Source organism: Spirosoma gilvum (assembly GCF_054776815.1).
This window is the reverse complement of sequence record NZ_BAAHBH010000010.1, coordinates 230685-288355: the sequence shown is the minus strand read 5'-3', so window position 1 is coordinate 288355 and position 57671 is coordinate 230685. Positions and strand designations below refer to the sequence as shown.

Below are 57671 nucleotides of genomic sequence, written 5' to 3'. Positions count from 1 at the left end.
CTGGTTCAGCCGCTGGCTTTAAATAAGCGTTTATACGTTGTCGTACAGCTTCAACAGTCAAACTTCTAGTAGCTCGTAGCTCTGTAACGATTTCTTTGATTGTACTTTCCAGGTCAATTAAAAAGCCGTTGATTTCGTCTTTATCCAAGGCATCGACAACATTTTTCACCCTGCTGGTTTTTAAATTCCAGTGAGAGGGTAAGACCTTAAACCCTGTACCGACATTGATACGCTGATTGTCGAATCGAACGATACAGTTGATTGGCGTAGGCTTTTTAGCCTTAGGATCGCGAAGTAGGTAGGTAACAGGAGAATCAGAAGAGCGTGCCATACACAAAGTCAACAATCCGTACACCAAATATAAGACGGTATACGGAATCGTATACGGAATGGCTTAATTTATTTTAACCCAACTAAATCTAATCTAATTACAAGCAAAGCAAAAAAGGGGATTGTGATTAAATTAGAGGCATTTTTGCTAATTTCCCAAAAATAGAGCTATTGAGCAAATTAAGTAGGTTATAGCTTGCTCCCCGCTACAACAAGTTGTTTCATAAGACATGACGGACCCACATCTTAGTGGGTCTTTTGCATTATAGCCTCTTTCTGAACCATTTACAGGTACTGACAAGAGGTCCTCGATTAGGGCTAGTCGCCAGTCTCTTCCTGGGATTCGTGCCCGTTCCGCTTATGATCAAGTCCTTTTGCCCAAACTAACGGATTAGGATTTCAAACTTTCCTGTTGCCAGTCAGTTTCGCTAGATACAGGTTGACACCTGTGCGATACTACCCTGCTCGTCAACCTGTCACAGAATCGTTCAATTCTACGCAAGTCGACACATTGGAAACACATTCGTTTACACCGTCTCCTTTAGCCCCGATTGCGGCCTATTTACTCGCTAAACGGGAAATTATTTTCAACACCTGGCGAACTCGGATCAATAACGAGCGCCTTTCACTGCCCACCGCATCCAGCCTGGCGCGTGACGAGTTCAACGATCAGATTCCCCTGATCCTCGATGCCCTGGATTGTCGGCTACACGGTCGGCCAGAAGAGTCGTCACCCTTTGAAAAGGCCAAAGAACATGGACTGCATCGTTGGCAAAAAGGCTATACGCTTACCGAACTCCTACAGGAACTGGCTCATCTGCACCAACTCCTGGTACATGAGTTAGACGCCTTCGCATCAGCCCATACCGAGATTCTTCCCACCTCGCTGGCCCAGGCGTTTGGGCATATCAATACCTTAATGCTGGAAGTAATTCAGGGTAGTGCAGCTCAATTCGATGAGCTGCAACGGCATGAAGCCGCCCAGCGTGCAGCCAAACTTCAGCAGGCGTTAGAATCACTCAACGAACTAAGCCAGCAACGGGGAGAACTCCTGCGAACGGCCACCCATGACCTACGTAGTTATTACGGGCTCATTCGAAATGCCGCCTGGCTCCTCGATCAGCCCGGAACGGAAGAAGAACAAGCTCAATGGCGAAGTATGTGGCAACGAAACCTGGATAATGCGGCAACCTTACTGACGGAGCTAATGGATCTGGCCCGATTAGAAGCCGGTCAGGAAACGCTGCAGGTGGAACCGTTCGATGCCGGGGAGCTATTGCGTCAGGTGGCTCAGAGTATACAACCCATCGTCGAGCAGCAGCAGTTGACTCTGGAATGGGCCGGGCCTGACACGCTGCCGGTTGAAGGTGATCCAATTAAAGTTCAGCGTATCATTCAAAACCTGCTCATCAATGCGCTTCATCACACCAAAACCGGTTTAATTACGCTTAGCTGGAGCCGGGAGGATAATTTTCGGTGGGTCGTCAGTGTACAGGATACGGGCCCCGGCTTACCTCCCGATGTAGTTCAGGAACTGAGTCAGTACCTGCTTCCAACGTCCGACTCTACAGCTGTCTTTCAGCGTCCATCCATTGATGATATGTTGACGGAACAAAAGCGGAAAGAACAGCCGCCTGTTTCCATATCGCAATCCAAAGGTGAAGGCATTGGCCTGATGATTGTCAAACGCCTATGCGAACTGTTGCATGCCACCATGGACATCGAAACCAGACCGTCTGTGGGCACAATCTTCCGGATTGTATTTCCGATGCACTATCCCAATAATCAGTGATCAGTATCCTACAATTTTGAGGCTGCTCGCTGAACGGTGGCACGGCTAGTTTCATAGTTGATAATCAGACGCTTGCATCAGCCGTACCACCGTATAATACGTTATTGGACAACAACGGTAAAATCGGTATCCAGGTCGGATGTACCGGGTGTGGCCAGGCCATTTTTTGAATTGGGCTGATGGCGCAGCACCACCTTGAGCTTACCAGAGCCTGCCGCGCCGGTTTTAATTTCCGTTGTCAGGCCAATAGGATAAGGCCCTGGTGCCGGATTGGTATCTTTATCCGTCAATGTAACCGTCAGCAGATTAGACGGGGTGGGTGTGTACACGAACAGGTGTTCATTGGCTTTCTCCTTAATTTCGGCTGTGGCATCCAGTGCTGGTGTTTTGGTCTTATCCAGCAAGCTAATCACTCCCGTGTAGGTCGTATTGGCTTTCAGATTTAGCGTAGCCTTACTAAAATCGGCCGTCGTGTTCAGGTTTTCGACGGTGGCGGTTACTACGTCGCTCTGGTTCGCTTTGTTGGTCAGGGTGAGCGTAGCGGTGGTAATCGCTTCATTATCGTCGGTTGGCGCTACAGTTTGCTCACCGTTGTTACAGGCTGTTACCAGCGTAGCAATACTAAAAAAACTGGCAATGAACGTGTTCATTCGTGTCATAACTGAGAGAATTTAAGATTAAAAACAGGTTGTATTCGGCACTATCCCCTACTACCAATCGAGAAGGGAAGCTTGATCTTTAGCAGGATAGACCGACCGGGTTCATCGGCGAAATACCGGAAGCGGTTCAGGTAATCCCGATAAGCCACATTGGCCAGATTTGTCCCACTCAGGCTTACATTCATGGCCTGTTTGCCAACCAGAGTCGTAAACCCCAACTCGGCCCCGATCAGAAAATACGCAGGCGGTGGAGCCGCAAAATCGCCGGTAAAGATGATCTGTCCATTCTCCTGGCGGGCTGTTACGGCAGGGGCTCGATTCTGACGGGCTACATACAGCCCGCTCATCGACAGGTAAAGATTCGATAGCCTCCCCCACTTCGCCCAGTCGTACCGCAGGCTGTTGTCGGACCGATTGGGCGGGATAAATACGAGATAGGCATGTTCAGTCTGATTATAGGCAAACAAGACGGAGTTTTTCGTAGTCAGTGTTAGCCGATCGGTCAGTTTATAGGTCAATGTGGCATCCAGCCCACGGAAGGTCGCCCGCACCTGTGTATAGGTATAGGACGGAAACGCCCCGCGTTGCCGAATGATCGGTATGGAATCCGGTTTCAGGTAGATATAGTTGTTGATCAGGTTGTTATACACGCCGATTTCACCACTGAGCCGCTTACCGGCATAAGCCAATACCAGATTTCCGTTAAGCGCCTGTTCGGGCTGAAGATTCGGATTACCCCGTTCATACGCGACTGCACTCTGATGCAATCCATTCGAATATAGATCGGCTACATTGGGAGCTCGCCAGGCTGTGCTCAGGTTGGCCGTTAAGGTAAGCTCCGGACGAATTTCAAAGGCAATCCCCAGCGATCCATTCACATTTTGCCAGTCGTGGGTTTCGGAATACGTTTGTTTCGTCGCTTCATCCAGAAAATAAGCCCGCAGCCAGCGGTAATCGTACCGCAATCCGGCTTCGAGTGTCCAGGGACCAACAGCATAGCGCTCAATGGCAAACAGACCCGCTCCATAGTTTCGGAAGTTGGGAATCAGGAACAAATATTGGCGTATATTGCCCTGAGTTAGTCCATTGAAGCCCACACTTCCCGACCATTGCCCCCCCGCTTTGGACTTGACCGGTGCATGTTCCCACACCAGATCGACGGTTTGCGACACCAGCTTCAAATAGAGTTCGGGAGTTAAAGCGCCACTGAACGACACATAGTCATATTCCCGTCGCTGGTTCTGTTGCCAGGCATAGGTTGCTGTGAGCTCACCACCATGGCCTGTGTGCCAATACGATCGAATTTTTAATAAATCGTGCTGTACATCCTGGTAGGGTCGATTCAGTTCATACGAAAACCCCGGTTGTACTAAGGGCTCAGGGCGTTGCATCGCGGCATACAGATCGGCCAGGCTGCTCACCTGCGCACCTGTAAACAGACCTATTTTCGTATCGAACTGACTATAGAATACTTCAGTGCCCCAGTTACCCCGATCATAATGCAGATCGCCCGAAAAGTTATTTTCGTGATAGCTCGTATTTTCCAGGTAATAATTCGGCGTTCGTACGTAGCCTGATCGCTTAAGTGTTCCCTGGAGTCGCCAGCTTAGCCCAGCCAGTTTTTTAGCAAAAGCCCCCTCCACCATGCCGGATACGACTCCTAAACCGCCATTGGTCGCACCAACGACGTTAAGCTCACCGTTTATTCCGGGGCGGGTGGGCATGGATTTGGGCTCCACTAAAATAACTCCGCCAATAGCATCGGAGCCGTATCGAATGCTGGCGGCACCTTTGATCACCGTCAGTCGCGACGCCAGAAACTGGTCTACCTGTGGCGCATGTTCAGTGCCCCATTGCTGGTCTTCCTGCCGTATACCATTGTTCAGAATAATAATCCGGTTGCTATACAGCCCATGAATTACCGGTTTGGAAATGCTCGGCCCGGTCTGAATGGCGTACAAGCCTGTCAATGCCTTCAGGCTTTCTCCCAGCGATTGCCCCCGTGTTTGATCGAGTGCCGACCCCGACAAACTGCTTTGGGTTTGAAGCAACTGTTGTGCTTCAGAACGATGTTCCGATATAACCACTTCCTGCAACGTTTGGCTATCGGTTACTAGTTGTATAGGTTTGAGCACCAGGGTCGAATCGGTATTTACCAGCACAGAAACGGTAGCGGGCTTATAACCAATATACTGATAATCAACCGTATAATTACCTTTACAAACCTTAGTTAATTGAAAGCTGCCAGTTGAATCTGTCGTAACACCGGTTTTCAGTTCACGTACGTAAACAGTTGCCCCAATCAGGGGTTGTTGAGTATCATTCGCCAGAATTGTCCCCTGCACAACAGCCCGACACGTACCGGTTTGTGCCCAGGTAGTCGTACTGGCTATCGCCAGTCCCCCTATCAATAAACTTAGTTTCCAATAACGATGCATCGCCCTATCCAGAAAGCCTGGTCATTCCCAAATCGGTCGCAATTTATGCAACAATGTTGCAAATAAAAACAAAACGGTTCTAAATCCTGGAGGAATTTGCTGAATCGTTCAAAATTCGTCACGTCATAATCAGCAATGCATCATAAACTCAACAAATAGCCGGATAGTTAGCTATGGATTATGTACTTAGGGTTGCAATAATTTTCCTAGATTTAGTCATCGTAAACTCATTAATTGAAGGTCAGAAACAAACGATGAAAGTCTCTATCACAATTTGGGTTTTACTCACTACAGTAGTTACCAGCCTTGCCCAACTGGTTAGCGTTGTCGCTATCGAAGAGCCGCAATTTGATGCCCAGTTTGCTCAACGGATTATACCTCAGGTCACCGGTAAACTCCTCCACATAAGCCCACAGGAAATCAGGGAAACAACCATCACCTATACGCTCGTTACGCTTTTTGGACAAAAAAAGAAAAGCGCTCACTTGGCAACGGACGGAAGCTTTCAATTGGAACTGGACTATCCGCTGCCTTACCAGCAGATCTGGGTACATTTCGGCGATCTGTTTTATACGGGTCTCTACGCCAATAAACAGCTCTATGTCGAGTTAGACGTACCCAAACTAAAAGCAGCCGGAAAGGAACTTGCTTTTCAGGCAGACGGCGTTCGGTATCTAGGCGAAGATGGGCCACTAAACGAGTATTTGAATGAGTATATCCTCTTCAAGCGGGCCGACCAACTGGCCCTTTCTGCTCGCATACAGCAGATTCGCCGGTTCCAACACCCAGTGGCTAGCGAAGTATTGGCCGCCTTCACCCCTATTTTCGACTCGTTGAAAACGATTCAGGCTGAGTTTGTAGCTACTCATCCGTCTCCCTACGCCTGGTTGCTCGAGAATGATCGCCTGTCCGAGTTTTATAGTCAGCTTTGTCTTCAGTACTGGGGGCATAGCATGGAACCTGCTCTCTTCGACCAAATTAAGGATCATAAGACCAATCTACGATCCAATAGCAGCATGGTCTATTACCTATATCTGTCCACTTATTTTCATCTACTTCCAGCTAATCGAGTGCAGGTCAATTGGCAGGACGTGGCCCGTTTGCCGGATCTGACGGAGCCGGAAAAGGCCGCCATTGATTCCTTACGGGGTACGGAAACGCTTTCACCCGCTCCTGCCCATCGGGCACAGTGGCTCAAACAGTTAGGGCCAAGAATGCGAAAAATGTACCAGGATCGGATGATTACCCGAGGTATTCGTTGGCTGGATAGCCTCTACTCTCCTGCTAGGGCCGACATCATGAAGTTGCAGTTGAATGACAGTAAGGATATTGCCGAACAGAAAGCGGCCTTAGAACAGATCCTGCCCAGTATTTCCACCGGCTGGTGTAAGGAGATCGTCCAGAAAGAATACGCTCGCACTGTTGAGCAGGGAGCCTCGGTGAACAGGGCATTGGCTGCTTCCGGAAATTCGCCCACCGCAGCTGGTTTCGGAAGCCCTTTACAGCAAACTGATTTTGGGGCAACGCTGTACAAGCTATCGAGCATGAACGGAGCGGATTTTCTAGCCAAGCTTAAGCAGAGTTTCGTCGGGAAGGCCATCGTACTAGATCGGTGGGCCACCTGGTGTGTGCCCTGCCTACAAGAAATGCCACACAGTAAAAAATTGCAGCAGGATGCCAAAGACCTGCCGATTGTATTTGTCTACGTTTGCACAGCCCAAGGTTCGGACGATGAAAAGTGGAAGCGAAAAATAGGCGAGTTAAAACTGCCTGGTATTCACTTTTTCATTGATGAAGCTCTGGATGTGAAGCTGGCCCAGTATTTCTCGTTCAGCGGTTTTCCAGGTTACGCCTTCATCGATCAAAAAGGAGTCTATAAGCCAGGGGCTATCACGTGGCTATCAGCGATAAAAGGCAAGGATGCTTTAGCGGCCCTACTAGAGTGAATGGGTGAAGCGTATGAAGTCTTTATTCAGGTATTTTTTTAGCCTTTGGCGAGCAGTCTCCCTTTGGCATAGCCAATGTTTGGTGCAGACCATCATAGGAAGTTCAATCAATTAATGAAGAATATCGAATACCAACTCCCGAAGGATGTCGCGCTCATTCATCGTAGGCGATTCAATACCTTTGCTTTGGGCGTCGGCCCGGCGAATGGCGTGGATCACGGAAGCTACTTTGGGAAGCGGGAAGGTGCGAGCGGCAGAAAGGTAATCTTTCACAAAAAATGGATTGACGCCAAGTAAGGACGCCAGTGCTTTATCGGTCTGGTCTTTAGAAGCCTGCACCATCAGTACCTTACTGAAATACCCAAACAACTGCGCCAGAATGACTACCAGGGGATTATCTTTCGGATTATGGCCGAAATAATCGACAATCTGGTTCGCTTTCACTACATCACGCTGGGCGAGTGCTTTTTGCAGTTCAAAAACGTTATATTCTTTACTGATACCAACTAAGCGCTCAACAGTAGTAGCCGAAATTTCTTCGCCTACGTGCAGGTTGATCAGCATTTTGTCGATTTCACCCGCTAGTCGTTTCAGGTCGTTGCCGATATGGTCGGCCAGGAGCTGGCAGGCTTTTGGACTTACTTTTACCCCCTGTTCCCGACAATATTCCCCTACCCAATCGGGTACTTTATTGTCATATAATTTTTTAACACTCAGTAGTTTTCCTTTAGTCCCAAAGGCTTTTACCCACGACTTACGCTCATCGAGTCCGGGTTTGCCTTCTTCCTTTACGCAACACAGCATCAGTATGGTACTGGGCAAGGGGTTCAGGGCGTAATCTTCCAGCAACGTTTGGGCTGACTTATCGCCTAATCCCCCCATTTGTTGAGCTTCCTTGACCAGAACCAACTGACGTTCGGCCATAAACGGATAGCGCCGGGCATAATTCAGCACAGCACCAACATCGGTATCTTTACCAAACAGCACAAACTGATTGAAGCCTCGTTCGGCAACTGGAACGGCTACTTTTTCAAGTTCATCAGCAATGCGATCGATATAATACGGCTCGTCGCCATGAATCAGGTAAACGGGGGCAATCCGCTTGTTGCGGATGTCTTTTAATAAGGTATCAACGGCAGCAATCAAAGTATTTTACGTATTACAGTTCCTGATGGCTACTTCCATCGAAGAACCAGTCCACCCGGCAAAAATAAGGGTTTAACCCGTTCTTCTGCTTAAACGAATCCTGAACGTATACGCGAATAAATCTTTTGTTTGGTCAGGCACGAATTCGATGCAACAACACATCCACTGTATCAGTCTATTACCTGAATTCGTCACGTTCGATGGCTGATAGCCCTTAACGAATGATTTTCCGTATTCTTTATGAAACAGTCTGTACGCTGCATCTCACCACAACCGAATGACACACGACCTGATTTCAATTCTGGAAGCTGTAAAAGAACATTTTACGGACAGTTCGGACATGCTCTGGACCAATTACGACCATCCTCGTGATGTTCGAAACGACCTGGAGCGATTAATCTACCAGCTTCAGTCCGGAGATACAAGCTGTTTACCAACGGTGCATGCTCTCTTTTTACCAACCTCCACCTTTCAGGAACACGCCTTATCGAACGACTGGGTCAAAGACTACCTGCGTTTGTCTGACCAGTTTGAACAGCTTTATGCATCAATTGAATTCTGATGGTCAGCCGCTTCCCTTCCACCTATCAACGCCGAATGAGTACGCCAGGATGCACTCCTGTACTTTTTTGGCCCTGATAAACCAGTTGCCCAGCCACCCATACGGCTTCAATTCCAGTCGACAGGGCTTTGTTATCACCAATGCGGGCGTTATCCTGTACGGTGTCGGGATTTAATAAAACCAGGTCGGCAAAATAACCCGGTGCAATTATTCCCCTATTTTTCAAGCCTAAATGTTCGGCCGTCAGGCTGGTCATTTTCTGGATTGCGATTTCGAGGGGCATCAGTTTTTGCTCGCGTACGTATCGGCCCAGTACACGGGTAAACGCTCCATAACCGCGTGGATGTCCGTCATTGGCGCCGTCTGAACAGATATTGGTGTGTGGCCAGGCCAGAAAGCGCTTTACATCAGCATCATCCATCGATTTGCCCATAACCCCTTCTATCCCTCCAGCCTCTGGATTTTTCTCCGAGAACGCGGAGGCTTCCGCCACCAGTCCCATCAGCGTCTGAGCCGTGGTTTGCTTCCGCAGTTGGGCCACTTCACCAACTGTTTTGCCAGCATAGGCTGGATTGGCAGCAAAGCGTACCAGCACCGATTGAGACGGATCAAAGAGTTGATTCACAGCAAACTCCGCGCTTGTCAGGTTTGTATAATCCCGTTTTGGAAATAGCACCCGCAATGTTGACATCCAGTAATGGTAAGGGTAACAGTCGGCGGTAATGTTGATCCCTTCAGAACGAGCCCGTTCGAGCTGAGCCAGTATACGTGTCGATTGGCCCCAGTTGTTGCGAAGGGCAATTTTCAGATGCGAAATCTGAACTGGTATTTTCGTGGCCCGGCCAATCTCAATAATTTCTTCGACGGCATCGTCCATCATGGCATCCTCACTTCGAATATGGCTGATATACCGCCCTCCCGAATCGGCCGCTACCTGTGCCAGTTGAAGGACTTCATCCCGATTCGAGAAAAACGCGGATTCATATTCCAGCCCGGTCGATAACCCCAGCGAACCATGATTCATTTCAGCCTGTAAAAGCCCTTTCATCCGTTCAACCTCATCGGATTTGGCGGTTCGATAAAGCCCATTTACTCCCATCACTTTCTGCCGGAGCATGGCATGACCGGTGTAGCTGGCTACATTGATAGCTGCAGGCTGCTGTTTCATTCGAGCCTGTAGGGTATCCATTAAATAACCTCCCCCATCCTGCCCGATTACAATGGTTGTGATACCCTGATTTAAGGCAGGAATGGCATCCGGTTTAGCGCTAATATCATGGTGACTATGGCTGTCGATGAAGCCCGGTGCCAATACCATCCCGTGTCCATCCGTAACATTCTCGCTCGGAAACGCCGTTAGTTCGCCTACTTCCCAGATTCGATCACCCCGCAATCGAACAGCCACTTTTCGGGCAACCGTTCCGGTACCATCTATGAGTCGGACATTGGTAATTAGCTGCGTTTGAGGTAATTGAGCGGGCTTACCTTCCAGAATCTCCCGTAAAATCCGGCCCGCTGCGTTGGCTCCATTGGCCAGAACGATCAGCGTTTGTTTTTTGTCGATGTATCGCAGGATCAACGTCCGAAAGCCAACCCATCCACCAGTATGCATTAATACTTTCCCACCCTCTTCTATCATCCAGCCAAATCCGTACGGATACGTGGTACCATCATTTAGCTTAACGGGCGTAAAAGCCTCCTGCAAGGTGCTGGTTTTCAGTAATTTTTCGGTATACAACGCCTGGCTCCAGGCCAGTAGATCTTCCGCAGACGAATAAACGTTACCATCGCCCACTACTCCGTCCACCCGGATCAGGTCATCCTGCACATTCCGGCCATTTTCCCGCCGAAACCCATACACCCGATTCCGGGGAACGGTACTGCTTTTATGGTAATAGATATACGTGTTTTTGAGCTTGAGTGGTCGGACTATGGCCTGTTCGAAAAATTTCTCGATAGGCATCCCACTCACTTTTGTGATAATGGTCCCCAGCACAACATACCCTGTATTGCTATACTCCCATCGGTCGCCCGGCTGAAAAACCAAAGGTGGCTGATATTGATGCAGTAATTGAATTAGTCCATCATTGGTCAAAGTATCCAGCGGTCCGAGGTATTTCTGCGCCAGATCGAAATATTCCGGTAGGCCAGAGGTATGATTCAGCAAATCCCGAACGGAGATTCCCGAATACGGAAAATCAGGCATGTAGGCTTGAACTGACTCATCATATATCAACTTACCCCGCTCCTGCAACTGCATGACCATCATGGCAATAAACTGTTTCGATACCGACGCCAGATTAAAAGCCGACTGTAGTGTCAGCGGTTCAGCCGTTTCGATATTCGCCACGCCCAGTGCTTTTTTATATCGAATCTTACCCTGATCAGCCACCAGTACCACCCCATTGAACATCGCTCGTTCATGAAGTTTCGTCAGAGCCGAATCCAGCGTTTTTAGTCGATCAGGAAGTAAAGAAGCCGTCGTTTGAGCATAGGTTTGGCAGCGAATGAGAAGCAATAGGAATATCAAATAGTAACGGTAGTGTGTGTACATAAGTAGCTCGGTGAAGAATTAAGCCAATATAATCGCAGACGTGCAATATATTTGGCAATTGATAAGATTGATGTAGGATAAATTCTTCTTTTGACAGAATGAACAGCCGGGCTATACTGCTCACCGACGGGTTACTTAGTACTCCAAATGCCAAAACGGCTCATGGGCTCATTCGCGGAACGGAACGCTATACGGTCGTAGGGGTGGTCGATGCGCCAACGGCCGGTCAGGATGCGGGTGCCGTGCTGGACGGGCAACCCCGAACGATTCCCGTGTTTGCTTCAGTCGATGAAGCCCTTAGCCAGTTAGAGTCGGTTTCATATGCCGTGATTGCCATTGCCACCAACGGCGGTGTGTTGCCTTCCACCATGCTCGACGACGTCAAGCGTTGTCTGGAGCGTGGGCTATCGATTGTAAATGGTCTGCATGAATTTCTGAACGATAAACCTGATTTTGTCGCTTTGGCAAAACAACAGGGCGTTGAGCTTATCGATGTACGTCGTCCCAAGCCCCGCGCTGAACTCCATTTCTGGACCGGCGACGTTCGGCAAATTCCGGTTCCCATCATTGCCGTAATGGGTACTGACTGTGCCCTCGGCAAGCGAACCACAGCCCGCCTGATCCGGGAAGCCTGCGGACGGCATGGACTGAATGCTCAGATGATTTATACAGGGCAGACCGGCTGGCTGCAGGGTGGGAACTATGGATTTATTTTCGACTCGACCCTCAATGATTTTGTTTCGGGCGAACTGGAACACGCCCTTGTTTCCTGTTGGCGCGAAACCGGAGCCGATGTGTTGCTCATCGAAGGGCAGGCTGCTCTCCGAAACCCTAGCGGCCCTTGTGGTTCCGAATTCTTGGTGTCGGGAAACGCCCGGTATGTCGTTCTTGTGCATGCTCCCAAACGCAGATACTACGACCACGACCCCGCCTGGGGCGAAATTCCCTCCATCGAGTCGGAAATCGCTTTGATCTGGGCGTATAATTCGACGGTTATCGCTGTAGCGCTCAATACGGAAGACTGCACACTGGCAGAGGCTCATCAGTTTCAGAAAGAGTACATCAAACAACTCGGCATTCCTGTCTTATTACCTTTGGAAGAAGGCGTTGACGCGGTTATTCCTGTGATACGGTCAATGTAAGTTATCCCCATTCACTTCAACCCCTCTCCTCCAACTGGAGAGAGGCTAATTCCAGTAAAGATGCGTATTCGATCGATTCAGGCTTACTTGAAAAATCTAGCACTCACCAAGCCATATACCATTGCCTACCAGACCACTTCGGATGTGGAAAATGTATTTCTGGAAATCGAACTTGACAATGGAATGGTTGGCATTGGGGCAGCAAATCCATCGCCCGATGTGGTGGGAGAATCTCCGGAACAGGCCTTACAAAATTTGCAGGGTGAATGGACAAAGAGCCTGATTGGTAAAGACATACGGATATTTCAGTCCTGGATTCAGAAAGCACAAGGGCAATTTCCGAACGCTCCCGGTACACTGGCGGCATTGGATATTGCACTGCACGATGCGTTCGGTCAATATCTTGGTATCCCAATTGTACAGTTCTACGGCCAGAAGATATACTCATTGCCTACATCGGTCACGATCGGCATTATGAACGTTGCAGATACACTGGCCGAGGCCGCAGACTACCATCGACAGGGGTTCCGAATTTTAAAAGTTAAAACCGGACTGGACGTTGCTGAAGATATTGAACGGATCTTAAAATTACGTGAGCAATACCGTCAGTCAATGACGATCCGTGTTGATGCTAATCAGGGATATTCCCTGGCCGAGCTACAGCGTTTTTGCCTGGAAACCGCTCAGGCCGATGTCGAACTCATCGAACAGCCACTGTCTGTTGGTCAAGAGCAGGAGTTACTGACCTTATCGCCGGCTATTCGTCGTACATTAGCGGCCGATGAATCGCTAAAAGGGCCAAAAACAGCTTTAGATTTAACCCATCAGCCGCAACCGTTTGGTATCTTCAATATCAAGCTCATGAAATGCGGAGGTATCCGATCGGCACTGGAGATCGCCACTATAGCCGAACCGGCCGGGATTTCACTTTTCTGGGGATGTAATGATGAAAGCCGGGTCAGTATTACAGCCGCCTTGCATGCAGCGTTTGCCTGTTCTCATACCCGATATATCGACCTCGACGGTAGTTTCGATTTAGCAGAAGACGTGGTGTCGGGCGGCTTTGTCGTTGAAAATGGATACATGCGACCAACCAGCGGAAGTGGCCTTGGCTTAGCAAAACTGTAAACCCGATTGCCTATGCTTCCTTATTTTCCATTCGGTCAGCGATTTAACGATAAGATGGGTACATTACCCCTTTCGGAATCAGATCGGTTATTGGAAGTAGACGAACACTATGCATGGGAAATCGGATTAAAACGACAACTTCTATCTGAACTCCCTAATTATTACTTTCAGGCTTTGCCCAGCTATGAATCAGCTCAATGGGAAGTCCTTGATTTTGTTCTCCACAGCCTGATTCAGGCCTATCCCGATCAGTTTTCGCTCACCAAACAAGGAGATCAATGGCATTGGGTCAACCGCTTACTCGCTGAAGAGCAAACGTTTATCCTGGGTGATATGACCTCACTTCCTCAATCTCCGCTCGACTGGGTTGGCCAACAGGTTCAGGAAGACTTGTTACTTTTATCGGGTCCAGACGGGCATTTAGTGGCTGGTCAACTTTGCTTTGCCAATGACTGGAATCTGGACGAAAAGATAGGTCTTCCTTTCTGGCAAATTCATGCGCCAATAAACGACATCGTTGAACCCATGATGCGCTCGGCCGAAACATTTATGCAGCGCTTACCAGCAGGAAAATCGTACTGGCGTGCCAACTGGAGTGTTAAGGTTAGTAATCAGTTAGACATGAGCACCCGGCATTTGCCCGCCCTGAAACAACAACTGATGGGTCGGCTGCCTTATTTGACCCTCAACACGATTGGCGATCAGTTATATGTACGGGTTGAACGGCAAATTTTAACCCGGCTCCCGCACTCCAACGCAGTTCTGTTCAGTATTCATACCTACCAGAATCTTCTGGCCAACGAAGCCGCCGACCCCGACCGGGCAGCCCGTATGGCTCAGGTATTCAGCACCACACCGCCAGCCCTAATCGATTACAAGAGCATGACCGATTTTCTTCCGATTCTATTAGCGTATTTAAGGTTTAGGGGTTAATTGGTTCATTGACTGATTGGTTAACTAGATGACTTTTATTTCCCACTCCGACTAACAACCAATTAACCCCTCAACCAACCCATGCAACATCTCGCACGAACACTCGACACCCGCTCGGCTATCTTACTGGTGGTTAGTGGAATTATTGGCTCGGGCGTATTCAAAAAAGTAGCACCGATGGCGGCTGAGTTAGGGTCTCCATTTCTGGTCGTTGCCTGCTGGAGCGCTGCGGGTTTCGTAAGCCTGGCGGGGGCACTCACGTATGCCGAAATGGCCGGGATGTTTCCGCAGTCGGGTGGTGAGTATGTTTATTTCAAAAAAGTGTATGGGAAACTATTTGCGTTTCTTTACGGCTGGGGGGCTTTTACAGTCATGCGTACGGCTACGATTGCCGCGCTGGCACACATCTTTGGCCAGTCGCTTATATCGCTGACTAACGTTCCTGGTGAATTTGTCGAGCTGGCGGTTAAAAGTGTGGCTACGCTACTGATTCTGTTTCTAAGCGTTATCAATTACCGGGGCATTACGGTAGCGGAAGGCCTTAGCCGTATACTTATCTACCTCATTTTCACGGCAGTAGCCATCATCGTTTTACTTGGTTTCCTCGCAAAGTCGGGTAGTTTAACGAACCTAACCCATGCCATCCCACGTACGGGCTCTACTGCGTATGGCAACCTGCTTGGGTCGCTTGTTGTGGCGTCCCTTGGCGCTTTCTGGGGATATGATGGCTGGAACCAGATTGGCTATATTGGCGAAGAAATCAAAAATCCTCAACGGAATTTACCCATCGCCCTCATCGTCGGAACCAGCATTGTGGCGGCCATTTACGTCTTACTGAACATCGTGTATGTGTACGTATTGCCTATCGATACTCTGGCCCAACTGGCTGGTACACCGGGCAAAATTGCGGCTGTTGAAGTCGTACGGGAAGCGGCTGGCTGGATTGGGGCTACCTTTATTTCAGTCCTGATTCTGATTACCACATCGAATTCAACCAATGCGTCCATACTGATGCCGGCCCGGATTTTTTATGCAATGGCTCGGGACGGACTGTTTTTTAAGGCAGCCGCGACTATACATCCGAAGTACAAAACGCCTTCCGTTTCTATTCTGCTCCAGACCATGTGGTCGATGGTTCTGGTATGGACGGGTAGTTTTGACCAGCTTACCGATATGCTGGTCTTTGCCTCGTTTATTTTCTATGGGGCCACGGCACTAGCAGTATTCATCCTACGCACGAAACAACCCGAGTTAAAGCGGCCCTATCGAGTAATTGGTTACCCGGTTGTGCCTGCATTCTTTCTAATTTGCTGCGCCTTGTTGGTCATCATGACCCTTATAAACCAACCACGTGAAGCCCTGACCGGACTCGGACTCATTGCCACCGGACTACCGTTTTACTGGGTTTGGCAGAAACGGTCGAATTAGCCTTTCGTTTCAGGTTTTATGCCTCAAGTTTAAAGCCCCTAAGCAGCTTATCTAACTGTACGTCAGCCAGCTAAGACCTTAAACTTGAAATAAACAACCTATTCAATCACTGGATAGCCTTTATCGATCCAGTCGGTTTTAAGGTTTTTGGCGATGTTGAGCAACTTGTGATTTTTAAAACCTAACTCGTTCAGCTTCGTAAAGGCTGGGCGAACATTCGGGCAATTTTTAAACGGGCAGCAACCGCAGTAAATCACAATTGCCCTGTCTTTCGATTCCTTGCTAAGTAGTTTTTCCAGTTTCGCTAGATTTTCCGCTTCACCGGCTGGCCCTACCCCTACCGACGTTTTGATGGTTGCCGCTGGTCCAATGCTGATAATCAGTGGCTGTTTAGAACTTGGCGTATTGATGGTAGCGGCCAAATCAGCCGGTTCCAGCAACTGCTCTGCTCTCCAAGGCTCCGCGTTTTTCCAGCCAACCTGGGCAAGCAGTAGACAAACTAATAGGGCTGTCAGCAGGTAATTCGACGCTGTAATTATTGAATAAGCATGTTTCCGTTTCATAGGTTAGCAAGTAATGTGGTTCGTACGTTTTGAATTGAGGTAACAAAATTGGGCCAAAAGTTAGTAAAATGCTCGCCAATTTCAGTGTAGTAGCGCTCAAGATCCTCAATAGCCGTATCTAGCCCCGACGGGTAAGCTGTTCGACGGGCTACTCCCTTCAACGACCGGTCGATACCTTCCAAAAATTGATAACCCGACAACCAGTCTTGCCGAATCATATACTCGGCCATTCGACTGGCATGGGCTGGCAATCGATTTGTGTTCGTTTGGATGATCTGGTAGAAATAGGCGACGAAATCGGTCAAACGTTCGCCCGTTAGCGTCTGAAAATTAGCAGCCAAAAAATGATCAAAAAAAATATCGACAGCCGCCCCCGCATATTTGTGGCAACGAGGATGCAGCAAATCTCGAACTGCCGCTACTGCCGGATGTTCGTCGGTAAATGTGTCGATGGCTCGGTGTAGCCGTACGCCCGCTATTTCGCCTGGTGTCAATCCATGACGTAGATGTTCGGGATCGCCTTTAATAAAATCGCCACTAAAATTTCCAATGATCAACTCAGGATGTCGGCCCGACAGGTACGCATGTGCCAGTATATTCATGGTATATTGGGCGATGGCGTCGTGGAGTCACCCGATCCATACCGCTCGACGGTCACGCCAAACCGGCGCAGGAATTCAACGCCTTCGTCGGTCCCAATACCCTTATATGCGGCATACGAGTTCAGGTACACCACTCGGGCGATTTTCATGCTGTAAATAATCCGGGCGCAGGCAATACAGGGCGACAGGGTTACATAGATGGTGGCCCCTTCGATTTCCGAGCCGTTTTTGGCCGCGTATAAAATGGCATTCTGCTCGGCATGAAGCGCCAGCGAACACGACCCTTTCGAATCGCGGGGACAGCCGACTTCAGGGAATTCTTCATCACAATTATGCGTTCCGGCCGGGGGTCCATTGTAGCCAATCGAAATAATACGGGTATCGCGGGTTAATACGGCTCCTACCTGCGCCTTGATACAATGTGATCGTTTAGCCAGATTTACGGCCAGGTCCATAAAAATATCATCGAAGCGCGGGCGTGCCGATTTTAGTTTGGCATGGGAAATTGCGGTGTCAATTGCTGATTGCATTCGGTAAAGATACGGCTTCGATTCGCCAAATAATAGAAATGACCCAGTGGCTGATGGTTTTACCCTTTGATATGTAACTAATAAAGCTATTACATATCAAAGGGCATGATTTTTGCTCCTGATTTAGGAGCTAATCTACCACCCAGACTAACCTGTATGAAACAATTTTCCCTACTTTTTTGGGGAGTTTTCCTCACCATTTCTGCCTTTTCCCAATCCATTGTTTACGTAACGCCTGCCGGTGCAGGTACCAAATCAGGAACCTCCTGGGCCAACGCCCTTTCCGGCGTTCAATTACCCAACCGGGTAGTATCAGCCGACTCGGGCACCCAGTTCTGGATAGCTGCTGGAACCTACAAACCCACTACCACCACCGACCGAACGGCCTCATTCAGCATTGCCTCTGGCATATCAGTTTATGGTGGATTTGCGGGTACAGAGACCAGTTTAGAGCAACGAAAAGCTGACTTTTCATTGATTGGCCTTTTTGACGATTCATCACATCCTGCAGTGACTACTTTTTCGGGAGACATTGGCCAACCAGGCTACGACTCTGAAAATAGCATTCATGTAGTTCAATTTACTAACGCTGATGCTACTACGCGGCTAGATGGCGTATATATTATGAGTGGTTTTGCGAATATTGATTCTGCTTTCAACAACGTTGGTGGTGGCATCTATAATAATGCTAGTTTGGGACAAACCAGTAACCCTACCATTGCCAATTGTACTATCAGGTTTAACAATTCTTCATTGAATGGTGGTGGTATTTACAATAACGGATATTCAGGAATTTGCAACCCAATCTTTATCAACTGCACCATCAATGGTAATCACACAAGCGGATTAGGTGGCGGAATTTACAACAATGGAACAACAGGAATCTGCAATCCAATTCTCAGGAATTGCATCATAACGGGCAATTCCGCTACACAGGGTAGTGCTATTCACAACGAAGGTTCATCAGGCAGTTGTTCACCTATAATAGCTAATTGTATCTTTAAGGGAAATATACACGGACAAGCAGGCGGGGGCGTCTTATTCAATAGAGGAGTATCTGGTAACTGCCAGCCTGTCATTATCAACAGTATTTTTTGGGAGAATTTTTATTCTCGCCCGTCTATACATAACGAAGCAGCCTCACCCTCTGTAACTTATTGCGATGTTGAAGACAACTACCCTGGGCTTGGCAATATCAACCAGGACCCAAAATTCTTCAATTTCTACATTAATGATTTTCGGCTGCTTAAGAATAGTCCTGCTATCAATACAGGGGACCCATCAGCAACACTTTATACGACAAGTACAACTGACCTAGAAGGCAAGCCTCGAATACTAGATGGACGTATTGATAAGGGAGTCATTGAATACAAACCCAATTCAATAACTGGTGTCGTACATGTCAGTCCCAATGGAAACTCTCTATCGGGCTCATCATGGATCAGATCATTACATGGAGGTGCCTTCCAGGCTGCATTATCCGAGGCAGCTCCTGGCACTGTCTTCTGGCTTGCGCAGGGCATTTATATACCAACACCTGGTGGTACTGATCAGAATGCATCATTCATAATACCATCTGGAGTCAGTGTGTATGGAGGGTTCATAGGAACCGAAACCGCATTACAAGATCGCGTACTCACCTACCCCTCCAGCACGACTTTATCGGGAGTAATAAGTACTATTTTTTATGGTGATAGCGTTGCCGAACGTAACAGCTATCATGTTGTAAAGTTTCATAATGTATCAGCCGATACACGTCTGGATGGGGTTGTCATTAAAGGAGGAAACGCTAATCTAGTTTCTGTAGACTATGATTATCAAGATGCTGGAGGGGGAATTCTTAATATTGCCGATAGTCCAATGGGAAGCTCACCGCTCATTACAAACTGTTTGATTTGTAAGAATAGGGCAAATGCTGCCGGGGGAGGTATATATAGTAGTGCCATAGGTTTAAATACAAAGAGCATTAGGCTATCGAACTGTGTAATAGAAAATAATACATCTAATTCCCACGGGGGCGGTATATATATTTATGGTGGTAATTCATCACTTATAAATTGCAAAATCGCAAATAATACAGCTACATGGTTCGCTGGAGGATTATCCAATTTAGATGGAGATCCAGTTGGGAATAGTAACCTTTCGCTAATTAATTGCCTCATAGCTAACAATAAAGCTCATTCTGCTGGAGGCATATCCAATACATCTTTGCTAAGTTTCAGTCATAGTGTCTTTATAAATTGTTCAATTGTTAACAATACAGCTACGGTAAATGGAGGGGGGTTATCCATATATTCTGGTATGGGTAATGAACGAAGTTTAATAATAAAGAACTGCATGATTTGGGGAAACACTGACCCTCAAAATACAGCCTTTTCTGACATATCTCCATCTAATTTGGATAATCACCTAAACATCAATTACTCCCTCATTCAAAACGACTACCAGGGCACTGGAGACCTCAACGCTGATCCGCTTTTTGTTGACGCTGCTAATGGCAACTTTAGGCTACAGCCCACTAGCCCTGCGATCAATGCTGGTAGTCCCGATATAACCGACTTATTATACACTGACATCGCCGGAAATCCACGAATTCAGGGGAATCGGGTCGATATTGGCGCATATGAGTTTGGGGTTACCGGTTGTTCCGTATGCCTGCCTTTTACGATAAGCCGTATACATTGATTCCAATCCTTCATTAGGCTGAAATCTTCCTATGGCTCCGACACTACGGAGACCGTCGGGCAATGGAGTTGAGCGTCCTTTTTCAAAAAAACTATCGTTATAGCTACCGTTAAGTCATTTCGCTAACAATTCATTGGAAACCTCCAATGTAACTTTTTCATTTGTGGTATTACCGAAGCCACTAATGCTTAAAGCCTAAAGTACTGAAAATAAGTCTTATTGAGCCAGGGTTTTAAAAAATACAACCACCTCAACTCTATCAATTTCATCCTCAAATACCTTCCGTTCATGAAACCATTCCTATTCTTTTTCCTTTTCGCTCTGGCTACTCAGACTTTTGGTCAATCTAAGCCAGAATCTCGCTCCATGGCCCGCTCTGGCGAAACAGTGTGGGTATGCCTCGATCCAATAAAAAAAGACAAACGAGCCCAGTATGAACGCTTTCTGCATGAGATTTTCTGGCCTGGAGCAGCTAAACTTAGCCCTGCTGAACAGAAAGTATTTCGTCAGACCCGCATCTTACACCCCACGAAAGCTGAACCTGACGGCAGCTACTCCTACTTTTTCGTGATGGACCCCGTCATAAAAGGTGGCGATTATGACATTCCAAGCCTGCTCACAAAAATGTATGGTAAGGCTAAGGCCGCCGAATATTCCAAACTTTACGATACGGCTCATGCCCATCCTCAAGTATGTTATGTGACAACCCAGTCGAAAGACTAAGTTAACGCGAACTACGAAATTTGTTCGCTGGTTAGGAGATGATTCAGTGCCTACGGCACTTTATCAGCCAAATAATCCCATCGTTCGCGTTAAGTTACTAGTTGGTGGTTTTCAATAGAATGAGCTGATATAACCAGTATCTTTCATAGGCATGCTCATCAGGAAAAGCTGCGTATATCAACCATTAATTGCTGGTTATTTCATTCTAATCCTTAGTATTGGGCTTTTGTACATTTTCCGCTATTGCCCAACATGACAACTGTCCGTATTGCCCAACATGCTTTTTTTCTGATTATCCTGATAACCAGAGCATTTGGCCAAGTCAGTCAACCCGAACGATCTGTTACCACGAAACCGTTTGTGCTGGGCGTTACTCAGGAAATCAATTCGACGCAGTTAGCCGAAAAGCGAACGCTAAACATTTACCTGCCCGAGGGCTACAACCCCAACGACACCATCCGTTACCCGGTTATTTACCTGCTCGACGGCTCGGCCGATGAAGATTTTATTCATGTCGTGGGGCTCGTCCAGTTTAATACGTTTTCCTGGATCAACCGCATCCCAAAAACCATCGTTGTGGGCATTGCCAATACGGATCGACGGCGGGATTTTACCTATCCAACAACAATAGAAAAAGACAAACAACGCTATAAAACCGCTGGACAATCGGCGAAATTTATCGCATTCCTGGAAACCGAATTACAACCATACATTAATAAGGCGTATAAAACTACCGAAGTTAAAACGATTATCGGGCAGTCGCTGGGAGGGCTGCTGGCTACTGAAATTCTGGTTAAAAAACCGGCTTTGTTTACACAGTACATTATTATCAGTCCGAGTCTTTGGTGGGATAACGGCTCTCTGCTCCAGCAAAAAACGGATGCGCTTAAAGCTCATTTGAGTAAACCATTGGCCGTATATATAGGCGTTGGGAAAGAAGGCCTTGGCCCCAGCGATATACCGCACGTCATGGAAGTGGATGCGAACCTGTTGGCAGAAAAGTTAACTGATACTAAAAACAAAAATTTGCACCTGTACTTCGACTATCTGCCTCAGGAAAACCACGCGACCATTACCCACCAGGCTATTTTTAATGCATTCAGGCTCTTATACCCCCCTCCCGCTGACAAATAACTTTTTTACTTACTTTCTATAACCAACTGACTCATTTCAGGAAGCTATTTTTTGCTTTCTTTACAGCATGAGCAGACTGAAAGCAGCCATCATTGGCGGAGGCAATATTGCCGACAAGAATCATATTCCAGCCCTTAAACACCTATCCGATCAGGTCGATCTGGTAGCCGTATGCAGCCGCGAACTCAGCAAAGCCCGCGCCCTGGCCGACACCCACAACATTCCATATGCGTTCAACGAGACGGCCGAGCTTTTTCGGCAATGCGCTCCCGATGTGGTGGTTATCTGTACGCCCAATAATCTCCATTATCCCCAAACAATGGAGGCTCTGGAGCAGAATTGTCATGTTTTCTGCGAAAAACCACCGGCTCTAAACGCGCAAAATGCCCGCGAGATGGCCGATCTGGCCCGAAAAAAAGGCCGCGTGCTAGCCTATAACTTCCAGCTTCGGCAAGCGAGTGAATACGAACTGTTGATGCGGTGTAAAACGGATGGCTTGCTAGGAGATATTTATCATATCAAAGCCTCTTTTGTGCGTCGTCGGGGAATTCCGGGCTGGGGTTATTTTACCAACAAAGCTATGCAGGGTGGTGGTGCGTTGATGGATCTTGGTGTTCATGTGCTGGATCTGGCCCTCTTTGCCCTGGGTTATCCTACACCAGAACAGGTACTGGGCAATACGTATGATTTTATTGGCAAGGCAGGTGGAAAGGGACTATTGGGCCAATGGAATCCTGAAACGTTTGAGGTAGAAGATGCTGCTACAGCCTATTTGTCGTTTCCCAATAAATCGTCCATCATGTTAACGGCTTCATTTGCCCTGAATATGGAGGCCGAAAAAGAACGAAATCTGGAGGTCTTTGGAGCCAAAGGTGGAGCCAGGCTTTTCCCGTTTTCACTCCATACTGAATTGGCGGGCGAACTGGCCGATATACGCTTCCCCTTTCTGGAAGAGACTGATATTCAACTTAAAAACACTATGGCTTTCCTGGATGCATGCGCCGGTAAACCCTCAAATGTCTGTACGGCCGACCAGGGAGCTATTCTACAGGAAATCGTTGAACGGATTTACCAATCGGCAGAACGGTAAAAAATGTTTCATGTTTCAAACGCTACCACTGATCGTTTGAAACATGAAACCTATAGTAATAATCATTTAGTTAACAAGAATCCGATGCAGCCGGACTTGCGCCCGTTCTTCTACTCGTAGCATATATACACCCGCTGGTAGTTTCTGGACCGTTTTCAACGTTAAGTTTCCGTCCTGATGGGTTCCCCGCTGTAAGGAAATTGACCGCCCCTCTACGGTAAATAATCCAATTAAGGCGGTTTCTGGCTCATCAAGATGAAGCGTTAACTGATTCGTTTCAACCGGATTCGGAAATACGCCATAGGATTGATTGTCGACCACTACAGAAACCCAGCGGTAAGTGGTTTGATGTCCATCCAGATCAACCTGACGTAAACGATAATAACTGGTTCCAGGAATAGGTTGCTCATCATGATACGCGTAGGAATGATCCTGAAAAATCCCTTCAGCCGCCTGTATTTTAGCTACAGTCTCAATCTGTTTCAGGTCCTTGCTGCGTTCCAGTAAAAAGTAGGCGTTGTTGGTTTCGTTCGTCGTTTTCCAATTCAGTTTGACGGTGCGTTTGTCCTGAACATCAGCCGAAAACGATAGAAGCGTAACTGGTAAAGCGTTCACAGCACAATACGACAGTCCCCCATCAGTGCCTACATAAATTCGATCGCTTAACGCAAATACACTCAGGGCATAATTACTACCCAGACCGTTTGCATCGGTTTTAGTCGAAAAAGTAACTCCACCATCCGTCGAAATGCTTAACCCACCGTCGGTTCCTACATAGATTGTACTGCCAATGGCATACACACTGATTGCCGTATTACTGCCTAACCCATCAGCATCCGTTCGGTTGGTAAACGTAGCACCGCCATCGGTCGACATGCTAAACCCACCATCGGTAGCTGCATAGACATTGTTTCCGACGGCATATATACCGTACACAGTATTACTGCCTAATCCATTGGCATCCGTTCGGTTGGCAAATGTGGCACCGCCATCGGTTGATATACTTACTCCACCTCCCGTAGCGGCATAAACGGTTGTTCCGATGGCATACACCCCCCAGACAAAATTACTACCCAGTCCATCGGCTGTGGTTTTTGTTACGAATGTGTTGCCACCATCCGTTGAAATATTCAGACCGCTTTGTGTAGCGGCATAAACGGTACTACCCACCGCATATACACTGGTAATAAAATCATCACTTAATCCATCGGCCGTGGTTTTATTGGTGAATGTGGCACCGCCATCGGTTGATATACTGAAGCCGCGGAGTGTGCCGGCATATACGGTGCTTCCTACCACATATACGCTAAAAACCACATCATCACCCAGACCATCGGTCGTTGTTCGGTTTGTGAATGTAACACCCCCGTTGGTCGATATACTCAAGCCACCATCCGACTCCCCGCCCGTTGCCGCATAAACGGTGTTTCCAACGGCGTAGACACTGTTTACAGAGTTGCTTCCCAGTCCATCAGCAACCGTTTTATTAACGTATGTATCGCAGGAAGGACCGCTCTGAGCCAAACTCGTTTGAGATGCGGATAACACCAAAATTAACAATAGCCCAAGGCCAAATTGGCTTACTTTTACAAAAAAAGAAGTGAATGTAGTTGTAAATTGCATAGAGGAATGATGAATAAAGATGGATGCTATCAATTGACAGAGCAGGATAAGTAATTGAGTGTAATACTTAAGCTGAGACTATCTACATATAATCACCAGTAAATATCCTGATTCTTGCTGCAAAAGTAATTGCTGAAACAATACCAATCCATTATTCACATTTCAGTAACATCGCAGTTTCCTATCCCCACTTTGATAAACTTTTTTTATTCCATATTCGCTTCATGCTTGACCTGATCATCGACGCTCGCCCGGCCTCTTTAGGTAATGGATTCAATGTCCGACGTATACTTCCCTATCGGCTTCGACGGATGCTTGGTCCGTTTATTTTTATGGATCATGGAGGCCCCGTAGAGTTTACACCCGCTCAGGCTCCCAGCATGGATGTGCTCCCTCATCCGCACATTGGCCTGTCGACAGTAAGTTATCTGTTCGATGGGCAGGTGACTCATCGCGATAGTCTGGGCGTTGAGCAGATTATCCGCCCCGGTGAGGTGAACTGGATGACAGCGGGACGGGGCATCGCCCATTCCGAGCGCTTTGAAGACCCGGCTACCTTAGCCGGTGGACGACTGGAGATGCTTCAGACGTGGGTGGCCCTTCCCGAAACCCATGAAGAAAATGCCCCCAGTTTCGACAATTACCAACCGCATGAACTTCCAATTTTTACGGACAATGGCGTTTGGCTACGGCTGATTGCGGGTAATGCGTTTGGACTTACCAACCACGTTAAAACTCACTCACCCTTATTTTACGCTCATGTTGTTTTACAGCCTGGCGCCCGATTTGGTTTACCGATGGGCTATCCCGAACGGGGTGCGTATGTGGCCAAAGGAACGGTAGAAGTTGGCGCTAATCGGTATGGAGCCGGTCAGCTACTGGTATTTACACCCGGCATCGATCCGGTCCTGACTGCTCTTGAAGCCACCACGATCATGCTGCTGGGTGGAGAACCTCTGGGCGAGCGATTTATCTGGTGGAATTTTGTTTCGTCCCGAAAAGAACGCATTGAACAGGCCAAAGCCGACTGGAAAGCCGGCCGAATTGCCTTACCTCCCAATGATAATAAAGAATTTATACCGCTTCCGCACGATCATTCCAGACCAGCCGGTACTGGCACGCCCCCTCCTCCACCTCTATCCTGAACGCCTTACTGAAGCCCTGGCCCAAACAGAATCAGGCCAGGGTCAATGCCATACGCTTAAGCTACCAGTTGCTTTGGTCGCAACCATTCTGGTTTAGTAATCTGTACGCGAGCCTTTAATTCGTTTAGCATGGCATACAACCCGTAGTATGTCCGGTTGATGTATAATCCATCCCGATTGGCTCGTACCACCTTCGAGTTCTTTAATTCTTCCATCTTCGACAGGTCTTCGGCAAATGCATACACTTTGTTAAAATAGGCATCGTCGCCGAAATCGAAATAGTCGACGGCAAAGGGTTTGCCCAGCATTTCGATCATCTGCACAAACAGATCGGAATAAAATTTTCGCTCAGAAATCGTATCCTGCGGTACGAGAAAGCCTAGGTTCAGGAAGACCTGCTCAGCAACTGGCGGATCCAGAAGCTTATCCGGTCGAAGCAACTGGAAATAGTTGTCATAAAAATAATCGGGAATCTCCTTGACACAGCCGAAATCAATAACGCCAAGCGTTCCATCGGCACGCATCAGAAAATTGCCGGGGTGGGGATCGGCATGGACTTGCCGAAGCGCATGAATCTGATGATCATAGAAATCCCAGAGCAATTGCCCAATATGATCGCGCACTTCCTGCGAAGGATTTGTTGCCAGAAACTCCCGTAAGTGCAGGCCATCCAACCAATCCATCGTTAGGATTCGTCGACTCGACAATTCGGGGTAGTAGTGTGGAAATACCAACCCACTAATATGCGAACATGCCTCCGATATTTCGATGCTTCGGCGGAGTTCGAGTTCGTAATCTGTCTCTTCCAGGAGCTTACTTTCCACTTCCTGCATAAAATAGTCAATCTGTCGCTCATCCAGATTGAGTAAACGAACAGCCAGTGGCTTGGCTATTTTCAAGTCCGAACTAACTGAATCAGCCACGCCGGGATATTGAATTTTAACCGCCAGTTTTTTCCCATCTTTCCAGGCAAGATGTACCTGCCCAATACTAGCCGCATTAACGGCATTGATATCAAACGAATCGAACAGCTGCGACGGTGCTTTCCCGAAATACGTTCGAAACGTTTTGACTACCAATGGGCCCGACAGCGGTGGCGCTGAATACTGCGCCATGGTAAACTTATCCGAATAGGCTACGGGAAGCAATCCCCGGTCCATACTTAGCATCTGCGCCATTTTCAGCGCCGAACCTTTCAATTCGCTCAATGCTTCATAGATATCTGCTGCGTTATCTTTGTGCAGTTCCTCTCTGGGAAGTTCAGGATCGAGCAGTTTCTTGCTGTAATGTTTTATATAATTCCCACCAACTTTCACTCCAGCCTTAACAAACTGAGTGGCACGAGCAACTTTGGTAGTTGGAACAGACGTTTGGGTTTTCATCCGGAGTTAATTTTGAATGATTGAGTGATTGAATGATTGAATAGGCTCAGGAGGCAGTTTTATTCGATCATTCACTCATTCAAAATTCAATCATTTATTTTGGTACATAAACTTGGCCAGATCAAACAGTGTATCCAGAGGTGACCGCCCGATCAGATCGAACGCGGTGTTGACTGTCTTTTCAATGGCGGTATCGGTTTTCTCGAAATTTTTACTCACATCTCGCACCCAGAAATTGAGCAGATACAGCGTTTGACCCCAAAGTGCATCGGGGTAACGGTCTGTAATAAACGGACGCGGTTCAACTTCTTTACTCTCACGACCTTCGGCCAGCAAATCGCGAACATAATCATAGAAAGCTTCTTTAAAGGGCTCCAACACGCGCGATTTCTGATTCAGTTGCCAAGCTTCCGGCCTTAATCGCCGTGTACCATTCCCCTCGCTCTGAAGTCGTCCAAAACTATATACTACAAAGCTTCGCTGGGATTTCAGCAATTCAATCCAGGTATAGTAAAACGCCAGCAGTTTCTCGCGAACGGAATAACTCTGGTAGGTTTGGTCTGCTTCAACGGTGGTTTTGGCTTCGTTGAAAAAGGTAGTCCAGACATCGGCCTCGATGGCGTCAAATGAAGCATACTCCTTGTAAAAGTCTGCTTCGGCAATCTTGAGTTTTTTTACAAACTGGAAAACGGAGGTGGGCTGTTTTCCATGTTCCAGGACGTACTCGGTGTACGCCTTACGGATTTTTTCGAGCGTTTCCATATACTAATCCAACGGTCTGTCGATCAGAAAAGTTTGCCCTTTCAATCATAAAACCGCTGTATAAATCACTAATTTCATTGTAAATTTAACCCGTATTTATCCTCTTTCTAATCTTCATGAACACGCGCCTTTTTTGTCTGCTTCTGACCCTTGGTGTTGGATTGGGCTTCTCGACCCAGGCACAATCGTCCTACGAAATTACAACTGACCAACCCGCTCAATTCAATGGTATTGAATATGGGTACGCCATTCGTAATGAAAGCAAAAAAGAGATCGGTAGTAAAGGCACCTTCAATCGGTATGAACTCACGGTTTACGTAACCAACAAAAGCGGTTGCACCCGGCTGTTTTTTCCCCGGCAAACAACCTTTGGTCTGCAAGACCAGGATTTGCTGGCCAATTTCGATTGTGTCAACGCTACGGGAGCCCGGTTAACATCAAAAACAACAACGGTTCGCGCCCGTCCTTTCTCGGTTCCCTATTCGACTAGTTCGAAAAATGCCGAAGGGAAAGTGGTTACCACTACGATCCAGGTGCAGGCGGGTCATATGCTCGAAAACGGTGAAACCGTTTCTAACAACATCATCGTACTGGTACCCGAGGGTGAGCAACCTCAACTACGCGTTCGCGTTCAAACTACTGAGACTACTTTAGGTCGGGCTTCCTATGTCCGGTAGTTTAGTTCGTAGGCTAGTGTACATTTTTTACCGAACTTTGCCGTTCTAATTACATACTTGTCAAATCCAATCGTAACTATGAACGTCTCAGCCCATAGTCATTTTCTAGGTAGTTTATGCTTTTGTATCAGCTTATTGATCAGTGTTCAAAGCGTGGGTCAGTATGGTGGATATGGATATGGTGGTGGATATGGTGGAAGCATGGGACGCCGGATGGGCGGTAACTTTAGCCAGGACATGACAGCCACCTCGCGATCGAACATTCCTAACATTGCAGGCGAACTGGCCCAACGAGAAACCAAATGGCTAAAAGAAAACCTTCCGCTTTCTAAAGAGCAGTTTAAAGCAGTCAAACAACTCAATAACGAGTACGGGAATCAGCAGCAGTCAGCTCTTAAAGACATCATAGGTACCAGCACCAAACCAACTCCCGAAAGCCGCAAGCAGATTGAAGACATGATGCTTATGCTCAATGAGGAAAAAGAAGACAAACTCAAAGAGATTCTTACGGCTGAACAGTGGACATTATATCAGACGAAAAAGCCGGAAATGCAGAAAGCAGTTGGCGGCTGGCGCCCACCTGCCCCTAAAGGCATGCAGCCCAAACCCGACTCGACGGGTACGCCAAAGCAATAGATCACAAAAACGAATCGGTCAGAGAAAATTCTCTGACCGATTCGTTTTTGCATACCATATGAACGTTACATAAAACGGTGCAATTATTTTAAATTAGCTATATAAGCTCCCATCTGCCGAACCGAATAGCAGGTAATTCCTCGTTGCCTGGCGTCAGTTAACAACCTGTCGGTCAATGGAGTGCGGTTTGAATCATCGAATATGATATGCTGGGCTACGATCCGCCCGTTTAGCTGGTCCCATTCACGCAAGGCATTCCGCCGGATAATCAGGTAGTCTACAACAGTTGGAAATCGCCAGTGCGATTGACCGGTCAGTTTATTCAACAGTAGAATTGTTTTGCCATGCCAAACCCATAGCGCCCAGTTGCGTGACTGGTGATAAGCCGGAATCGACACTGAAGAATCAGCCGTAGTAGTGCTCCGACTCAGATGGGCAGTATGTATGTCCGAAACACCCCACAGACCAAAGGTATTTTTAAGATAAAAATCAAATGAACGCTTATCGGCCGTATCCAGATCGGTCAGGAGCGTGCTTTGCCGACCTTTCGTCAGGCTAACCGCCGTTCGATGCGGTAGAAAATGGACTGCCAGTTTCTCCTGATGGGTTTGCTGAACCATTTCCCAAAGAAGCACACCAGCCAATGCCACCGCAGCCAAGCAAGTTGACCACAGATAAGTTCGATGGCGGGTCAGTAACAGAGCGGCCCCGCAAAAAATGAACCCATACGTAAGTACCAAAGCGACTGATGATAGCCATAGCCCTTCCCAGGCAGCCCCTGGTAACTCGCTGGTCAATTGAACGGCTCCGTTCAATAGCCAGGCCGTTTTTTGCAAAAACCAGCCTACAATCGTGTTTATATAGGGCACCCAGCTTACTGCAAGACATAACATAGCCATCGGCAGCAGGATTTCTGACATGACAATGACGACTGGATTGGCGAGCAGAAAATAGGTTGGAAACTGGTGGAAATAAAATACACCGAGTGGAAACGTAATGAGCTGCGCCACCAACGCAACAGCCGTCAGTTCCCAGAGCCGATTAGCCCAGCTATTCCGAAACGTAAACGACTGATAAAGCGATGATTGCCACGCGCCTATTCAGGCAACCGCCAGATAAGACAACTGAAAGCCAGCCGAAAATAGCGCATACGGATCAAAGCAGAGGATAAAAAAGGCCGATGCACCAAGTGTGTTCGGCAATTGCTGTTGACGCCCCAGGGCATTGGCCAGAATAACCATTGAAAACATCCCGGCCGAACGCAGCACTGGTGGCGAAAATCCGGTTATGAGTGCATAAAACCACAGGATAGTCAACTGCAAAGCCGCCATTAGCAGCTTACCTCCCTTTCGCTTCGCCAGAAACCCAAGCAACAACGTCAGCACCTGAAACAGGATACCCACGTGCAAGCCCGAAACCGATAGAATATGGACGGCCCCTGCCACTGAATACGCCCGGTATTGTTCTGTATCCAGGTCATCTCGAACGCCCAGAATCATCGCATTAACGATGCCATATTCAGACCGTGTTCCAATTTGTTGAGTTAGTACACTATCTGCCCAACGGTTTATTTGTATTGCGACCTTCGTGATAGGGTTCGGCGGGTCAAGGGATAAAATCTGTCGCTGATAGGGCCGCAAGTATTGCTGATGTCCAATGTTTCGGTAGCTGAGATATCGTTTGTAATTAAATTCGCCCGGATTGAGCGGAGGGTCAATCGGTCGGGGTGGGCCGGATACCAGCCAGACTTCTCCATAGGTTGGCGATCTCTGCCCTGCTTTATCCAGATAGACAATTACGCGTCCACTTAGTGGATGCCAATCACCAGCCGAATCCGTTAAGCTCTTCTTCTGTGTGTTCGTTTGATGCCTTTTCCATTTTCCTTTCTGGATTTCCAGTTCAACCCGAAAAGTCTTGGCCCGTTCTTCTGGCTGTGCCGAAATCACCCCTACATACGCTTGTAGCGAATCGGTCAGGTGGCTAATATCGTCGGGTCGATTATTGGCGGTACGCTGATAGGTAATGGCCCATCCCAACCCTGCCAACAGCAACAATATACCTACCCCTGGGAGCGTCTGGATTGGTTTGATACGCTGGTTAGCCGTTCGGATAAATCCCCACAAGTATAGGGCCAGCCCCGTTAGGAAGGCTACGAAAGGCAGGAAATGCCAATCGGGTTGCCATACATACAGTACAATTCCGGCTATTAGCCCTGCCACATACCGTACAAAAGGTTGCCCGTTCATTGCTTCGAATAGGCTGAACCTGGCAATACCATTTTGTAATGCTGAATTCCCGCTTCTTCAAACATAGGTCCAACTGGTACAAAGCCAAACCCTGCATACAGTGGCATAGCGGTCACCTGTGCGTGCAGGTAGATACTTTCTATCGGTTCTGGCTGCTGACTAAACACATTATCGAGTACAGCCTGAACCAATGCCTTTCCCACCCCTTTTCCCCTAAAAGCCGATAAAACAGCAAATCGCTCCAACTTAACACCGTTAGATGTCCGTCGCCAGCGAGCGGTACCGCAGGGTGTAGCATCGGCGCAGGCCAGAAAGTGTGTACTACTATCTTCAAATTCGTCGAACTCTTCTTCCGGTGTCACTTGCTGCTCGTCAATGAACACCTCCCGACGAATGGAGAAGGCAGACTCAAGATCAGTAGGATTGGAAATAGGTAGAACCGTGATCATAGCGGGTGGTACATATTGTTTCAGGTTTCATAGTTCAAGTTGGCTGACGCGAAAACGCAATTGCTTTCGCGTCAGCCAACTTGAACTATGAAACCTGAAACAGATTAACTATTGCATAACAAAACGCTTACTGACCGTTTCATTATCTGTCTTTACCCGAACAATATACATACCTTTTGCTAATCCTGAAACAGGAAGCATCAACCGGGTGCTCGGCGAATTAGTATAGCTGGTAGATCGTACCTGACGGCCCGTATTATCAAACAGATCAACCTGAAACGACTGAGTCCCTTTGAGCAGGACATCCATCAGGGGAATATCCGTCTGCAAATCGCTCTGGAAGGGATTGGGATATACTTTTATGGCTAACTGCTCGCTTTCGCCCAATGGGGTTGTGATGGAGGACAACTTTACCAGCCTTGCCCGACGAGGACTTAATGCCAGAACAGCCCGCATTCGCCCTACTTGCCCGGCGGTGAACATATTCATGCAGGCATCTGGCGAATACATCATGTAATTTTCAACCAAATCACGGGTTTGTTTGCCAGCTACGCACGTCGAGTAGGTCTGATTGCAGTTGGTGGGCGAAATCGATCGATCCGCTGTCAGTGGGGTATCTGCTACATAATCCTCAGCACAGCCACTGCCATCGCCCCAGGGGTGAATCAGCCCCAGCCAATGTCCAATCTCATGCGTAACCGTTCGGCCCAGCATATACAAAGGCCGGTTCACTGCTCCTGTTTGCTTCCCAAATACGCGATAATCGATCAACGATCCATCCACCAATTCATTGGATGTTGGCCACAACCCCTTCAGCGTATCAGCGGCTGTTGGAAACTGCGTATATCCTAGATAACTATCCTGAAAACGAGTTACCCAGATATTCAGATACCGATCGCTGGGCCAGTAGACAATTTGTGAGAGCAGCGTATCATCGTTTAGAATATCAAACGTTGTCTTCGACGGATAGTAATGTCGGGTGATCCCATTCGTTGGATTGCCGTTGGGGTCCGCTGTCGCCAGAAAAAACTCAATACGGGCATCGGCTCCGATCGAACTGGTATTATAGCCTAGCGTACCTGCTTTCCGCCGATAATCTTCATTCAGAACCTGAATTTGTGACAGAATCTGGGCATCCGAGATATTAACATTGCTGGTACCACCTGTAGCTCCTGAGGCCGTATTATGCACTACATGAATAACCACCGGAATGCGGTAAACGGTAGTATCTGCTGCCGCAGCCCGCAACGATTTTTGATCGGTCAATCGCTGTTCAACACGGCGGTTCAGTTCCTGAATCTGTTGAAGCCGGTTAGGGTCCCGCTGCTGTAATACCCGTTCATAGTCGACAATTGCACAGCGTTTGACAGTGGTATCTGTTACCGTTTGTGCACCAGCAACTGGCGAAATGGCTAAAACAAGCGAACCAATCAGCCAGTTACGGGTGGTTCGCTTGTCAAGTTTCAGGCGATTAATGCCCAGCTTTATCATATGCAGTAATAATTTCTCGAACGAGCCTATGCCGAACCACATCGCGCCCATCCAGCTCAACGAAGGCTATACCCTTGATATTTTTCAAAATATCAACCGACTCGATCAACCCTGACTTCTGCCGATTGGGCAGGTCAATCTGTGATCGGTCACCCGTTATAATTGCTTTCGATGTTGGGCCCATCCGGGTCAGAAACATTTTCATCTGCATCGATGTGGTATTTTGTGCTTCATCGAGCAGAATAAAGGCATTATTCAATGTTCTCCCCCGCATGTAGGCCAGTGGTGCAATCTCAATAATACGATTTTCGGTATAAAACTTCAGTTTTTCTGCCGGAATCATATCATCGAGGGCATCATAAATCGGCCGAAGGTAGGGGTCAATTTTCTCCTTCAGATCACCCGGCAAAAACCCAAGGTTCTCTCCCGCTTCGACTGCCGGACGGGTAATGATAATTTTCTTGACTTCTTTATTTTTCAGCGCACGTACGGCAATCGCAACGGCCGTGTATGTTTTACCCGTACCGGCTGGCCCAATCGCAAAAACCAGGTCATGTTTCTCCGCAGCCTCGACCAGCCGTTTCTGATTATCGGTTCGTGCCCGAACCACGATTCCCCGGTTCCCGTAAACCAGAACTTCGTCGTCGTCGGGTAAGGTTGGAGGAGCGATCAGACCACCCGTTGTAGGCTGACCACTGTGGTTGATGTAATTCTGGACATTTTCATGAGTAATTTTACCATACTTCTGATAGTGCTCCATCAATGAGTCCAGAATATCACTGATTCGGCTAATCTCGGGCGTAGTTCCCTTGATCCGTATTTCGTTGCCGCGCGAGATGATCTTGCTCATGGGAAAAGCGGCAGCTACTTCTTTAATGTTGTTGTTCTCGACGCCCAAAAAATCAATGAGCGATATATTGTCGAGGGTGATGACTTTTTCGACCAAACGATGAATAAGTTTAATGTGTGATTCCGAAAAGTAAGCGATTTCTTTACTTCTACAACGCATTTTATCAAAAATTTATTCGCTCGCCCACTTTTCTATTTCATATCGAAAGATTAGCACAAATCCCTCTTTTTCTAGGAATATATACGTATCTTTCTGACATACAGCCGACTACTCAACTGTCTTACCCTATACGCCTAAACATCCCTTAACCGTTGCTTAAAAAGTCGAAAAATTATCGAACGAGGTACTTACAACATTACCAGAATGTTACGTGATTTTTTGATCATCGAGCTATATACGTCCAACCCGCTTACATTTGCCTTATGATGCGTTAATTTCGTAAACTTGCGGTGAGACAATGGAGAACAACGCACGCCCGAACCAACACCTTCGTAAACCATCCGCCTTTGCCGGTGGCCGTCAGCAGGCTGGTAATCACTGGCTCGATACAGGCCTTGGTAAATTACCACCACAGGCGCTCGACCTTGAAGAGGCTGTTCTGGGCGCGTTAATGATCGAAAAGGACGCATTATCATCTGTTGTTGACATTCTTAAACCCGAGACGTTTTACAAAGAAGCCCATCAACGGATTTACAATGCTATTCTGACGCTTTTTGGCAATTCCGATCCGATCGATTTGTTAACTGTTACGCAACAATTGCGTAAAACAGGTGAGATTGAGGTGGTTGGCGGTGCCGGTTTCGTATCGGAATTAACCTTCCGGGTCAACTCTGCCGCCAACATCGAGTACCATGCCCGGATCGTTTCGGAGCAAGCGCTTAAACGCGCGCTGATCGCGATGTCGTCGACCATTCTTCGCGACGCCTACGAAGATACGACCGACGTTTTTGAGCTGCTGGACCGTACCGAACAATCGCTCTTCAAGATTTCGGAATCGAATATCAAGAAGAACTACGCCGACATGAGCACTATTGTTCGGATGGCGTTGAATGAACTTGAAACCAAAAAAAATCAGGAGGGCTTAACGGGTGTTCCTTCAGGATTTACTCAACTCGACCGGGTCACGTCAGGCTGGCAACCTACCGAACTCATCATCCTGGCGGCTAGGCCAGCCATGGGAAAAACTGCGTTTGTAGTTTCGGCTCTTCGAAATGCCGCTGTTGACCATGGAAAGCCGGTAGCTATTTTCTCGCTGGAGATGTCGTCGGTCCAGTTGGTCAACCGTCTTATTTCGGCCGAAGCCGAGATCGATTCGGAAAAAATCCGGAAAGGTACGCTGGCTCCCCATGAATGGACGCAGTTGCACCATAAAATTCAGCGACTGACCGAAGCACCTATTTTTATCGATGATACCCCTGCCCTATCCATTCTGGAACTCCGGGCAAAATGTCGCCGACTAAAAGCACAGCACGACATTCAAATGGTGGTCATTGATTACCTTCAGTTGATGTCGGGTGATACATCAGGCCGGGCGGGCGGAAACCGTGAACAGGAAATTGCCTCGATTTCGCGGGCACTGAAAAATCTGGCTAAAGAATTAAACGTGCCCGTCATTGCGCTTTCCCAGTTGAGCCGGGCCGTTGAAACGCGGGGTGGTGATAAGAAACCGCAACTTTCCGACCTTCGGGAATCGGGATCTATTGAGCAGGACGCCGACATGGTCTGCTTCTTGTACCGTCCTGAATATTACAACATTACACAGGACGAAAACGGTAACTCGACAGCCGGTATTGGTGAAGTAATCATTGCGAAAAACCGAAGTGGCTCGCTCGATACCATTCAATTACGGTTTATCAATAAGTTTACGAAATTCTGCGACCTCGATTCGTATTTCGAGCCTGTTCAGGCTCAAGGTTTTGGCGCCAACGTGAATGGGTTAAGTAGTTTCGATGCCCCTCCATCGGCAGGCAGCGTTTTCAAAAGCAAAGCCAACGACATGTCGAATTTTGGGAATGCCGATCCGAGTCAGGAAACGCCGTTCTAGCGTTCACCGATTGTCCTCTATAAGCTTATTTTTGCAGGGCTTACATGGCGTTTAGCCTGAAGCTTATACATTTTCATTCACTCTTTTTCTGTATAGCTTATGAAATATGCTGGTTTACTGGCTGGTTTACTTTTTTGTTTTGTTTTAGCAACCGATGCTCAAACGGTAAGAGGTCTGGACAAAAGTCCGATGGATATGGCCTATTACCCAGACGATTTTGCTCATGATCGTAAGTTTGCCCCAGCCAAAGTAGGCGACAAAGCCTATGCCCGAGTCACCTATAGTCGGCCAGCTAAAAATGGACGTGAGGTAGCGGGTAAATTAATTCCGTACGGCAAAGTATGGCGGGTTGGTGCGAACGAAGCAACCGAGATCAAGTTCTTCATCGATGCTACCATTCAGGGGAAAAAGATTAAAGCGGGCATTTACTCACTGTATGCCATCCCGACTGAAACCGAGTGGACGCTGATTTTCAATTCTGATCTGGATCAATGGGGAGCGTATAGCTACAAACCGGAACTGGACGTACTACGCGTAACGGCACCCGTTAAAAAGTCGGATAGTGTTGTTGAGAACTTTACAATTCAGTTCAAAAAAGCGAACGACAAGCCAACTGAGTCGGTTATGATGCTTGCCTGGGATACGGTGATGGTTGAAGTGCCCATAACTTTTTAGCCAATCCTACAGCCGAAATTGTCAGGTTAACAATGAAACTAAAACGGCCAGCTTTTCTTGAAGAGCTGGCCGTTTTAATTGAAAATGCCTCTTTCCTAGAAATTCGGTTTTAGAAGGTATTTACTGTAGAAATCGTCAATGACCTTAACCGCTTCGGTTGGCGTATCAACCACATTGATCAATTTCATATCTTCTGGGTTGATGTTGTGTTCTTGGCCCAGCATCACATCGGTAATCCAGTCGATCAGGCCCTGCCAGTACGACCGCCCGACCAGTACTATAGGAAAACGCGCAATTTTACGAGTCTGAATCAACGTCATTGCTTCGAATAATTCATCAAGCGTTCCCATACCGCCAGGCATTACGACGAAGCCCTGTGCGTACTTAACGAACATGACTTTCCGCACAAAGAAAAAGTCGAAGTTGATACTTTTATCTGGGTCTATATAGATGTTGCTATGTTGCTCGAAGGGTAGTTTGATATTTAGTCCAACCGATTTTCCACCCTGTTCAAAGGCACCTTTGTTACCGGCTTCCATAATACCCGGTCCTCCTCCCGTAATGACCCCATATCCATGCCGCACCAGTTTGGCCGCAATTTCTTCAGTCATTTTATAGTACTCGCTATCGGGTTTGGTACGAGCCGAACCAAAGATCGATACGCAGGGACCAATCTTGGCCAGTTTATCAAAACCTTCAACGAACTCGGCCAACACCTTAAATATTACCCACGAATCAGCCGTTTTGATTTCATTCCAGTCATGGTCTGTAAACGCTTCTTTAATTCGCTGTTCATCGGGGGTAAGGAGTAACTCGTCGCGCTTAGGTAAATCAGTGGCAATGCGTTCGGTGCTCTGCGCTTCAGAACGGTGAACATTTTCTTTTGTTTCTTCCATTTACATCAATAAAAAAGGCAGTGGGCGCGAAACGTACTCACTTTGTCAGAAATAATACAACCGCCCAACTTACTCAAAAACTGGATTCCAGCTAAACCAGAACTGATTTTTTTAACAGGGCGGATTGTAATAACGATTGTTCAGACAAAAACGTTTCGTCATAAATGTGCATTATAAGCTTTTAATAGCCTCAGCCCATGGTTCATTCACCCGAATAACCTATTGAAGAATAGCGCTTAAGCCAAATATGCTTTAATTTTCGTCTATTGCCTTTGTCATTGGGCATCAATCCTGGCATAAGTTGTAAAAAAATCGATTGAATCGTCCATTTTGACTAAAAAATGCCTAATTTTGCGCTCTGATTTTCACGAACCGACAAATAGTTAAGTTTATACAATCATGGCAGTAACAGAATTAAAGCGCAAAGCTCGTCGGAACCGGGCGATTGCTAATAATAAAACCAATGCGATTAAGCAACTGCTTCGCAAACCCGTTATCAAGAATGTAGACGTAGAAGCGATCAAGGCATCGTTTGCCGAGAAGAAAGCAGCCTAACGAACGGCTCACGTTGACACGAAAGGTTTTGTTATTTAGCCTCGCTTTTTCCGAGCGGGGCTTTTCGTTTCTGAAGGGCTCTTGCCCACTCCCGATCCCGCTTTTTGAGCTCACGGCGAACAAATCGTCGATAATCGATCTGAACCCGGTAACGAACAGCCTGCCCGAACAGCAATAATCCGCCATTGATAAGAATCAGGCCGTAAGTTCCCCATAAAAACCATTGCCGGAAAGGGGCTCCCGACTGATTCGCATCGGCGGCTACACTAAACACACACAGGCCAATACTAAACAGAATTAGCCCCAACGTGACAAAAATCAGTCCCTTGGTACGGGTACTCATGCGTTTGACTAATCGTTGGCCGGGTGGTTTAGCAAGCTTGGTCATCGGATGGTAGACTGTTTATTATACTAACAACTGATTAACGAAATTCGTTAACATAGGCGTCTTCTTCGGCGAATATAAATAGTTTACAGATAAACGATCGTCAGTTTAGGCATCTGGCAAACGGGAATGGCAAATTCGTCTGTTTTCAACCTATTAAACTGTTACGATGGGTATTCGATACTGGCACCGGTTTCCCTAAACTCTTTTGGCTCCCGTATCCGTTTCCACCCTTCACTTAAAAAGCCTATACCATATCCAATGAGTTGGGTAAATGCGGCTTCTACGCTTAACAGTCCTACTTTAAAGCTCTTTTCTTTCCGGGTGGCATCAATCAGAATAAGAAGGGCAATCAAGCCTACAACCCCAATTGCCAAACCAAACAGGATGGGACTAATCAATGCCCACAACGGAATAGAAAAAACAAACAGTGTAAACAACGCCGGAATGGCATGTACCAGCTTTAGTTCGCTGGGATAATAGCGCGAAATATTGATTCTGGCCCGCCCAAAAAAACGAAGTTGCCGAAAGAATTGGCCAAAATCCGTTCGGCGTTTGTGGTAAATAAACGCTTCAGGAATTAGACTGGTACGGAAGCCGTTGTCAATAATTCGGATGGCGAACTCGATGTCTTCCCCCATCCGGGTTAGTTTATAGCCACCGATGGTTTCCCATACCTTTCGCGAGAGTCCCATGTTAAAGCTTCGCGGATGGTAGGTTCCACCCAGGTTTTTCTTACTCCCACGTATGCCCCCCGTTGTAAAGGGCGATGTCATTGAATAGCTGATGGCTCGCTGAACAGGGGTAAAATCTGGATGCGCTTTATCGGGTCCGCCGTATGCATCCAGCTTATCACGGGCAATTCGTTCGTTGACAACGGCAAAATAATGATCAGGAACGAGGGCGTCAGAATCAAAAATCACGAAGTAATCGCCCTTAGCCCGTTCAAAACCGTAATTACGGGTAAATCCCTGCCCTGAGTTGGGTTTAAAATAATACCGTATGTCCAGTCGATTCCCAAACGCTTCCACCACCTCATCGGCTTTTTCCCGAGACCCGTCTTCGATGACGAGCACTTCAAACTGGTCATACGTCTGCTTCGTCAGGCTCTCTAAAAGCTCGCGCAACTCGTCTGGACGATTGTAGACCGGTATGATGACGGAGAAGAACATAAGAATGAATAATGGATAATTTACAATGAAAAATGGACTCTTTTAAAATCTCATTGTCCATTTTTCATTGTAAATTATCCATTACGACCTGAAGGCTTTCTTCGTTGGCCTGAATGATCTGATCGACGAGGTCGTCGGTTAACGCGATGGATAGGAACAGGCTTTCGAACTGCGAGGGTGCCAAATAGACTCCACGATCCAGCATGGCGTGAAAATACCGCCCGAACATCGGCAGGTTGCAGGACTTGGCATCCGAAAAATTCGACACGGTTCGCTCCGTCATAAACAGGGTAAACATGGAGCCGATATGGTTGATCGTATAGTTTAGCCCTGCTTTTTGTAAGCCATTGCGAAAGCCGGTCACCAGTTTATCTCCAATGCTTTCCAGGCGCGTATAAACCTCCGGGTGTTCATTCAGGTAGTGCAACATCGCCATACCGGCCGACATCGCTATTGGATTACCCGATAACGTACCAGCCTGATAAACTGGTCCGGCTGGCGACACTTGATTCATAATATCCGCTCGACCACCGTAAGCACCTACGGGCATTCCTCCCCCAATAATTTTTCCCATTGTGGTCAGATCGGGCGTAATACCCAAACGCTCCTGAGCTCCCCCTTTTGCCAATCGGAAACCGGTCATCACTTCGTCAAAAATCAACAGAGCACCGTACTTATCGCATAACGATCGAACACCTTCCAGAAAGCCAGGTTCTGGCAATACACAACCCATATTACCGACTACAGGCTCCAGAATTACGGCTGCTACCTGATTCTGATTATTTTCAAATAAGGCTTCAACCGCTGACAGGTCATTGAAGGGAGCCGTCAACGTATCAGCGGCTGTCGCTTTTGTTACACCAGGACTATCGGGTATACCCATCGTCATGGCTCCACTACCGGCAGCAATCAGAAATGAATCGCCATGACCGTGGTAACAGCCTTCAAACTTGATCATTTTATCTCGTCCGGTAAAGCCTCGGGCCACCCGAATAGCCGCCATGGTGGCTTCGGTACCGGAGTTTACCATCCGAACCTTCTCGACCGAAGGCATCATCGACGTAATAAGTTCGGCCATTTCGACTTCCTTGCGCGTCGGTGCGCCAAACGAAAAGGAGAACTGAATTGCATCACGCACGGCCTTTTCGACTGGCTCAAATGCATGACCCAGAATCATCGGCCCCCAGGAGTTGATCAGTTCAATATACTGACGCCCATCTTCATCATACAGGTATGGCCCTTTTGCTGATTTGATAAACAGCGGAGATCCACCAACTGCCCGAAAGGCACGTACTGGAGAGTTTACGCCCCCCGGAATAAGCGTTTTCGCTTTTTCAAATAATTGTTCGCTCGTCGTCATTTCTACGAATGTAGAATGATTGAATGATAGAATGATTGAATAGGCTCTCTTTCCACCTATTCAATCATTCTATCATTCAATCATTCATTAATTAACTTTGACCAGCTTCCCGTCTTCAAACTTCACGATGGGAACGATCTGGTTTTCATTGGATTGTGAATAATCAAATCCGGAAAGGAGGTAGTCGTCTGTATCTGAGTGCAACGCACCGCGATTCCGGGACAACAGTGTGTTTTTGGCTAGTTGGCGTCCGAAGAACAGCATCATATCGTACCCTTCGCTGGCAAAGACCGATGGGATGGTATTCCGTTTGGCAACATACTGTTCCTGAAAGGTAACCACTGGATCACGCGTGGCATCTATATAATCGGGATACAGTAGATAAACATCCCGCCGGGCAAACGTCGATGCCGGAATGCGGTAAAAATCGAAAGCAGAGGCTGTCGTCAGCAGAGGACCACTCACATGACGACGGTTGAGTGCATCGAGCATTCGATTACCCTCTTCGTCGTTACTGCTGGCAAAGAAAACATGACCTAACGGAATGGCCTGGGTTGTTGATACGGGTCGGGATGTGCTGGCGCTGGCACTGGCCGCTCCACTACCGGTCAACTGCATAGCATCGGCCATCGATTGTACGCTACCACTTATTTTCCGAACATCAACTAACTGATAATTCTGCTGTTTCAACTCATTCACATAGGCCATTGCCAGTAGCGAATCCCTTCGTGAAGAACCGTAATAAACAGCTACCCGACGTCCGCCATTCAGGTTCCGGGCATGTTCGGCCAGTTTATGAGCCTGTTGATTGAGTGAGGGTTGCGCCAGAAACGACAGGGGTTGATTGACTACTAAATCGCTGCTGGTAGCAATTGGATTCAGCAACACAATATTGCTCTGGTTTGCATACGCCGAAGCAATCCGGTTCGGTTCGATGTACAGCGGCCCAATGATCAGATCCGTTTGCGCAAACGCAGGGCTATTGACTAGTTCAAGGGTTTTGTTGGCATCATTGTCTACGTCATAAGCAAACAAATTGACCGTGATGCCTTCTTCCTGAAGCTTGGTTTTTGCCATTTTGATCCCGTCGTAGAGATCATACACATACTGATTGGATCGGTTCCTTTTTTCTGAATCGAAGTCATCCAATCGAAACGGAAACATTACTGCAATGTTGTAATATCCCTTGGTCCGGTTGGTACGGACAGACATGGCCGAGCGGCCAGTAGTGGATGTTCCGGTGGTCGATGAGGTAGTGGCCGGTTGTGTCGTCGCTACGCCAGGAACGCCAAATCGATTGGTCAGCCGGTCCGACAGTTCCAGATCATCCTTGTCGCTGGCAGTCCGCTGAATCAGGTCAATTAATGTCAACCCAACAACTCGGTCGTTTGGGAAAGCCTTATTGAGTTCCTTCAGGCGGTTCAAATCGGTGATCTTCGGGATAAAGGCCTGCTCCAGTTTCGTTACATCAGTACGCAAAGCCGGATCGGTGATCTGCTGAATAGCCGTCAGTGCATCGTCATACTGTCCTGTCTCCATCGACACCGCTGCCAGTAAGTAATTGGCGTCACTCATCTTTCGCCAATCGGGGAAAAGGTCAGCAAGCTGCCGAAGGGCTAACCGGGCCTGTGGAAAATTCTTCTGTCGGTAAGCGGCCAGGGCGTAATAATAACTCGCATAGGGGGCCAACGAACCCCGTTGCTGGATAATCCCATTCAGTTCTGTTTTCGCCCGATCATAATCCCCAGCCACTACTTTTTTGACAGCTGCCGTATACCGTCTCTGGGCTTCGGGCGAAACCTGAGCCAGCATGGGTACTTGGGTCAGCAATATTAACAAGCTGATCAATATGAATTTAACCAAACACAATTTATGGGTCATGTCTTTTAGGTTAATGCACAAAAGCAACGCGATGGCGTTGCTTTTGTTATCAAAAGTCGTCAGTCTACGGTCATTAGTCAAGACTATCTTAACCAATGGAAGCTCATCTTCGACTTATTTTTTAGATTTTGGTTTGCGCTGTGCTTCCTCAGCCTGTTTACGTGCCTCATCAGCAGCGGCTAACTGACGTTGTAACAGCGCCTGAAATCCTCCGGGTTTCTTACCTTGCCCCGACGCATTCTTCCGCCGGTTATCCTCCAGCAACGCTTTAATTTTATCTTCATCGACAAATCGCCGAATGAGCTGTTGCTGCGTAATGGTCACGATGTTCGATACAAAATAGTAGAACGTCAACCCTGCTGGATACGAGTTCAGAACGAACATGAACATCAGTGGGAAGATATAGCTCAGGGCTTTCATGTTTACAGGTCCCGGCTGCGTCGGCGTAGTCTGGTTATTGTAGTACGCGTACGCAATCGAAGACGCGGTCATCAGCACCGTGAATAAGCTCAGGTGGCTACCAATAAACGGAATTGTCGGAAACTTCAGGAATGCATCGTAGGTCGACAGGTCACCGGCCCACAAAAATTCCTTCTGACGTAGCTCAATCAGGTTTGGGAAGAGCATAAACAGTGCAAACAGGATCGGCATGGTAGCCACAACCGGCACACATCCACTCAATGGGCTCACACCCACCTCCTGGTACAACTTCATCTGCTCCGATTGCTGCTTGGCCATATCGTCGCCAACTCGATCTTTAATCTCGTTAATTTCTGGCGCCAACACCCTCATTTTGGCCATACTCACGTACGACTTATAGGTTAACGGTGTTAGAATCAGTTTCACGAATACCACCAGTGCAATAATCAACAGCCCGTAGTTTGAAATAAACTTCTCCAGAAAGTTGAATACTGGCACAAAGAAGTACTTGTTAATCGGCTTCAGGATTGAATAACCCAGATACACATTCCGATCAAATTCTGGAGCAATGTCGCCTAGTAACTGAAACTTATTGGGGCCGTAGTAGAATTTATATTGTCCTTTTCCAGCCTTCACATCTGCTATCGGTAGCATCACATCAGCGATGGCCGTCTTTACGACACTGCTATCCGTCGGATCGACCAACGTTTTGAAGTTGGCTTTCGGCATGGGTGCATGCTTATCGATGAAGCCCGACAGGAAGTACTTATGTTTGATAGTAAACCACTGTACGGGTTCTTCGAGCGAAGCCTCCTGATTACTTTCCCCTTCGGTCAGACTTTCGAAATTTTCGTCCGCTGTCAGGTAGTTGATGGTAGCAGCCCGGCGGTTATTGGCCAGGTCGTTTTCATACTGCCGCATCTTATCTTCCCAGAAGAATCGGATGTCGCCAGTACCAACGCTGTTTGTCAATCCATTTAATTTCAGGTCATAGTCGATAACATACCCTTCGGCCGGGATGGTATAGACCTGTTCAACCGCTTGTCCGGGTGCCACTTCGGCCCGAAATACGACTTGCTGAGCCTGACCGCCAACAGTACCATTCTGAGCCGTTGTCTGGTAATACAGTTGATGTAGGTTTACCTTACCCCGTTGGGTAGGCAATTCAAGAAGCGTTTTGCTGCTTTTCTCATCAACCAGAACAAGCGGCTTCTGATCGAAGGTTTTGTAGTTTTTCAGCACTACTTCTTTTACCCGACCTCCCCAGGTGCTAAAGGTTATTTTGAGGTCTTTATTTTCAACAGTAATATCACGAGCTTCTCCGGTTGCAACAGTGGCAAAATCACCAAATTGAGCTTTGGCAGCGGCTGAGTCGAGCGGTTGTTCTGCTTTATTTATGGCAGCTTCTGCGCCAGAAGCCGATTTCGGTTTCGTGGTTTGTGTTTTTTGGGCCGGTTCCTTTTCGGGAGCGGGTTTCGGTACCAAAAGCTGGTAGCCGACCAGCATCGCCAGAATCAGGACAATGCCAATGAGTTGATTACGATCCATTTAGTTGGTAGTCGATAGTCGTCAGGCATTCGTCATTGACAGGTTAGAAAGAAACACTGACGACTACTGACTGGTGACTATCGACTTTTTTCTTGCAAAATTACGGTAAACCGGGCGCTTAATCAACCACGTCGGCAGTTTCTACACGGGCGGTTGCAATGTCGGATGAAGTAGGCGGTGCGGCCTTTTTCTGTTGGCTATAGGTCAGCGCAGCCTTTACAAACTGGACAAACAGCGGATGCGGGCTCATAACGGTACTTTTCAGTTCAGGGTGAAACTGTACCCCAACATACCAGGGATGGGTTTTCTGCGAAAGTTCAACAATTTCGACCAGTCCTGTTTCTGGGTTAATCCCGGTTGGCATCAAACCTGCTTTTTCAAAAGCCTGCAGATAATCGTTGTTGAATTCGTACCGATGCCGATGCCGTTCGCTGATCTGCGTTTTTCCGTAGATTTGATAGGCCAGTGAATCACGTTTCAGTTTGCAGCCATAGGCACCCAACCGCATCGTTCCCCCTTTGTCGGTAACGTTTTTCTGGGCTTCCATCATGCTGATGACCGGATTGGCCGTATCGGGTTCCATTTCGGTCGAGTGTGCATCCTCAATACCCATGACGTTCCGAGCGTATTCAATTACCGCCATTTGCATACCTAAACAAATGCCCAGGAACGGAATACCCTGTTCACGTACAAACCGTACTGCATTAATTTTCCCTTCGATTCCCCGCTCGCCAAAACCGGGGGCAACCAGTACAGCATCCAGTTGACTGAGCACATCGGCACAGTGGTGCTCATCGACCAGCGTTTCGGATTGTATCCACTCCAGTTGCACCTTGCACTCGTTAGCAGCTCCGGCATGAATAAACGACTCCGCAATCGACTTGTAGGCATCGTGCAATTCGACGTATTTACCGACAAGCCCGATCCGAATAATATCTCCCGGATTTTTGAGTCGCGCCAGAAAGCTTTTCCAGGCATCCAGGTCGGCATCCTTGTCGTTGTAGAGGTCCATCATGTACAGCGCCCGCTGATCGAGACGCTCCTTCTGCATGAGCAGGGGTACATCGTAAATCGTCTCAGCGTCGATGGCTTCGATTACCGAACTGACCTGTACGTTACAGAACAGGGCAATTTTCCGGCGAATCTCCTGCGGCAATGGATGCTCGGTCCGGCAAACGATGATATCCGGTTGAACACCATTTTCGAGCAGCATCCGCACCGAGTGTTGGGTCGGCTTGGTCTTCAGCTCACCCGCCGATTGCAGATACGGTACCAGCGTGAGGTGAATCACGAGGGTGTCGTGTTCGCCCAGTTCAAATTTCAACTGGCGAACGGCCTCAACAAACGGCAGCGATTCAATATCCCCAACGCAGCCACCGATTTCAGTGATCACAATATCGTACTCGCCGGTTTCGCCCAGCAGCCGGATATTCCGTTTGATTTCGTCGGTGATGTGCGGGACAACCTGAACGGTTTTCCCAAGGAAATCCCCTCGGCGTTCGCGCGTGATGACGTTGTTGTAAATACGCCCAGTGGTGATATTGTTGGCCTGCGATGTAGGCCGATTCAGGAAACGCTCGTAATGACCTAAATCGAGGTCGGTTTCAGCGCCATCGTCGGTTACATAGCACTCGCCGTGTTCATAGGGATTGAGCGTACCGGGGTCAATGTTGATGTACGGATCGAATTTCTGGATTGTTACCGTAAGTCCCCGAGCCTGAAGCAGTTTGGCCAGTGAAGAGGCAATGATGCCCTTACCTAGTGATGAAGTTACCCCGCCCGTAACAAATATGTATTTTGCGGATTTGGGTCCCGTAGCCGCCATGTCTTTAACGTGTTTTGGTCGTTACGGGATGTAAAAGTACAGCAAAAAAGGGACGAATGGAAAAAAGGTGAAAGGAAAAGTTAGTAGCGTTTCGGCAGCCTATTATACATCCAACTGATCTGCCGAGGGTTAGCGAAAAAAATTATTTTTTAAGATTCTGACTTTGTAAAAACAGCATTAAGATTCCCTGATTTTCTGCTTATGTGCCTTTCCCCAGTCGATCATGGCCTGAATTACACCACCAAGCGACTTGCAATACTCCGTTGATGTGTACTCTACTAAAACCGGCGTATCAGGGTAGACGGTACGAACGATCAGCTTGTTCATTTCTAATTCTTTCAACTCACGCGACAGCATTCGAGTTGTGATGCCCGGAATACTCCGTTCGATTTCCCGAAAGCGTTTATTTCCATTGCAAATGGCGTTGATGATCGGCAGTTTCCACTTCCCTCCGATCACATAAATTGTATCCTGTAAGGCATTTAATTCTTCACCATGATTTCTAGTTGATACCTGTTTTGCCATTTTAGAATCTGGTATACTCTGTGATACTGGTTACAAAGGTATATCATATTCAACATACTTTTGCTCGTCTATTAAGATATTCTGAAGAAAATGAGCAAAACAATTTTTATTACAGGCACAAGTACTGGTCTGGGAAAAGCCAGTGCCAAATTTTTTTCTGAACAAGGCTGGCAGGTGGCCGCTACGATGCGTTCGCCGGAGAAAGAAACCGAACTAACGCAACTTTCGAACATCGCCGTATTCAAACTGGATGTAACCGATGTCGATCAGGTAAAGGAGGCCGTAAAACAGACAATCGATCGGTTTGGGAAAATAGATGTTGTGCTGAACAATGCCGGTACAGGCGTGTACGGAGCTTTGGAACTAGCCAGAGAAGATGCTATTGACTGGCAGTTTGCCGTCAATACCCGAGGACCGATTAATGTAATCCGGGCTTTTCTTCCCCACTTTCGGGCCAATGGCGGTGGAAAATTTATCAACGTAAGCTCCTTCATGGGCTTAACCACAGCTGTCCCCTTAGGCTCACTCTATAATATGTCCAAATTTGCATTGGAAGGGCTGACTGAGGGATTATTTTATGAATTGAAGCCGTTGAATATTGATTTACACCTGATCGAACAGGGTGGTTCAACGGATAATAATTTTGTCAACAATGTGATCTGGAGTACTGACCCAACCATCTCGGCTTACGATGGCCTCCTGGCTAAGCTAAAACACATGATGGAGCATGCCGACGATAGTCTAAAGGATGACACGTTGACGATAGTCAAGGAAATTTATAAACTCGCAACGGGCGAAAGTAAAAAATTTCGAACGGTTATTGGCACTATGGGCAATCAGTTGCTTTCCATGCGAAACACAATACCTATTGAGGAATATCTCGAAAAAATCGCTATGAATTTTGCCTAATTATCAGACAGCTATACTTTCTAAACAGAAAAGCGCAGAGGTTTCCCTGCGCTTTTCTGTTTAGAAAGCTGATACTACTTATCCTGCTTTAGTTCACGCTCTTCGTATGCCAGGTTATATTGCTTGAGCACATCAGCCGGAACGCCATCCCACTGGTTGGGGACGTTACCAACATAGCCCAAATCTTTGATCCCCATCTGGCTGGTATAAAAGCCGGAAGCGGTCATGTTCCGCATCATCGAGAAGAACGCAACGCCCTGCGATAATTCTGGTTTCACTTTCGAGGGATAGGCAATCTGATCGACGAGTTCGATTTGCTGTGCTTTTGTACACTGCACGAATGGCTTCCCGTACCGTTTTACACACGTATTGTCGAGCCACTTTATGCCGCCACGCATGGGCGTCTGGTTGCGGGGCTGATCCTTCATCATAAATTCGATGAATGCCGGTACACCCGCCTGCGAGGCACTTCCCGAATGTTCATCAGCCGGAATAATGATATCGGACAACACCGTTACCGTCTGCAACTCGTGCGGGGTAAAAAACTTCTCGGCCATCAGCTTCGCATCCCGCTCGGCTTCAAACTTCTGACGCCCACCTGGAATTTTTAAGGGCTTCGGCTCGGGTGGTGCCGGTACAGCAGCCTCGACAGGATTAACCGCCAGTCCAAAACTGGTCAGAGAAAGCGCTTTTAAAGAATCTCTGCGTTTCATAAGTTATAGTAGCTTGGTGTATTGCTGAGCTACACCTGGGTTTAGATATTCTTTTGTTTTACCTGATCGATTAAGTATTCACTGGTACGCATAGAAGACGCCAAAATGGTCCAGGTCACATTTTTATCGCCTTGCGACGGGAATGGAGCCGCATCTACGACAAACAGGTTTTTCACATCGTGCGCCTGCTGATAGCCATTCAAAACAGAGTTTTTAGGATCTTTACCCATGCGGGCTGTTCCGACTTCGTGGATGATTAACCCAGGAGCGGCCAGACCATAATTATTGGATGCATTTGGTTTATCGCCCAGTGCAATACCACCCATCGAGTGAATGATTTCCTCAAACGTTTCCTGCATGTGCTTGGCCTGTTTGATCTCATAGTCGGACCATTTATAATTGAAGCGCAGCACCGGAATACCATATTTGTCGACTACGTTCGGATCGATTTCGCAGTAGTTGCTTTCGAGAGGCACGGGCTCACCTCGCCCCGCCATGCCGACATAGGCACCATAGAACCGCCGGTAATCATCTTTCAAACTAGCGCCGTAGCCTCCGCCCGGTTTCATCTTTCCATCCCGACCGGGAATCATTCCGTTCATAGCTTCAATACCCCAGCCGAAACCATAAGCAGGCATACCCATACCGCCCCAGTACTCGATGTGATACCCACGCGGGAAATCCAGTTTCTTATTATCGAGCCACCAGGGTGTAAAGACGTGCATACCACCTACGCCGTCTTCATTGTACCGCTTGCGGTCCATTAGCGCCGGAACAAACGCGGATCTTGATGCGCCCGTTGAGTCGTTGATGTATTTCCCAACAACGCCACTCGTATTGGCCAGACCTCTCTGGAAACGGCTCGATTTGGAGTTGAGTAGCAAACGGGCCGTTTCACCAGCACTGGCCGCTAGTACAACCGTTTTGGCTTTTACCGTAATCTCCTGCAAGCTTTGCGTATCCACGTAACTAACACCCGTTGCCAGTCCGGTGGTTGGATCGGTCAGCACTTCACGCACCATTGCGCCGTTGATGAGCGTTACATTACCCGTTTTGAGAGCAGGCTTCACCAATACCGACGACGACGAGAAGTCGGCATAGGCCTGACAGGCGCGTCCGCACTGACTACAGTAGAAACACTGGCCACGCTCGTTGTTGATGGGCTTGGTCAGAATGGATAAACGCGACGGAATCACCGGAATACCGATGCTCCGGGCACCTTTCCGAATCATCAGCTCGTGAAGCCGTGGCTTAGGCGGTGGCAGGAAGATTCCATCGGGTTCAGACGGCATATTTTCAACGGAGCCAAAAACGCCAATCAATCGGTCGACGCGATCATAGAAAGGTTTGAGATCATCGTAGCCGATGGGCCAGTCTTCCCCAACACCGGTCATACTTTTACGCCGAAAATCGTCGGGAGCAAAGCGAAGCGAAATCCGGCCCCAGTGGTTGGTACGACCTCCCAGCATCCGGGAGCGAAACCATTGAAAATCCGATCCTTTTACGTTAGTATACGGTTCACCTTCAATTTCCCAGCCACCCCAGGCGGCATCGAAATCACCGAACGCACGGGTAGTGCCAGCCCCACGGCGGGGCGACTCCCAGGGCCATTTCAGTTGCGTAATGTATTTCGGATCGGCGGGGTCAAAGTAGCCACCCGCTTCGAGTAATACGACTTTTGCACCAGCTTTCGCCAGTGTGTAAGCCGCCATACCCCCACCAGCTCCTGAGCCAACAATAGCGACATCATATTGGGTAGGAGCTTTTTTAATCTGAAATGAATCCATGAAAATTTTAACGTTTTATCAATTTTGTTGAGCAAATTGATAGTTTATACTACTAAAAGCAACAGGCTGGTAAAAATACCTGTTTAAACTATAAGGAGTAGAGCTTTTTTAGATTAGTCAAACAAATACCAGTCTACTCCAAAGGCAAATCCACGGCGCATTTGCAGAAAATCGGGGGCTACAAAATAACCAGCTCCCTGTAAAACGCCCTGATTCGCATGCGTCAGTTTGATGAACAGTCGGGTACGGTTTACACGTAAATTCGCATACACATCGGCCAGTACATACCCCTCTACCTGTGTGCGATTCTGTAAGTAAAACTGCTGTGCAACGGGCATATAGGCGTCCGCATAATAAGGCGATTTGTAATGTAAATCTATCCCCGTCTGAATATAGAGTACCTTAGCGTACAGGAACTCGTACTGTAGGCGGGTATTGATAAAGAATGGCGGCATCCGAATCACATCCGGCCCTTCTTTCACGGTATAGTACGCTTGCCCAGCTACCAAAAACTTCCCGATTTGTAGATGATATCCAACTCCAGGCTGAAAGATGTGTATGAGTTCGCCCTTCTGAGTCTGTGCTGGTACAGCTTTGTCGTTGAAATAGATATAATCCTTTAGTAGATAATAATCTAAGCTAGGCTGGATGCGTAACTGCTTATACTGAAGATTGAGTTTCCCATAAGCATGGTTGTATTTGGGCAAATTAAAATCATTATGCTGCCAAGAGAACACAATACTTTGAAAACGCTCCTGCAACAAAGTCGGATTGGTGGTAATGGTAGAATACCCGGCTGTCAACCACTTGCTTTCAAATTGCCCCTGAATCCGGTAGGTAACATTTCCCTTTGTATTCGCGCCAAACTCCGCTTCTGCCGTCAGGCGGGATAAGCTGTCAGGAAAATAATACCCGGCCCATCCACCAACAAAGGTTTCGGTTCGTGGTGTTTCGTACTGATTATAAACAGAGCGGGAGGTGTTATAGTATGTCACCTGCCGATAATTCCGTATGCGCAGATAAGCCCGGTAATTGAACGAAGCGCCCTTGTATTGCGCAACTCCTTTTATACCAAACTGATTTTCCAGCAACCGGAACCGCGAACGTTGAAAGATACGGGAGCTATCGCTGGACAAGGATGGGTAGAATGTAAGTGTATCTCTGCCGGGTGGTAAGACAGGCGACAGGATATATCGATTCAGTTTGAGAGTATCGTCCTGATAAAAATTCTTCTGCGTCTGATAATCAAAGCGGTGATACAGTTGAAAACCTTTATCCAGTACATACTGATGATACACATGCCAGTCGTTTCGAATTTCCCAACCATGCGGCCCCTGTGTAGCTGACGACGATGAACTTGAACTACCACTTCGCAATCGGGCATCGCCGGTGTAATTGTAAATAATCGGTTCATTAGCGGCCGTTAAACCGGGTACTACCCCCCCCTGCTCATCGAGGACATGATTCATGTTGTTGAAATGAGCCAGCAGGGTGTACTTATCGTTTTTCGAGCGGTAGTTGGTGTGCGCTAAAAAGCCCCAGTTCTGGGCCAGCAGCTTAAACGGGTCATTGTTACCAGCAGTACCAAACTGTTTTTGGGAGGTAAATCGCTGGAGGTTGAAGCCTACGTTCCAGCGCTGGGTAACATTCTGCGCCATATCGAAGCGCAAGATATTCTGGTTGTTGCCACCCAATGCCAGGTACATGTCGGTAAATGGCGATTTCGTGTCGAAGTATTTGACGCCCAGCGTTTGAAAGGCATACGGATTAAACACGTAATAGCCTGACTGGGTCCCCAATTGCTGTGGTGCCTGAATAAAGACGGATCGGATCGGCGTTCCCAAGGTTCCTAGGTCCTGATAAAGATTCTGGCTTCGCTGAACGTAGGTATACCGATGGCTCTCATCCATGGTAGTATCCAGTGTATACAGTTTTCGGCGGTTGTTCAGAATATCATCTTCCAACACGTAGCGCGTCGATTTAGGCCCATAAATTACCTTCGTCGAGTCGTCGATACCACTACCAGATGATCCAGTTGTTGAAGCCGGCATAGCCTGACGACCACCAAACCCGGACGGAACGCCACCGGGAAACTGCTGTGCCCAACTCCTGACCACCAGGCTGAGCATCAAAACCAAAACAAGAAAACTCCGATTCATTAACTCAAAAGTACGGCAAAACAGCCCATGGGTGCAAAATATAGCGCTCACTTAACGATTTTTAAGCTTCATAGGCCCGGAAGCGGTCATCTAAAAACGCCAGAAACTTCATCTCATCTCCATCTAAAAACTGAACCGCAATGGGTAGATAATACAGCGGCCAGGTTGATCGCTCTTCTGCCGTCAGCAGAGCATCAAGCTTTACCCAATCCTTTTCGGTGGTTAAGATGGCAGAATCCGCTGGTAAAACTGCTATTATCGACTCAAGGTCGGCACGCAAGTAAGCATAATGATCCGCAAATCGATAGTGCTTTCGGATACCATACGTTTGCCGAACGTAGTTTTCTAATGGATCGGCATTGGCCAGCCCGGATACCAACGTTACATTCGTCAAACCAGCAACTGGCTGATGCGTAGCAAACGATACGGGCTGGCCATACTGAAGTCCGGCAAAAAAAATAGGCGTATCTGGCCTGGTATATGATCGAATCCGTGCGACGACTCGCTGCTGTTCTGTCTTCCAGAGGTTGATCGGGCATTTGGTCACCACAATCGCATCGGCCCGACGAGCGCCCATACGTCGTTCGCGAAGTCGCCCGGCCGGAAACGGGTAATCGTCATAAAATAGTCGGTTGTAATCGGTCAATAAAATGGATAGATGCGGCCGAACTGCCCGATGCTGAAACGCATCATCGAGTACGACACAAGCCGTTTCGGGATAAACCGCCAGTAGCGACTGGATAGCCTCCACCCGTCGTTCACCCACACACACCCGAATCCGCTGACCAAACTTGCGATATATCTGTAACGGCTCATCCCCGACTGTTTCGGCCGTATCCGTATTTGTCGCGATTCGGAAACCTTTCGTCTTTCGTCCGTACCCCCGGCTTAGCGTAGCAACTGCCCCAACCAATGTAGGTTCATTTGATAGATACCGTTTAATCAAAAATTCGACCATTGGCGTTTTTCCAGTGCCTCCTACGGTTAAATTACCTACGCTGACAGCATAAACAGAGGGTCGTGTAGATGTGAATAAGTTATTATCAAAGAGCCAATTACGAAAATCCATGATTAATCCATAGATTCTACTGAGTGGGATGAGTAAACAATTAACCAGAAACCGTTTCATTAATATTTTCGTAAGTTTGCCCGTTTGAGCAGTCAAAAGTAGTACTTTTAGGGCTGGGTTTTCCCCTCCTCACCACCCTCACAATGAGTTTAAAAGCCGACTTCCTACCTTATACGCTGCATTTTCGCTTCGAAGCAGGTACCTCCCGAGGTGCGCTGACGAAGAAAACATCGTATATAATACGGCTTTTCGACGACGAACATCCATCGGTTGTCGGTTATGGTGAATGTGGTCCGCTGGCCGGGCTGAGCTATGATGACCGTCCAGATTTTACCGACTGCCTGCATAAGTATTGCCAGGAATTCAATGAGCTTGACCTTCAGATCTTTAGCTGGAATGTCCCGATCATCCTTAACCAGATCATTAGCCCGCAGTTTCCGAGCATTTTGTTTGGATTCGAAACGGCCATGCTCGATTTTCTGAACGGTGGTCGGCAATTGATTCGCCCGTCGGAGTTTACAACCGGCAATCGGTCGTTGCCTATCAATGGGCTGATCTGGATGGGCAATCCGACTTTCATGCGCCAGCAAATTGAGGAAAAGTTACAGGCGGGTTATACTACGATCAAGCTAAAAATTGGCGCTCTTGATTTTGAGCAGGAGTGCGATTTGCTGGCTATGATTCGGGAACGCTTTTCGGCCGACCAAATCATGCTGCGGGTAGATGCCAACGGGGCTTTCAAGCCAGAGGAAGCAATGCCCAAACTGGAACGATTAGCCAGCTACCAGCTTCATTCCATTGAGCAGCCCATCCGTGCGGGTCAAGCTGATGCTTTAGCCGATCTTTGCCGCCACTCGCCCGTCCCCATCGCACTCGATGAAGAGCTGATCGGGCAAATGGAATACGTTCACAAGTTTCGGCTATTAAAAAAAATACAACCCCAGTATATCGTCCTGAAACCAACTTTATTGGGTGGGCTCCGGCATTCCGATGAGTGGATTGAACTGGCCGGTCGGCTTAATATAGGCTGGTGGATCACCTCGGCTCTTGAATCAAATATTGGGCTCAATGCCATTGCTCAGTACACCGCACAGTTTAAACATCTGTTGCCGCAAGGGCTGGGAACTGGTCAATTGTTTTATAATAACGTCGAGAGTCCATTGTTTGTCGATCATGGTTTTTTACATTACGACGTCAATCGCTCCTGGAACTTCGCCCCTCTTTCGGTCGATGCAACAGGATCGTCGCTTACTTAACCCTACTTCGCTCTTTTGAATCTCCCTGCTGATCATATCCGTCTGTTATTTGGCCTTAAACTCCGCCAGTTACGGCTCGACAAAGGCTTGTCGGTCAGCGAATTGGCTCACCTTTCCGGCTTGTCGATTTCGTACGTTACTGAAATCGAAAAGGGCCGAAAATACCCCAAAGCAGACAAGATTTCGGCCCTGGCGGATGCCATGCATATCGATTATGATTCGCTGGTATCGCTCAAACTCAGTAAAAAACTAGAGCCGATTTCGGATCTGCTGCGGTCAAAATTTCTGACCGAAATTCCGCTTGAACTCTTTGGCATTGATCCGTCGGACCTGCTCGAACTCCTGGCCGAAGCCCCTGCTAAAGTCAGTGCTATGATCCGCACGTTTATGGATATAGCCCTGAGTTATAACATGAGCGTTGAACGGTTATACCTGACGATGCTGCGGTCGTATCAGGAGATGCACGACAACTATTTCCCGGAAATCGAAGCCGATGCCGATCAGTTTCTAACCGAATTTGCTACGTCACCCAACCAGGCCGTCGATGAAGCTCTGCTGACGAACCTGCTGAAAACCCGGTACGATATTCGGATCGAACAATTTGATCCTCTTACGCAACCCGAGCTGATTTCGCTACGGTCAATTTTCCGCCCTGAACAGTTAACCTTACATCTCAATGCTGGTCTGTCGGTCGAGCAGCGGTTGTTTATTCTGGGTCGCGAAGTCGGGTTTCACTATTTGTCGCTGAAAAATCGTCCCTATACGTACTCCTGGGTCGAAGCGGAGTCGTTTGAGCAAATCCTGAACAATTACAAGGCGTCTTATTTTGCCGGTGCCATTCTCATCCGACGGGATGCGCTAGTTTCCAAACTCGGTGAATTGTTTGCCCGCGATACCTGGAGTAACGACGATTTTCTGCAATTGATCGCCCAGTTTGGTTCTACACCCGAACGGTTTTTCTACCGGCTCAGCAATGTCCTGCCGAGCTATTTCGGCATCGACCAACTTTTCTTCTATCGGTTCAACCACACGCCCGGCCAGGCTACGTTCCAACTGACAAAAGAGATGCACCTCTCGCGTCAGCAGGGGCCGCGCAGTATCATGGACGAACATTTCTGCCGCCGTTGGATTGCCTGGACTATTCTTCAGGAGCTTCAGTTTCTACAGCAGCACAAAACATTCGATGGTGCCCTTTGCCGCGCCCAACTATCGGAATACGCCGATTCTGGACTACAATACCTGATTATCTCAGTCGCTCACCCGATTCAGCCGCAGTTTCAGCAAAACATGAGCGTATCCATGTGTTTTGCTGTCAACGATACGCTGAGAAGTAAAATGAAATTCCTGGCGCCCCCCCATGACATCAAATCACTGGAAAATATACCGTTTCGTGTTGTGAATCAAACCTGCGAACGATGCGGTATATTCGACTGTCGCGAACGGGTCTCTGCTCCAACCGTCCTTCAAAAGAAGCGCCAGTTTGAAGCCACCAAGAAAGCGATGGAAAAACTGAAATAATGTATAATGCAAAGTGCATAATGTATAATTGTAGCTAGCAACCCGCTATACATTATACATTATACATTATACATTATACATTATACATTATACATTATTTCGTTCCTCCGCCTAGTGCTCGATAAAGATCCACTAAGGCCAGAAACTGCGACCGTTTGGTTGTGATCAGGGCCAGTTGGGCCTCAAACACATTCCGCTGGGCGGTAATCACTTCCAGATAGGTTGCATAGCCATTGGCAAAAAGCTCATTTGAGGTAGCCGTTGCCTGACGCAATACAGACACTTCCTGACGCTGTAGACTGGCTACATTCCGGTAGTTCTCTAACCC

Annotated in this window: 47 protein-coding genes and 1 pseudogene (2 of these 48 cut by a window edge); 20 read left to right on the top strand and 28 right to left on the bottom strand. The window is 47.7% G+C overall.

What is annotated here, in order from left to right; genetic code table 11:
* Window positions 1-331, bottom strand: the 5' portion of a protein-coding gene (locus ACYVFD_RS25460; protein WP_461093325.1) for a site-specific integrase. Its footprint begins 947 nt before the window's first position; the window shows 331 of its 1278 coding nt (coding positions 1-331); its start codon is at window positions 329-331; its stop codon lies beyond the left edge, outside the window.
* A 447-nt stretch (window positions 332-778) separates the two neighbouring features.
* Here ACYVFD_RS25460 and ACYVFD_RS25455 point away from each other — a divergent pair, with 447 nt between their 5' ends.
* Complete coding sequence (locus ACYVFD_RS25455) at window positions 779-2122, top strand: sensor histidine kinase (RefSeq protein ID WP_461093324.1); 1344 nt, start codon at window positions 779-781, stop codon at window positions 2120-2122.
* A 101-nt stretch (window positions 2123-2223) separates the two neighbouring features.
* Here ACYVFD_RS25455 and ACYVFD_RS25450 read toward each other — a convergent pair whose 3' ends face one another.
* Together ACYVFD_RS25450 and ACYVFD_RS25445 are read right to left on the bottom strand one after the other, a co-directional pair.
* Window positions 2224-2781, bottom strand: coding sequence for a hypothetical protein (locus tag ACYVFD_RS25450; protein WP_461093323.1), 558 nt, complete (start codon window positions 2779-2781; stop codon window positions 2224-2226).
* Between the two features lie 41 nt (window positions 2782-2822).
* Entirely contained in the window at window positions 2823-5219 is a 2397-nt protein-coding gene (locus ACYVFD_RS25445; protein WP_461093322.1) for a TonB-dependent receptor, read from the bottom strand.
* A gap of 254 nt (window positions 5220-5473) precedes the next feature.
* Here ACYVFD_RS25445 and ACYVFD_RS25440 point away from each other — a divergent pair, with 254 nt between their 5' ends.
* Window positions 5474-7165, top strand: coding sequence for a TlpA family protein disulfide reductase (locus ACYVFD_RS25440; protein WP_461093321.1), 1692 nt, complete (start codon window positions 5474-5476; stop codon window positions 7163-7165).
* A gap of 111 nt (window positions 7166-7276) precedes the next feature.
* Here the strand turns inward: ACYVFD_RS25440 and holA are convergent, their stop codons facing one another.
* Entirely contained in the window at window positions 7277-8311 is a 1035-nt protein-coding gene (gene holA, locus ACYVFD_RS25435) for a DNA polymerase III subunit delta (protein ID WP_461093320.1), read from the bottom strand.
* A gap of 277 nt (window positions 8312-8588) precedes the next feature.
* Between holA and ACYVFD_RS25430 the strand changes: the two genes are divergently transcribed.
* A complete protein-coding gene (locus ACYVFD_RS25430) occupies window positions 8589-8873 on the top strand; it encodes a hypothetical protein (protein WP_461093319.1) in 285 nt (94 codons plus the stop codon).
* A gap of 25 nt (window positions 8874-8898) precedes the next feature.
* Here ACYVFD_RS25430 and ACYVFD_RS25425 read toward each other — a convergent pair whose 3' ends face one another.
* Window positions 8899-11427, bottom strand: a complete 2529-nt coding sequence (locus tag ACYVFD_RS25425; protein ID WP_461093317.1) for a serine hydrolase — start codon at window positions 11425-11427, stop codon at window positions 8899-8901.
* Between the two features lie 98 nt (window positions 11428-11525).
* Here ACYVFD_RS25425 and ACYVFD_RS25420 point away from each other — a divergent pair, with 98 nt between their 5' ends.
* The 4 genes from ACYVFD_RS25420 to ACYVFD_RS25405 all read left to right on the top strand — a co-directional run bounded on the left by ACYVFD_RS25420 (window position 11526) and on the right by ACYVFD_RS25405 (window position 16058).
* Window positions 11526-12569: a DUF1611 domain-containing protein gene (locus ACYVFD_RS25420; protein WP_461093316.1), complete on the top strand. Its 1044-nt coding sequence runs from the start codon at window positions 11526-11528 to the stop codon at window positions 12567-12569.
* Window positions 12570-12629: 60 nt separating this feature from the next.
* A complete protein-coding gene (locus ACYVFD_RS25415; protein WP_461093315.1) occupies window positions 12630-13697 on the top strand; it encodes a mandelate racemase/muconate lactonizing enzyme family protein in 1068 nt (355 codons plus the stop codon).
* A 12-nt stretch (window positions 13698-13709) separates the two neighbouring features.
* Window positions 13710-14630 (top strand): heme-dependent oxidative N-demethylase family protein, encoded by a 921-nt coding sequence (locus tag ACYVFD_RS25410; protein WP_461093314.1) that lies wholly within the window; start codon window positions 13710-13712, stop codon window positions 14628-14630.
* 81 nt (window positions 14631-14711) lie between these two features.
* Window positions 14712-16058: an APC family permease gene (locus ACYVFD_RS25405; RefSeq protein ID WP_461093313.1), complete on the top strand. Its 1347-nt coding sequence runs from the start codon at window positions 14712-14714 to the stop codon at window positions 16056-16058.
* A 98-nt stretch (window positions 16059-16156) separates the two neighbouring features.
* Here ACYVFD_RS25405 and ACYVFD_RS25400 read toward each other — a convergent pair whose 3' ends face one another.
* From ACYVFD_RS25400 to ACYVFD_RS25390, 3 genes are read right to left on the bottom strand one after another with little or no spacing between them, the layout of a single operon-like run.
* Window positions 16157-16621 carry a rhodanese-like domain-containing protein gene (locus ACYVFD_RS25400; RefSeq protein WP_461093312.1) on the bottom strand — a complete coding sequence of 155 codons (465 nt, stop codon included), beginning with the start codon at window positions 16619-16621 and terminating at the stop codon, window positions 16157-16159.
* Complete coding sequence (locus ACYVFD_RS25395; protein ID WP_461093311.1) at window positions 16618-17223, bottom strand: acyl carrier protein phosphodiesterase; 606 nt, start codon at window positions 17221-17223, stop codon at window positions 16618-16620. Before ACYVFD_RS25395 ends, ACYVFD_RS25400 begins: the two co-directional genes overlap by 4 nt.
* Window positions 17220-17753: a deoxycytidylate deaminase gene (locus tag ACYVFD_RS25390; RefSeq protein ID WP_461093310.1), complete on the bottom strand. Its 534-nt coding sequence runs from the start codon at window positions 17751-17753 to the stop codon at window positions 17220-17222. Before ACYVFD_RS25390 ends, ACYVFD_RS25395 begins: the two co-directional genes overlap by 4 nt.
* 156 nt (window positions 17754-17909) lie before the next feature.
* Here ACYVFD_RS25390 and ACYVFD_RS25385 point away from each other — a divergent pair, with 156 nt between their 5' ends.
* From ACYVFD_RS25385 to ACYVFD_RS25370, 4 genes are all read left to right on the top strand, one after another.
* The gene (locus tag ACYVFD_RS25385; protein WP_461093309.1) at window positions 17910-20438 is read left to right on the top strand and encodes a choice-of-anchor Q domain-containing protein; all 2529 of its coding nucleotides are present in this window, start codon (window positions 17910-17912) and stop codon (window positions 20436-20438) included.
* Window positions 20439-20726: 288 nt separating this feature from the next.
* Window positions 20727-21161 (top strand): hypothetical protein, encoded by a 435-nt coding sequence (locus ACYVFD_RS25380; protein ID WP_461093308.1) that lies wholly within the window; start codon window positions 20727-20729, stop codon window positions 21159-21161.
* A 252-nt stretch (window positions 21162-21413) separates the two neighbouring features.
* A complete protein-coding gene (locus ACYVFD_RS25375; RefSeq protein WP_461093307.1) occupies window positions 21414-22295 on the top strand; it encodes an alpha/beta hydrolase in 882 nt (293 codons plus the stop codon).
* Between the two features lie 67 nt (window positions 22296-22362).
* Window positions 22363-23385: a Gfo/Idh/MocA family protein gene (locus tag ACYVFD_RS25370; RefSeq protein ID WP_461093306.1), complete on the top strand. Its 1023-nt coding sequence runs from the start codon at window positions 22363-22365 to the stop codon at window positions 23383-23385.
* A 66-nt stretch (window positions 23386-23451) separates the two neighbouring features.
* Here the strand turns inward: ACYVFD_RS25370 and ACYVFD_RS25365 are convergent, their stop codons facing one another.
* Window positions 23452-25008 (bottom strand): T9SS type A sorting domain-containing protein, encoded by a 1557-nt coding sequence (locus tag ACYVFD_RS25365; protein ID WP_461093305.1) that lies wholly within the window; start codon window positions 25006-25008, stop codon window positions 23452-23454.
* Between the two features lie 224 nt (window positions 25009-25232).
* On the opposite strand from ACYVFD_RS25365, the gene ACYVFD_RS25360 reads away from it, so the two are divergent.
* Window positions 25233-26153 (top strand): pirin family protein, encoded by a 921-nt coding sequence (locus ACYVFD_RS25360; protein ID WP_461093304.1) that lies wholly within the window; start codon window positions 25233-25235, stop codon window positions 26151-26153.
* Between the two features lie 56 nt (window positions 26154-26209).
* Here ACYVFD_RS25360 and ACYVFD_RS25355 read toward each other — a convergent pair whose 3' ends face one another.
* Together ACYVFD_RS25355 and ACYVFD_RS25350 are read right to left on the bottom strand one after the other, a co-directional pair.
* Window positions 26210-27535 (bottom strand): ABC1 kinase family protein, encoded by a 1326-nt coding sequence (locus ACYVFD_RS25355; RefSeq protein WP_461093303.1) that lies wholly within the window; start codon window positions 27533-27535, stop codon window positions 26210-26212.
* Window positions 27536-27625: 90 nt separating this feature from the next.
* Window positions 27626-28297, bottom strand: a complete 672-nt coding sequence (locus ACYVFD_RS25350) for a TetR/AcrR family transcriptional regulator (RefSeq protein ID WP_461093302.1) — start codon at window positions 28295-28297, stop codon at window positions 27626-27628.
* A gap of 116 nt (window positions 28298-28413) precedes the next feature.
* On the opposite strand from ACYVFD_RS25350, the gene ACYVFD_RS25345 reads away from it, so the two are divergent.
* Both ACYVFD_RS25345 and ACYVFD_RS25340 read left to right on the top strand, forming a co-directional pair.
* Window positions 28414-28974 (top strand): ABC transporter permease, encoded by a 561-nt coding sequence (locus ACYVFD_RS25345; protein WP_461093301.1) that lies wholly within the window; start codon window positions 28414-28416, stop codon window positions 28972-28974.
* A 78-nt stretch (window positions 28975-29052) separates the two neighbouring features.
* Complete coding sequence (locus ACYVFD_RS25340) at window positions 29053-29610, top strand: hypothetical protein (protein ID WP_461093300.1); 558 nt, start codon at window positions 29053-29055, stop codon at window positions 29608-29610.
* 83 nt (window positions 29611-29693) lie between these two features.
* Here the strand turns inward: ACYVFD_RS25340 and ACYVFD_RS25335 are convergent.
* The 4 genes and pseudogenes from ACYVFD_RS25335 to ACYVFD_RS25320 all read right to left on the bottom strand — a co-directional run bounded on the left by ACYVFD_RS25335 (window position 29694) and on the right by ACYVFD_RS25320 (window position 34742).
* Window positions 29694-31856, bottom strand: a pseudogene (locus ACYVFD_RS25335) (ComEC/Rec2 family competence protein).
* On the bottom strand, window positions 31853-32305 hold the full coding sequence (locus tag ACYVFD_RS25330) for a GNAT family N-acetyltransferase (protein WP_461093299.1): 453 nt from the start codon (window positions 32303-32305) through the stop codon (window positions 31853-31855). Before ACYVFD_RS25330 ends, ACYVFD_RS25335 begins: the two are co-directional and overlap by 4 nt.
* A 108-nt stretch (window positions 32306-32413) precedes the next feature.
* Entirely contained in the window at window positions 32414-33796 is a 1383-nt protein-coding gene (locus ACYVFD_RS25325; protein ID WP_461093298.1) for a M43 family zinc metalloprotease, read from the bottom strand.
* Window positions 33777-34742 carry a PhoH family protein gene (locus ACYVFD_RS25320; RefSeq protein ID WP_461093391.1) on the bottom strand — a complete coding sequence of 322 codons (966 nt, stop codon included), beginning with the start codon at window positions 34740-34742 and terminating at the stop codon, window positions 33777-33779. The genes ACYVFD_RS25325 and ACYVFD_RS25320 overlap by 20 nt, the downstream gene beginning before the upstream one ends.
* A gap of 361 nt (window positions 34743-35103) precedes the next feature.
* On the opposite strand from ACYVFD_RS25320, the gene dnaB reads away from it, so the two are divergent.
* Entirely contained in the window at window positions 35104-36690 is a 1587-nt protein-coding gene (dnaB, locus tag ACYVFD_RS25315; protein ID WP_461093297.1) for a replicative DNA helicase, read from the top strand.
* Between the two features lie 99 nt (window positions 36691-36789).
* Window positions 36790-37365 (top strand): DUF2911 domain-containing protein, encoded by a 576-nt coding sequence (locus ACYVFD_RS25310; RefSeq protein WP_461093296.1) that lies wholly within the window; start codon window positions 36790-36792, stop codon window positions 37363-37365.
* Window positions 37366-37460: 95 nt separating this feature from the next.
* Here the strand turns inward: ACYVFD_RS25310 and ACYVFD_RS25305 are convergent, their stop codons facing one another.
* A complete protein-coding gene (locus tag ACYVFD_RS25305; protein WP_461093295.1) occupies window positions 37461-38261 on the bottom strand; it encodes an LOG family protein in 801 nt (266 codons plus the stop codon).
* Window positions 38262-38660: 399 nt separating this feature from the next.
* Between ACYVFD_RS25305 and ACYVFD_RS25300 the strand changes: the two genes are divergently transcribed.
* Window positions 38661-38816, top strand: coding sequence for a hypothetical protein (locus ACYVFD_RS25300; protein WP_461093294.1), 156 nt, complete (start codon window positions 38661-38663; stop codon window positions 38814-38816).
* A 31-nt stretch (window positions 38817-38847) separates the two neighbouring features.
* Here ACYVFD_RS25300 and ACYVFD_RS25295 read toward each other — a convergent pair whose 3' ends face one another.
* The 7 genes from ACYVFD_RS25295 to ACYVFD_RS25265 form a co-directional block, all read right to left on the bottom strand.
* Window positions 38848-39204 (bottom strand): hypothetical protein, encoded by a 357-nt coding sequence (locus ACYVFD_RS25295; RefSeq protein WP_461093293.1) that lies wholly within the window; start codon window positions 39202-39204, stop codon window positions 38848-38850.
* Between the two features lie 161 nt (window positions 39205-39365).
* On the bottom strand, window positions 39366-40373 hold the full coding sequence (locus ACYVFD_RS25290) for a glycosyltransferase family 2 protein (protein WP_461093292.1): 1008 nt from the start codon (window positions 40371-40373) through the stop codon (window positions 39366-39368).
* A 64-nt stretch (window positions 40374-40437) separates the two neighbouring features.
* Window positions 40438-41733 carry a glutamate-1-semialdehyde 2,1-aminomutase gene (hemL, locus tag ACYVFD_RS25285; RefSeq protein ID WP_461093291.1) on the bottom strand — a complete coding sequence of 432 codons (1296 nt, stop codon included), beginning with the start codon at window positions 41731-41733 and terminating at the stop codon, window positions 40438-40440.
* An 87-nt stretch (window positions 41734-41820) separates the two neighbouring features.
* Complete coding sequence (locus ACYVFD_RS25280; protein WP_461093290.1) at window positions 41821-43545, bottom strand: tetratricopeptide repeat protein; 1725 nt, start codon at window positions 43543-43545, stop codon at window positions 41821-41823.
* 183 nt (window positions 43546-43728) lie between these two features.
* Window positions 43729-45582 carry a membrane protein insertase YidC gene (gene yidC, locus ACYVFD_RS25275; RefSeq protein WP_461093289.1) on the bottom strand — a complete coding sequence of 618 codons (1854 nt, stop codon included), beginning with the start codon at window positions 45580-45582 and terminating at the stop codon, window positions 43729-43731.
* A 118-nt stretch (window positions 45583-45700) separates the two neighbouring features.
* The gene (locus tag ACYVFD_RS25270; RefSeq protein ID WP_461093288.1) at window positions 45701-47407 is read right to left on the bottom strand and encodes a CTP synthase; all 1707 of its coding nucleotides are present in this window, start codon (window positions 47405-47407) and stop codon (window positions 45701-45703) included.
* Window positions 47408-47584: 177 nt separating this feature from the next.
* Window positions 47585-47932, bottom strand: coding sequence for a winged helix-turn-helix transcriptional regulator (locus ACYVFD_RS25265; RefSeq protein ID WP_461093287.1), 348 nt, complete (start codon window positions 47930-47932; stop codon window positions 47585-47587).
* A gap of 90 nt (window positions 47933-48022) precedes the next feature.
* Here ACYVFD_RS25265 and ACYVFD_RS25260 point away from each other — a divergent pair, with 90 nt between their 5' ends.
* Window positions 48023-48841 (top strand): SDR family oxidoreductase, encoded by an 819-nt coding sequence (locus ACYVFD_RS25260; protein ID WP_461093286.1) that lies wholly within the window; start codon window positions 48023-48025, stop codon window positions 48839-48841.
* A gap of 74 nt (window positions 48842-48915) precedes the next feature.
* On the opposite strand, the gene ACYVFD_RS25255 is transcribed toward ACYVFD_RS25260, so the two are convergent.
* From ACYVFD_RS25255 to lpxK, 4 genes are all read right to left on the bottom strand, one after another.
* Window positions 48916-49554 carry a gluconate 2-dehydrogenase subunit 3 family protein gene (locus tag ACYVFD_RS25255; RefSeq protein WP_461093285.1) on the bottom strand — a complete coding sequence of 213 codons (639 nt, stop codon included), beginning with the start codon at window positions 49552-49554 and terminating at the stop codon, window positions 48916-48918.
* A 41-nt stretch (window positions 49555-49595) separates the two neighbouring features.
* Complete coding sequence (locus ACYVFD_RS25250) at window positions 49596-51341, bottom strand: GMC family oxidoreductase (RefSeq protein WP_461093284.1); 1746 nt, start codon at window positions 51339-51341, stop codon at window positions 49596-49598.
* 113 nt (window positions 51342-51454) lie between these two features.
* Entirely contained in the window at window positions 51455-53500 is a 2046-nt protein-coding gene (locus tag ACYVFD_RS25245) for a putative porin (protein WP_461093283.1), read from the bottom strand.
* A gap of 61 nt (window positions 53501-53561) precedes the next feature.
* Window positions 53562-54629 (bottom strand): tetraacyldisaccharide 4'-kinase, encoded by a 1068-nt coding sequence (lpxK, locus tag ACYVFD_RS25240; RefSeq protein ID WP_461093282.1) that lies wholly within the window; start codon window positions 54627-54629, stop codon window positions 53562-53564.
* Window positions 54630-54712: 83 nt separating this feature from the next.
* Here lpxK and ACYVFD_RS25235 point away from each other — a divergent pair, with 83 nt between their 5' ends.
* Together ACYVFD_RS25235 and ACYVFD_RS25230 are read left to right on the top strand one after the other, a co-directional pair.
* Complete coding sequence (locus tag ACYVFD_RS25235; protein ID WP_461093281.1) at window positions 54713-55825, top strand: o-succinylbenzoate synthase; 1113 nt, start codon at window positions 54713-54715, stop codon at window positions 55823-55825.
* A gap of 15 nt (window positions 55826-55840) precedes the next feature.
* Window positions 55841-57343 (top strand): helix-turn-helix domain-containing protein, encoded by a 1503-nt coding sequence (locus tag ACYVFD_RS25230; RefSeq protein ID WP_461093280.1) that lies wholly within the window; start codon window positions 55841-55843, stop codon window positions 57341-57343.
* A 94-nt stretch (window positions 57344-57437) separates the two neighbouring features.
* On the opposite strand, the gene ACYVFD_RS25225 is transcribed toward ACYVFD_RS25230, so the two are convergent.
* On the bottom strand, window positions 57438-57671 hold the final stretch of the coding sequence (locus tag ACYVFD_RS25225) for a TolC family protein (protein ID WP_461093279.1). It continues 1236 nt past the right edge of the window; the window shows 234 of its 1470 coding nt (coding positions 1237-1470); its start codon lies beyond the right edge, outside the window; its stop codon occupies window positions 57438-57440.

Bases quoted from the DNA above. Each gene is read 5' to 3' on its own strand.
- ACYVFD_RS25450 (WP_461093323.1), bottom strand. From the start codon at position 2,781: ATGACACGAATGAACACGTTCATTGCCAGTTTTTTTAGTATTGCTACG.
- ACYVFD_RS25445 (WP_461093322.1), bottom strand. From the start codon at position 5,219: ATGCATCGTTATTGGAAACTAAGTTTATTGATAGGGGGACTGGCGATA.
- ACYVFD_RS25440 (WP_461093321.1), top strand. From the start codon at position 5,474: ATGAAAGTCTCTATCACAATTTGGGTTTTACTCACTACAGTAGTTACC.
- ACYVFD_RS25430 (WP_461093319.1), top strand. From the start codon at position 8,589: ATGACACACGACCTGATTTCAATTCTGGAAGCTGTAAAAGAACATTTT.
- ACYVFD_RS25425 (WP_461093317.1), bottom strand. From the start codon at position 11,427: ATGTACACACACTACCGTTACTATTTGATATTCCTATTGCTTCTCATT.
- ACYVFD_RS25420 (WP_461093316.1), top strand. From the start codon at position 11,526: ATGAACAGCCGGGCTATACTGCTCACCGACGGGTTACTTAGTACTCCA.
- ACYVFD_RS25415 (WP_461093315.1), top strand. From the start codon at position 12,630: ATGCGTATTCGATCGATTCAGGCTTACTTGAAAAATCTAGCACTCACC.
- ACYVFD_RS25410 (WP_461093314.1), top strand. From the start codon at position 13,710: ATGCTTCCTTATTTTCCATTCGGTCAGCGATTTAACGATAAGATGGGT.
- ACYVFD_RS25405 (WP_461093313.1), top strand. From the start codon at position 14,712: ATGCAACATCTCGCACGAACACTCGACACCCGCTCGGCTATCTTACTG.
- ACYVFD_RS25400 (WP_461093312.1), bottom strand. From the start codon at position 16,621: ATGAAACGGAAACATGCTTATTCAATAATTACAGCGTCGAATTACCTG.
- ACYVFD_RS25395 (WP_461093311.1), bottom strand. From the start codon at position 17,223: ATGAATATACTGGCACATGCGTACCTGTCGGGCCGACATCCTGAGTTG.
- ACYVFD_RS25390 (WP_461093310.1), bottom strand. From the start codon at position 17,753: ATGCAATCAGCAATTGACACCGCAATTTCCCATGCCAAACTAAAATCG.
- ACYVFD_RS25385 (WP_461093309.1), top strand. From the start codon at position 17,910: ATGAAACAATTTTCCCTACTTTTTTGGGGAGTTTTCCTCACCATTTCT.
- ACYVFD_RS25380 (WP_461093308.1), top strand. From the start codon at position 20,727: ATGAAACCATTCCTATTCTTTTTCCTTTTCGCTCTGGCTACTCAGACT.
- ACYVFD_RS25375 (WP_461093307.1), top strand. From the start codon at position 21,414: ATGACAACTGTCCGTATTGCCCAACATGCTTTTTTTCTGATTATCCTG.
- ACYVFD_RS25370 (WP_461093306.1), top strand. From the start codon at position 22,363: ATGAGCAGACTGAAAGCAGCCATCATTGGCGGAGGCAATATTGCCGAC.
- ACYVFD_RS25365 (WP_461093305.1), bottom strand. From the start codon at position 25,008: ATGCAATTTACAACTACATTCACTTCTTTTTTTGTAAAAGTAAGCCAA.
- ACYVFD_RS25360 (WP_461093304.1), top strand. From the start codon at position 25,233: ATGCTTGACCTGATCATCGACGCTCGCCCGGCCTCTTTAGGTAATGGA.
- ACYVFD_RS25355 (WP_461093303.1), bottom strand. From the start codon at position 27,535: ATGAAAACCCAAACGTCTGTTCCAACTACCAAAGTTGCTCGTGCCACT.
- ACYVFD_RS25350 (WP_461093302.1), bottom strand. From the start codon at position 28,297: ATGGAAACGCTCGAAAAAATCCGTAAGGCGTACACCGAGTACGTCCTG.
- ACYVFD_RS25345 (WP_461093301.1), top strand. From the start codon at position 28,414: ATGAACACGCGCCTTTTTTGTCTGCTTCTGACCCTTGGTGTTGGATTG.
- ACYVFD_RS25340 (WP_461093300.1), top strand. From the start codon at position 29,053: ATGAACGTCTCAGCCCATAGTCATTTTCTAGGTAGTTTATGCTTTTGT.
- ACYVFD_RS25330 (WP_461093299.1), bottom strand. From the start codon at position 32,305: ATGATCACGGTTCTACCTATTTCCAATCCTACTGATCTTGAGTCTGCC.
- ACYVFD_RS25325 (WP_461093298.1), bottom strand. From the start codon at position 33,796: ATGATAAAGCTGGGCATTAATCGCCTGAAACTTGACAAGCGAACCACC.
- dnaB (WP_461093297.1), top strand. From the start codon at position 35,104: ATGGAGAACAACGCACGCCCGAACCAACACCTTCGTAAACCATCCGCC.
- ACYVFD_RS25310 (WP_461093296.1), top strand. From the start codon at position 36,790: ATGAAATATGCTGGTTTACTGGCTGGTTTACTTTTTTGTTTTGTTTTA.
- ACYVFD_RS25305 (WP_461093295.1), bottom strand. From the start codon at position 38,261: ATGGAAGAAACAAAAGAAAATGTTCACCGTTCTGAAGCGCAGAGCACC.
- ACYVFD_RS25300 (WP_461093294.1), top strand. From the start codon at position 38,661: ATGGCAGTAACAGAATTAAAGCGCAAAGCTCGTCGGAACCGGGCGATT.
- ACYVFD_RS25295 (WP_461093293.1), bottom strand. From the start codon at position 39,204: ATGACCAAGCTTGCTAAACCACCCGGCCAACGATTAGTCAAACGCATG.
- ACYVFD_RS25290 (WP_461093292.1), bottom strand. From the start codon at position 40,373: ATGTTCTTCTCCGTCATCATACCGGTCTACAATCGTCCAGACGAGTTG.
- hemL (WP_461093291.1), bottom strand. From the start codon at position 41,733: ATGACGACGAGCGAACAATTATTTGAAAAAGCGAAAACGCTTATTCCG.
- ACYVFD_RS25280 (WP_461093290.1), bottom strand. From the start codon at position 43,545: ATGCTGGCTCAGGTTTCGCCCGAAGCCCAGAGACGGTATACGGCAGCT.
- yidC (WP_461093289.1), bottom strand. From the start codon at position 45,582: ATGGATCGTAATCAACTCATTGGCATTGTCCTGATTCTGGCGATGCTG.
- ACYVFD_RS25270 (WP_461093288.1), bottom strand. From the start codon at position 47,407: ATGGCGGCTACGGGACCCAAATCCGCAAAATACATATTTGTTACGGGC.
- ACYVFD_RS25265 (WP_461093287.1), bottom strand. From the start codon at position 47,932: ATGGCAAAACAGGTATCAACTAGAAATCATGGTGAAGAATTAAATGCC.
- ACYVFD_RS25260 (WP_461093286.1), top strand. From the start codon at position 48,023: ATGAGCAAAACAATTTTTATTACAGGCACAAGTACTGGTCTGGGAAAA.
- ACYVFD_RS25255 (WP_461093285.1), bottom strand. From the start codon at position 49,554: ATGAAACGCAGAGATTCTTTAAAAGCGCTTTCTCTGACCAGTTTTGGA.
- ACYVFD_RS25250 (WP_461093284.1), bottom strand. From the start codon at position 51,341: ATGGATTCATTTCAGATTAAAAAAGCTCCTACCCAATATGATGTCGCT.
- ACYVFD_RS25245 (WP_461093283.1), bottom strand. From the start codon at position 53,500: ATGAATCGGAGTTTTCTTGTTTTGGTTTTGATGCTCAGCCTGGTGGTC.
- lpxK (WP_461093282.1), bottom strand. From the start codon at position 54,629: ATGAAACGGTTTCTGGTTAATTGTTTACTCATCCCACTCAGTAGAATC.
- ACYVFD_RS25235 (WP_461093281.1), top strand. From the start codon at position 54,713: ATGAGTTTAAAAGCCGACTTCCTACCTTATACGCTGCATTTTCGCTTC.